Here is a 57,671-nt window from a genome sequence, read left to right on the forward strand (position 1 = left end):
TTACACGCAACCGGAAGGCGGCTATTTTCTTTGGATAGAACTGCCGAAAACAAAGTGCGGAAAAGCGATTTATCAAAAGTTATTGGAAGCGAACATCACTGTAGCATTTGGTCAGTTGTTTTCTGTCGCTCCAAATTATGAGAACTACCTGAGGCTTAATACATCGTTACCTGTAAATGATGAATTAGAACAAGCCGTGAAGACGGTCGGAGAATTACTTCATTAGCCAACTGTTTACCTGTTTTTTGCTCAAACTGTATCAGTGGACGATACCGAAGCTGTGTTTCAATCATGGGCAGACAACCATTTAGGTTAGGAGCCGTAATGAAAAAGCAGTTGGTAAAGCATGAACTTAGGTTGATGGGTGTTGCTATTTTTAGCGCATTTTTGTTGGTGTTTGCACACTTGATATTGGCGAAATCTTTCTCTCATATGGTTTGGACGGAATACACTGCTGCTGTTATCCCATTTGTGATGTTTGGCTTGTGTGTGGTTGGAGTAAAATACGCAGCGCGAGCAGATGAGGATGACGACGAAGATAACAACTAGAGTGCATACACCGGTTGCTAGAAAATCATTCGTACAAAATAAAAGACCTCCACATGGGAGGTCTTTTTAATTCAATATCACTAAAAAGTGATTAGAAGTTCGCAGAGCGAGGAGTACGTGGGAATGGGATCACGTCACGAACGTTGCCCATACCAGTTACGTAAGATACTAGGCGCTCGAAGCCTAGACCGAAGCCTGCGTGTGGCACTGTACCGTATTTACGTAGATCGCGGTACCAGCTCATATGTTCAGGATCGATACCCACTTCACGCATACGTGCATCGAGAATGTCTAGGCGCTCTTCACGCTGAGAACCACCGATGATTTCGCCGATGCCCGGTGCTAGAACGTCCATCGCTGCAACTGTTTTACCGTCATCGTTAGCACGCATGTAGAATGCTTTGATGTCTTTCGGGTAGTTCTTAACGATTACAGGTGCTTTGAAGTGTTCTTCAGCAAGGAAACGCTCGTGCTCAGAAGACATATCGATACCCCATTCAACTGGGAATTCGAACTCACGACCTGAATCAAGAAGGATCTGGATTGCGTCAGTGTAGTCAACCTGCGCGAAGTCAGAAGAAACGAACTGCTCTAGACGAGTGATTGCTTCTTTGTCGATGCGTTGAGCGAAGAACTCAAGGTCATCACGACACTCTGCAAGCACTGCTTTAAACACGTACTTGAGCATGTCTTCAGCCAGTTTCGCTACATCATCCAGTTCTGCGAACGCAACTTCAGGCTCAACCATCCAGAACTCTGCTAGGTGGCGGCTTGTATTTGAGTTTTCAGCACGGAAAGTAGGGCCGAAAGTGTAAACTTTGCTTAGCGCACAAGCGTAAGCTTCTGCGTTTAGCTGACCAGATACGGTTAGGAACGTCTCTTTACCGAAGAAGTCTTCGTTGTAGTCCACTTTACCAGCGTCAGTGCGAGGAAGGTTTTCCATGTCTAGCGTAGATACGCGGAACATTTCACCAGCGCCTTCAGCATCTGAAGCCGTGATCAACGGCGCAGATACCCAGAAGTAACCTTGCTCGTGGTAGAAGCGGTGGATTGCTTGAGATAGGCAGTTACGTACACGTGCTACTGCACCGATTACGTTTGTGCGCGGACGTAGGTGCGCAACTTCACGTAGGTACTCGATTGAGTGACGAGTTTTTGCCATTGGGTAAGTTTCAGCATCTTCAACCCAACCAACCACTTTAACGTCAGTGGCAGCAAGTTCGAAGTCTTGACCCTTTGCAGGAGATTCAACAATCTTACCAGTTACTTCAACAGAGCAGCCAGTCGTTAGCTTTAATACTTCGTCTTCGTAATTATTAAGATTATTTGGGACCACGGCCTGAATCGGGTCGAAACAAGAGCCGTCATATATGGCAAGGAAAGAGATTCCAGCTTTGGAATCACGACGTGAACGGATCCAGCCACGAACAGTCACTTCGCTGTCTACTGCTAGCTGACCTTTCAATACGTCTGATACAGGCGCGTAAGTCATGTTTTCAATATTCTCCATTGAGGTAAAAATTCAACTCAACGCTTACTTAAAGTACTTGTCTAATAACATTTTTGTTCAAAAAACAAGCTAAGCGCTGAGTTGGGTAGCATTTTACAGATTCAACGAGACATATTACCTGTCAATTCGCTCGCATCAACCTTTATATTCGTTTTGATGGGGAGAATCTCTCTATTTATTCACTCTTTTGTGCTCTGAAAGTGTGAATTGGTTTAGTAATTGCTCTAAACGTTCGGATAGATGCTCTAAATCAACACTAATATCACGCGTGTGCGATGCTGATTGCGATGTGTCGTTAGCATGCAGTGTGATCACATCTATTTTAGATTGAATATGCTGACTTACATCAGATGTGGTTTGCGTCTGGTTTTGGATATCTTCTGCATGTCTGAGCACTTGGCGCATTTCGTCAACAACGTTATGCATTGTGGCTGATAGTGCCTCGACATCGACAGAGCGTTGATGAGCAAACTGGCAGACGGTATCAACAGAAGTTAATGACTCTTCACTTCCTTGCTGGAATTGAGAAATGATATGTTCAATATTACCAGTGGCCTCAGCCGTCCTAGAAGCCAGGTTACGCACTTCTTCCGCGACGACCGCAAAACCGCGCCCTTGCTCTCCGGCACGGGCGGCTTCAATAGCAGCATTCAACGCGAGCAGATTGGTTTGTTCTGCAATACCCTTAATAACCACAAGAATGGACGACACTTCTTCGGTTCTTTGGTTTAGAGAGCTGATTTTTTCCCGTACGGTATCAATGTTACTTACTAGTTGTTTGATGTCTTCACTTACATTGTGTGCTTGGCTTGCACTATGAGTGGCGACATCAACGGTGTGATTGACCAAAACAGTAGCGTTGTTAGTCGAGTCCTCAACCGCAGTTTGTTGCTGCAACATATCGGTGATATTACTTTGTACTTCGTTGGTCTCTAGCTGTTGGTTATTCGCCGCTTTATCTGTGGACTGCGCGACAGCAGTTAGTTTACTCGCGGAGTCGGCAAGTGAGTGAGAGGTGTCTTGCACACGTTCTAAGCTTTCGGAGACCGTATCCATGAATGAATTGATTGCAGTAGAAAGTTGGCCCACTTCATCCTGTTGGTGATGCATAAGTCGTTGAGATAGATCTTTGCTATGGCTCACATTCGACATGAATTTCGACGTTCTTTGAATTGGTCGTACAATGATTTTCTGAATCAAACTCATCGTTATGATGAAGCCCACAAATGCGATTACGGCCATTATTCCCATCGCAAACATTGCCTGTTTACTGATCATTGAATTGACATGATTCATGTTGTATTCCAAGCGAATCGCGCCCAACACTTCTCCTGCTGGTGCAACGTGGCAAGAAACGCAGTTGGTGCCACGGTAATTTTCGCTCGATTTCATTGGTAGTGCGACTACTAACCCTTTGCCCCAATCGGCTGAGATTGGTTCAATCACCAGTTCACCATTCAACGCTCGTTGATCAATATCATCGACAGGCTGCTGGTTTTGTTGCCCAGGTCCGTAAAGTTTGGTCACAGTATCAGCTCGCAACACGCGAACTGCTTCAATGCCTTCTTGGGCCAGGGCCTTTTGACGTAAGGTTTCTTTTTGCGACATGGTGCCCGTAAGCATCATCATATTTAGGCTATCGAAATAATTACTAGCCTTATCATGGAGTTGTTCACTAAGAACATCATTGATTAAGGTTTTTTGTTGATGGTATTGGTAAGCCGTAGAGGCAGCTAGAACGCAGCTGAAGACAGCAATTAACGCCAGTAAGAGCTTAAAAGTGATAGTTGAGCGCATAAATTTATAAGTGTAATTGGAACGAACTGCACAATATTAATGTGCACAAATGCGCACTGCGAACAACGAAATGAATGATTGTGACCCCACACATGTTGGGGATATGTAATTGTGATGTGCGTGCTGTGTAATCAAATGTTTGGCGCGTGACAGAAATACGGCGCTTTGGTATGAGTGATAGCAAAGAGGCCAGGAACAAGCGGAAGTTTTTGCTACGCTTGTATGGGGTAACGCTTGTCTCTTGGCAGCGAATTCCTTAGTATTGCCTGTCTTTTTAAAGCCTGAGAATCAAGATGAAAACAGAATTATACAAAGGGAATATGTTTTAATTTCAACGGCTTTCTAGTAGCTTCGGAAATCTACATCGTTTATCATGTGAGGCCAATAAATACGGGGTTTGCGAGCTTCATGGCGTTTCTTCATGTAACATGAGGAAAATGCCCGAAGAAACGTAATGTGTGTATATATTGTGTATATGACAAGGTAGATTATGACCATTACCGAACGGGCTTTAAAGTCCAAAAATAACTTCCCAACAGACAAACCACACCAAGATTTAGCCGACGGCGGTGGCCTACTTGCGCGCTTTTATAAGAGCGGAAAAATTAGCTTTTGTTATCGCTTCCGCTGGCAGGGTAAACAAGCAATTTTAACAATCGGCACTTATCCTCAAGTTTCTTTAAAAGAGGCTAGGGATATCCACCGAGAAGCCAAAAAGATGCTTGAGCAAGGTTTAGATCCACGAAACCACAAAGCCAAAAAGAAAATCTCAACTGTTCAAGAGTGTATTGAGTTTTGGATTAAGGAAGAATTGATCCCAAGACGCAAATATCCAAAGCTAATTATCAACGCGCTAAATACACACATAATTAGCAAGATTGGCTCTAATGAATGGGAACAGATGAAAACTGTTGATTGGATCAACGTGATTAAGACTATTGAAGGAAAAACTGTTCCGGTTCGATTGCTGACAGAATTAAAGCAGTGTGCCAAATACCTAATGGCTGTAGACATTATTGACGAGAACAAGCTGATCAATATACAAAGTCGCTTTGTTGGTACACCGTCTAAGCCAAGGGATAGGGTTTTATCATTCAAAGAACTCAAGCAAATTTACGACTATTGCCGTTCTGGTAAATACCCTCCTGAGTTTGCGGCAGCTTGTTTAATTCTCATGTTTACCGGAGCGCGTAGCGGAGAACTGAGAACGGCTAAGAAAGTAAACATCGACCTGAAAGATAGAACTTGGAAAGTGCCACCAGAAAATAGCAAGAACGGGCGTTTAATCGTTCGTCCAATTCCAGATTTCTTGTTTGGTTACTTTGAGTTTTTATACAACCTTCACCCAAACTCCGAGAACTTAATTATCTCGAATCGGGGTAGGGAGTTAGGAGTACAAGGTTTTCAAAGTCGTTTTAGACCGTTACAAGCGGCATTAGCGTTGCCAAGCTGGTCGCCACACGTATTTAGACATACTTTAGCCACACACTTCGGTGATTTGAAAATTGAGCCTTATATCGCTGAGAAGATGCTAGGACATGAAATGGCTGGTGAAATGAAAACCTACAACAAAGGTCAGTATTTAAGTCAACAGTTAGACGCTATGAGAGTCTATCACGACGCTGTAGTTAACTATAAAGAGAGTAATTAATTTAGAACCCTTTTGAGCGTATTAGTCTACAGATTCTACGCGTAAAAATACGGGTGTTAGCACTGAACCTAGAACCCATGAGTGTAAGATTGCGAGTGCTAGTTGCATAAAGTGATTGATGCTTAATGGTTTTTTGTTATTTTATGTTTATTTTTCTCCATGGTGAAAAATAAAGCTTTACATTTAATACGGAACTAGTGATACTGAACTTGCTCTGTTGTAGTTCAGAGTTATTAAATGAAAAATAAAGTTTTTAAGTTAAGCCCTCAGAATTCCTTCATTGTTATCCTCAGAGTTTCCCTCTCTAGCTTCATTATAAACATTAAATAATTCAAGATTTCAGTGCTTCTCTCGCAAGTTACGCGTAAATTATATTTAAAATAAGGGACAACATATGTCTAATAATAAAACTGGTTCTGTAAAATGGTTTAACGATAGTAAAGGTTTCGGATTTTTGACACCAGATGATGGTAGTGCTGACGTATTCGTTCACTTTAACTCTATTGTTTCAGAAGGCTTTAAAACTCTAGCTGAGGGCCAAAAGGTTAACTTTACAGTAGAGCAAGGCCAGAAAGGTTTGCAAGCTGCAAATGTAGTTGTTGCATAAAATTATTTGTAGAGGTGTATTCACACCTCTACTACTCTCATCTCCTCTAAACCCATACAATTTATTTATTACTTAAAGAACATAAAATATCTCTATTTAAATTAAAGTAATAAAATAAATTATAACTAAGACGAAGAAAAATATGCCTACATTCAATATAAAATATATAAACGAAAGTAATAGTACTTTACGCATGGAAACTGTTTTTATGCGTGGATTAAAAGGTGCAAAAATATCAGCATCCTCCTGCGCTCCATTTTGTACAAATAGAATTGAGCTTCGAGACCTTATTGGTACATTGTTAGCCCACAAAGAGGGCGGGATCTGGGTGAATGCTGTAAAAGCTTAATCCAAATTAAGTACAATACAATATCATTCGCTATAGCTTTGTCGCTCTCCTTATATAACAGCAAGTTAGAAGATGTTATAAAAAGTCGTAACCTTGAATTTCCTCCCACCTTAAGACATCTTCCGTTTTCCAAATGAGTCTCGGTGAAGAGATTACAGGTTCAGGAAATCCCTTTGTTTTACGCCAGTTGTATAGGCCACGTTTTGTGAAGTTTTCACCATTGCGCATTGCAAAAGGACGATATCTAACAAGCAATTGTTCAATACTAATTAATTTTTCTTCCACTTTTTTAACTCCTCATATTGAAGCTGAATTTCCGTTCAGTATGGTTTTGTGAGTCCAAACTCATCAAAATTAAACTTGGTGCCGATTGGTTGCGAATACATCCCAACTATTTATTGGTTTTGTGAATCGCCGCTTTTCATTGAACCGCTAGTCCTTTTTGAGCTGAATTGCCAAGGCGGATCGGCATAAATCACACCGTATCTCACTTGCGACGAACCTCGTTTACTTGCTCTTTCGTCCAGTTCTCGCGTTCCCAAGGTTGAACGATCTGTTCGTCAATTGCTGCTCGGATTCTTGACGCACTTGCTTCGCTAATGCCCTTAACTGATTTTGCTAGTTGCTCATCGGTTGGGTGCATGACGCTGTAAACAGAGAAATAATTCGCATCGTTCAGAAGTTTTAATTCTCGATCGGTGATTATGCCATCGTAAACAGATTCAAGTGTGACTTCTTTGAAGTGTTCCACACGCGCAATTAGATGCTGGTGGCTAACTTCAGCAGCGTTTGTGTAAATTTCTTGAAGGTCTGTATATAGCTCTGTAGGAATACGACCTTCAAACTCGTGTACCGTAGGAATAAGAGGAATCAGCCAGTCAGAAACACTTACCACACAACAAATAGCCCAATTTGAACGCAATTCAATATGGAAGTTTAAGTCACGAATTACGCTTAGATTTCTAACCAGTGGCTTGAATGCAAGAGGGTAGCCATAACGGTAGATAAATAGCTCTAAACCGTCTTTGCCAACGTATGGCTTTTCTACGTCCCCATCAATGAAATGCAATCGAGCTTTGTACTCTTCGCATAGGTGCGTTGCTTCTAATGCTGCTTCGCTTAGTTGAGTAACTTCCTTTTTCAAGCGAATATTTTCTTTGCGGTAGTCGCTTGATTCTTTCTTTAAGCGGTTGATTGTATTTAATCGTTCGTCAGCAGTAGCGCGTGATTTAGCTAGGCGTTGCTTCAAAGCGTCTGGATTCATTTCACGGTAACGCTTAACTTCTTCTCTTATTGCAGGAAGATCAGCCGTTCTTGATTTTAGTAAGTTAAATTCGCTGCGTAATTTGTTGAGCTTGTCTAGGTGGTCTAGTTCAATTGCTTCGTTTTCTTTGGTCAGCTCAATAACTTTTAGTTCAAGTGTGTCACGTTCAGACTCAGCCTTTTCAATTCGATCAATTAGTTCGTTGTACTGATCAGTTTCGTAGTTTAGAGAGTCAGAAACTAATTGTGCTTGGGTTTCAACAAGAGAAAGGACGTTACCAAGTTGATTTTGAACCATGTTTAGAAGGTGATTAACAGCAACATCTACAGGTTGGATTTGGTCGGTCATTAGTCTACCTTGTGAATAAAACTAATCTGATTTGGTTCCCTCGTGAGTGAGAGAACCATTACTCATTAGTAAGTTCTGATGTAAGTCGGCATTACTACAGATTGGTTTGCGAACTCTTCTTTAACGACGTCAAGGAACTTCTCAGCCATTTTCTCTTGAATTTCTTCCATGCGTTTAATGCGTAGGATTAAAAGTTCATTTCGGATTACTGATAGTCGTAACTCAAAGCGGAAATCACCGAAACCAGCAAACGCCACAGTTTCATATTTGAAGTTTTCGACTTTCGAGCCGTAATTTACTTTCGGTTCTTTAACCGTGATCGCCGTGGTTACATTCATAATCGACGGGTCGGTTTTAGATGCTGGTGAAAGTTTTAGCTTTAAGATGATCTCGCCAGCGTCAACACGCTCTATAAACTCAGGAAAGTTAGTCACACGTTCCATTTGAGGGGCTTTTGGGGCTGCTCCTTCGCCAGTCACTTTTGCTTCGTTAATAGTCATGTTTACTCACTTATCTTTTGTGATACTATGACTGCGTTGTAGCGGTTTGGTCGCCGCTTCAGCACGGTCATACCATTAAATGGTCTGGTCATACCTTGTGAATAAAGCCGCTCAGAAATGGGCGGTTTTATTTTTGCCTCAATGTTTCCGTTCGATGCCAATATTATCTAATCGATGAAAAATTTGGAAGTGATTGAGAACATGGAAAACTGAAATCATTGTTTTCGTTTCTTATAAGATGAGATTTTAGGTAAAAAAAACCCTCGCATAGCGAGGGGAGTCTTTCTAAAAGCTGATTTTTGGTGATATCTATCACTAAAAATTAGAATATCGCATACGCAGCGAATGTGCCAATTAATTTCTGACCAGTAATTTCCACGAGGCGTAACTCAATTGGCAACTCTTCATTCACGGACTTTAAAAACTGCCTACCATGAGCTGACTGGTACTCCATGATCTCTACGTTGTTACCCGTATTAGCGACAACAAGCTGGCCTGATACTGGGGTTTTCTCAGTGTCAAAGTAAAAGTACCCACCAGCAGGGTAGTTTTTGATTTGGTCGTTCACTTTTATCACGAATTGACTTTTGGAGTTTCCACTTGGGCATGGAAATCTTTGAGTGTATTCCGGAACACCCGTTTTTAGAAACTCTTCAGGTTCTACATCCACGAACGAATTCAAAGTAACTAATGGTGCACCTAGTTCGATACGTGAAAGCTCTTTGTATTCATCAGCTGTTGGTGAGCCTTCACCAGTCGCTAACCACTCAAGACGGCAATCAAGGGCATCTGCTAGCCTGATTGCAGAATCAAGCATGATACTTTTTTCTGGATTCAATTTGATGTTGGTTAATACCGCCCGACTGACACCTGATTTCTTTGCCAAGTCGATGCTTTTGGTTATGTTCAAATCCCTTTTTCTCTGCTCGATGTTTCGAGCAAGCACGGACAAAGACATAATGCCCCCTGTTTGTTATATGAGTGTTTCGCTTGTATATGCATGTGAAATTCACACACCAAGTATAAACCAATTCTTTTTTTTGGTCGATTATTGGTCTGTATTTTTTTATTTGACAACCAATGAGTTTTCGATCAATGATATTTATCATCGAATGTTGAACGACACTCAACGGTAGATAACCTAAAAGTGTGTTTTGGTGAGCGTGGGAGCTATTCCCTATCAGCCACCCACTTGTGGCGCTAATAGCTCAGTGTCGCCACGCTCAACCAAAGCACATTGAGAGGTAATCATGAACATTCCTGAAAATCGCTTTTTCGTTCTAAACAACATGGCCGTCGTTCCAACGATGATTTTTAAGCGTGGTTTGACGCTTGAAGAGTTAGGAGCTTACTGCGTTTTGAGCGCGACAAGTTTCAACTGGTGGAAAGAGGTCGATGAACTCAGCAATGCATTGGGAGTGCCAGTCGAGAAACTTGAATCACTCAGACAAGCGTTAGTTGAAAAGTGTGGTTTGACCGAACCTAAAGACGATTACGACGAAGAAGAACAGGCTGAACGCGCAAGTTCTATCTACAAAGACATTCAAACAAATAGTGAATTTTAAGTAAAAAAAACCGCCGTGTAAGACGGCGGCCGTTAAGTCTGCACAAAATGTTAGTGCTGTAACGAGGTAATTATATGGCACAACCTAATAAGAACGCAACGATCAAGCGTAAACGTACGAGCCACAACTTCACAATGATTTGCAACGAGGTTTATGCAGACCATTGTTTGAGTTTTCAAGCTATGGGATTGCTTAGTTACTTGTTGTCAAAACCTGATGATTGGGAAGTTAAAGTGTCCCACTTAGAGAAAGTAACCACAGGAACCGCTAAGAGAACGGGGCGTGATGGTGTCTACGTAATATTAAAAGAACTTATTGAGCGTGGTTTTTGTCTTCGCCACAAAGAGGCTGATGGTTCAACTTGGTACGAAGTGAGTGACTATCCAAAAAGCCTAATCCGTGAAAGCCGTATTACGGAAAAGCCAGATCCGGCTAATACGACACTACTAAATACTGATCTTAAACTAAATACTGATCTAAATACTTCGTCCGAATCTGACGATTCAGACCAATTGCTTTCTGATGCGTTTGAAATTTTCTGGACTGCCGGAATGAGAAAGGTAGGGAAGATTCAAGCATTCAAAGAATTTAAACGAGCTATCAAGCGCCTAAAGGCTGAACCTTACGAGTTTGCACGAATGCTCGCTGAAGACGTAAAACGACGCAATGCAGCGCGGCAGCAAGGTTTTGATCGCTTACATCCAGAACGTTACATCAAATACGAACGCTGGACAGATGAATTGCTCAACGATACGAATCTAAGAGGTATCGACAATGGACAGAAACTTGAAATCAATGGAATCGGTTATGGCGAGAATGCCGATCAGTCAATCTTCCCTGAATGGTTACGGATTTACCCAAACCAATCACCAGCAATCAAATTTGCACGAGTACAACAGCAGCGCCAATGGCTTGAATCCCAAATTAATAGCCCTATGGGACACGCTGACGGAAATGTATGGCAAAAAATGGGTAACGATGAATGGCGCGGTGATTACTACGGCATGGGGAAACTTCCTTTCGACCCTGCATGACTTGCAACTTAACCGGATACTAGCGATCTGCTTTGACCGACTATCCAACGGCAACCGCTTCCCTCCATCGCTTGGTGAGCTGATGACTCAGATTAACCAACGAACCGAAGCGGAATACCGCGAAGCCTATGACAGATTTTTGAATCGTGCACCAATGGGGAGAGCCGAGAAATGGGTAGCACAAAATTGCGATTGGGATTTGAAACGTGCAAGAGCTGGTGGAGAGTTAGAACTTTTCATCAAGTATCTACGGGACGCAGACGCCAAAGAACGAGCTGGGCGTCTGAGACTTGCAGAGGAAGAGCTAAAAGCGCTACCAGTACACAGTCGAGTTTCTTTAATTGATAAGGTTCGAGAAGAGTATCGACGTTCAGGAGAACGACACGAGTTTTCTAACCGAATTGACCAACTAAGGGCAATGAAACGATGAACATAACCAAATTCAACAAACCTATTTTTGGGGATCTGACCGTCATCATTGATATGGATAACGACCCTTGGTTTATCGGGAACGAGGTCGGCGCAATGCTTGGCCTTGTGAACGCTCGTGATGCGGTTAATCGGTATGTTTCAGAACAAGACAAGAAGCCGCTAAAGCAGTTAATGGCCAAATTCCCACCGTCGAGCTGCTCGACGTTAGAGTTAAATCAACGACTTACGGTCATAAACGAGGCTGGTATGTATGATTTGATTCTTTCCAGCCAAGCACCAAAAGGTAAGCCGTTCCAGCGTTGGCTCACCCACGAAGTGTTACCAAACATTCGAAAGCATGGTTCATATTCATTGACTGAACAGCCTCAAACAAGCGCGGAATGGTTACTTGAGCAAGCAAAGGCTCTAGTAGAACAGGAGAAGCAGACCAAACAGGCCATTGAGACGGCCAACGACGCTCATAGACGGATTGACGAGTTAGAACGCAATTTTATTCCGGCTGGATATGCGATTGTTTCCGGTTTGGGTATTCACTACGGGTTATCCAATCAAAAGGCTAAAGAGCTAGTGGAAGCTTATGATGTTCCAACTAGACCAATCACAGTGAACAGCGGGACGTTCCCCATTGTTACTAAAATGGTGCGCATTGAAGACTTTAAAGCCGCGCTCAAGAAAGAAATTCAACTTCTCTCACTATCAGATACCGGCTTGTGGTTCGCAGGCGGACAGATAGGGCGATTTGCGGCCAAAGGGCGAGTTTTAGAACTATTCAAAAAATACCAAGAGACATTAGCAGTTATTTAGGGGAACGCATCAGATGAGTAATCCGAACCAAGTATTAACCTACTATCTGATCACTTATCACTACTACGAAAAAGGTGTGTTTACGAAAGCTGGCTATCAGCAAGTCGCTTTAAACCAGAGAATGAAGCCTTACTCAACTAAGAAAATAATGGCCGCGATAGCCGATCACTTAGGAGTTGACGCAGATACGTTACTGCCTATCAACATTCAGGAGCTTGGTTCCTATCCAAGAGCCATGATTGAAGATCTAAAAGAACAAGCCGAGGCGTTAACAGTGACGATTTAGAGTATCGCTTTTGAGTTAGAGCGTTGCATTCAGTGAATGCAGCGCTTTTTTGTGCCTAGAAAACAGGAGAAGAGCAATGAAAGGTCGCAAACCAACAAAGGCAGAACAGATCTATGGACAGGCCGTGATTCAACGTTGTGGCTGTATAGCTTGCGATAAGCTTGGTCACCCGAATGATTGGCCTGAACCGTTGGAATACGTTGAGTTTCATCATTCGAGTGAGAAAGGTGCGGTTAAGCCACTAGCTCACTTTTTTGGTTATGGCCTTTGTCCCGTTCACCATCGAGGCGCAACTGGCTGTAACCCGATACCAGAAGGCGAACCAGTACGACACGATCCGCTAGGTAGTCGCAAGCAATTATTCTTCAACAAGGTTGGTACAGACTTAGAACTGGTGGAATATGCTTGGTCTAAATTGCCATTAGAAGCGCTCGATCAGATTGGAGAGCTTACGGGAATATGGAGCTTTGAAGAGTTGGTGCGAGAAGATACGAAGAAACGTAACATTCTTGAAAACATAAATTCCAATATTTAGGTTTGTTTGTGTAATTATCGAACGAATACAATTATTTTTGTTCAATGAATGTTGCGAGATGTGATTCACATGACCAAAAACAAAATTTCACCGAGAGATGAAATTGCGGCTATAGGATTTAACGCAGCTATTCGTCTCCTTTCTATCCATAGACATTGCTCAGAGCAAGATGCCGTTGAGTACCTAGCGTTTGAGCTAGACCGCGCAATTCCACAAATTGAGCATTACCGACTAGTAGGATTAAGTATTCACTTAGTTCCTAAAGTCATCGAGATAATGCGACAAAACAAAATCCCATTTGGTCGCCACCAGCTAGCGCCAACAAAAGAGATTGTTGCTATGGCACAATGGCGTAACACAAAATGACGCAAGGTATTACCAGACAAAACACAGGGGAAAATAGGCTTGATTGTTGTTTTGTTTGGATTCGTGATCTTCTCTGTTGGTCACGCTCTTTTTATGATTTCGGTGTTGTCGTTCTATGATTCTATGAATCAAAAGTTAACAAACAAAGCATCGGCCATGATTTTTTTAATTGGAACGCTGCTTATGACAAGCGGCTTTCTTCTTAGCCCTTTGTGGCTAATTCAACAAATAGGTATGAACCAATGACCGACCAAGAAATGCTAAACAGCAAAACACGACCAGAATTAATGAATTTTCTTGAAGAGTTCGTGAAAGGAGAGGGCTTTAAGATTGCTTTAACCGTTAATCCAGAGATTCAGGATGATGAACGAGTAGGTTTAGATATTAAACACGAGCAGTTTCCTACGATTAACAATAACCTCGCTGATTACATCGGCTCAGAGTTGAACGAAGCGATAAAAGAGATCATTTCTCAAATTCTTCCAAAGGTAACGGCTATTGCTCTTGCAAAGATGGCAGGTGTGGATTTGAGTAGCGTGAAACTTACAGAGTGTGATTGTGAAGATTGCCAATGCAAGGATTCTGAACACCACAATGAAAGCGACGAATCAAAAGACGACAGAGCAGAAAAGATCCGAATTACTTCAAGCCCGTCAAATCGTATTCACTGAAGCGAAACGCTTAAACCTTGATGAGTTTATGATCCGGCTAGCCAAGCTAGTCGGTTCGTACAAGTCTGTCACTATCTACGAGAACAACGAGGAAATATCCAGCTATGACACGCGAGATTGTACTGTCAACGCAAGAACAGCTACTAGCAGAGGGGATTCTTTCGAAATCAAGAGCACTACTGAAACAGATGGAAGCCAACACGTTGCAACCTGTTAGCGTTAGTGAGCTTTGTTCCTTAGCAGCGGCTAAAGCCTTGGCTCTTCTACATGACCATGAGGATGTATCGAGCATCGTTATGGAAAACATTTCTTTTGGTATCGCTAACTCGAATTACTACTTACTCCGAACCAAGCAACAAGAAAACCAAATCAAAGAACTACAAGAAGAAGTAGCCCGACTCAGTAAGTTGCTTGAAGAGTCCGACCAGATAACTGTTATGGACGCAGTTGCACCGGAAGGAGCCAAATTAGGCGAAGCTAATAAACAAGGCTGCTAAGGAGAAAGTAGTGAATACCATTGACGCAGCGACCATTGTTTCCAAGACGTACTTGGTTTTCATGATCCAGAATTTGCAAGTGCTTACGTCCAACTAGCCTACAGCGACCAATCGGAACTTGACGCCCTATGGTTTGACTTAAATTGCGACTCAATGAAAACCATTCTGATGTATCCAGATTGCCCTAAATTCTCGGAAGCTTGCGAATACGTTATGGAGCTTGGTTGCGACCTTCGTAGTGATTTTCGTGCGGATTTTACTGTGTTCTTTAACGAGACTATATTCTGAATATATCGAAGAAGAGGCAAAAACCGATGAGCGTGAGCGAGATTAAGCAATTAGAGCGCGATTTAGGTGCCGTGATCGGTTATTTGAGTGCGCCTAAGTTAAGCGCGGTTCAGTTGGTTATTCGCAAGGAAGAGGCAATCAAGCGCCTTACCCGAATGCTAGACGAAGCAAAGTTTCTAAAGCAGCAAAAAAAATGCATGGTGTTGCATGAGCTATTTGCTGAATTTGAGGGGCGTTCGGCCAGCTCCTTAACGATAGATAAGCTGGTGGACGTTATTAAAGAGTGTAATGAGCATCTAAAGACGGTGTGAGCTTATGGGATACGATCTAGCGGAGTATTTAAAGCAGTTTGGTTTAACAGTTGCCGACCTTGAGGACGAGTCAGGGCGAGGCCGTAATACGCTTTACACTTGGTACAAAAAAGATAAGCAGATTCTTATGTGCATCATTCGATCACGGCTTTCTAGCAAGCTGCAAGTCATTGCCAAAGATATCGAAAACAAACTTTCCATGTTGGAACGATAGTGATATCGGTCACCGAGGTTGATCATACAGTAAAAACCATGTTTATTGGCATGTGAGCAAGTGACAATATGAGTATGTAAAGCGTACATACTGTGTGTATTGAGGTGTACGCTGTTTTATCCCTGTAGACTTAGTAAGGCGATGGCCTCACTACGTGAAAGCATCAATACTGGACATCAGCGATGTGAAATTTGAATCGACGTTCTACCACAGCCTTCAAATAATATAACGGCGCGTGAAGGGAGGAGCAACGCAATACAAAAGCTATCGCACAGTGACCTAATTGAACACTGAACTCAGCGCAAACCGAAAATGCCACGCGTGCCAAATCCTTCTTAAACGCTTTGCATGGTTGTATTCAAGTTAGCTAACGAACTTATAAAACCTTTCAAGAATGTAAGCTCTTAACTCTTGCTCACGATCTGGAAAAGCTCCTCGGGCAAGGTAAAACTTGTTTGTATTGGAGAGCTGATCATACACCGCTTCATCAATATTAAGAGCATTACCTATACGACCAAACAAAGCCGACATAGCACAGTCCATAGATGTTTTTGAGAAAGAATCATTCGATGTCAGAAATTTTTCTAATGCACCTAAGTCATCGGATTCATGTAGGTAATTCCCAGCCAATGATAAATCTACTTCTTTCATATCACGTCCTTTTTAATGAAAACCTGTTGCTTTTTCTTGGCAAAAAAAGCACAGCGTCTTGTAGGGTGATGAGCAACGCAACCACAAAATTCAACCATACTACTATAAACACGAAACCTAAAGACAGAATGAAAAATGCCAAGCGTTGGGAGTCATTATTAAACAGTTTGTGTTTAGATCTTAGCTTGGTCAGGGAGCTTTTCATAGCTAAGTACATTGTGTAAATTCATAGACCAACTAGCGCAACTACTCACGAAAATTTTTGCCGTAGGCGTAATTGGAATAGGACTATCGAGGCTGCCAGCTGGAACCACTACGCTGTTAATACTATCGGCGAACGTAGGGAGCGCTGACCCGCATTTTTGACAAAAACTTTTTACATGCAATGATTTCGGGTACTTATAAGTACTAACATCATCTTCACCCTGCAACCAAGTTAAAGTACTAGATTTAGCAAACAAATTTGCAGCATGTGCTGAGCCGGAACCTTTTTGGCAGCGAGTACAGTAACACAAGAAGAAAGACTGGAAATCACCTAAAATCTCATATTTTACGCAACCACAAAGGCATGAGCCTCGATGTTTATTAGTCATGAAAGCCTCCTTCTTTCGAGTACACATAACTCTCTGCTAAGTGGTGAGCAACGCTACCATGAAAATTCAACCAGACCACAGCAAGCACAAAACCCAACGCGAAGCTGAAAACGCTAAGCGTTGGGAGTCACTCTTAAATGCTGTTATATTCGTAGCCTATTGATTAAAAAGCGGTTCTACCGTTTTCATTGGTAAAAACATACGAATACGCCCATTATGTTCACACAATACTTCAAAGCCGAACTTCGTATAGAACGCTTGAGCAGAGTCTGTCAGACAGTCCACAACAATTGCGTATGCCCTCATGTGATGATTCACTTCCCACAAGTACTTCAGTGCACGAATTAGACTAACCTTTCCGAGTCCAGAGCCATGAAACTCTTTGTGCACAGCTAATTGAGCCAAAAGAAAAACAGGGATTGGATATCTAGGAAGTTTTTTGGCTAGTTGTGCCGGTAATGTTTCTCGGCTGATTGAACTCGGTGCAACACTATAAAATGCGCAAATAGCGAATTTTTGATTTAACAGTGGTTGAGCACTAGGTAAAACCATTGTTCGACTAATGCCTGCTTGCATATGCTTTGCAGCTTGAGTTTTGATAAATGTGTTCAGCTCTTGCTCACCACAGTCAAATGAGTTGCGGTCATGCTTTGATTTACTAAGTTCGACGAACTCTTTACCCCAACTCACTTAATGCCACTCTCATCTGTAAATTTGGCAGCTTCAAGCAAAGCTTGATTCGGTGCTTTTGCTTTATTACACGCGGCCATAAACTCGTCAAAGACACTGCCTTTAACCATAATACTTTCATGCTCCTCAATAACATGAGTCGCATCTTCGTCCATAAGTCTCACAACATATTCAGTGAGACTTTTTAAACCAAGTAAAGCCGATGCTTTTTCGGCTTTTGCCTTGATCTCTTCATCAAGGCGGATATCTAAACGTGCTGTTGCCATAACCCCTCCTACGTACGGGCGTATTCCGTACCCTGAGAGATTATAGTGCAAACTTAAAGCACATTCAATTTGTACGGAAAGTTTACGGAGTGAGAGAGAATATAACGCCGTATTAAGGTGAGCAACGCAATACCGAAGCTCCCGCATACCACCTTAAACACTAAACGCAACGCATAGTAAAAATGCCATGCGTTGCGAATCACTCTTAAATGTTTGTTAGCTTTATTAATTACACCTTGGGTTTCAGACTAAGTAATACCTTAAGATCCGGAGTCATCTTTCTGACCATGCTTTGCCATGTTTGGTAAAAATCACCGACATCACCAGTCGGTTTCCCCGAGTAGGATTTAGCATTACTGATTGCGTCGATTAGACTTCCAACAATGTTCGCTGCATTTTTGTGCTTTAGATATAATAGCTCTGACATGCAATGGCGTAAGTCGTTAATTCTTGGTTCATTTATCATGACAATCTCTTCATTTGGACCTTCATTCATGAAGTCAATGTCATGAACAACTCGCTTAACCTCTGTCCTAATATCCTCAAATTTTACAAACCGTGAAACTATTAGTCCTGCGTAAATTCCAGAAACTACGCTTAAAATCAAATTTAATATGCAATCTAACACAGTGCTGTTTTCCACCTTTAAAGCTAACGTCCTGTTAAGGTGAGCAACGAAATACCGAAGTTCCCGTATACCACCTTAAACACTAAAACCAACGCATGATAGAAATGCCACGCGTTGCGAATCCGTCTTAAAATGTTTGTTATGGCTCAGGACTTGAAAGGTACTCTGCAGCAACCCAACCTTTAACCCCATTACATTTAATAAACACCCAACTACCACTTGTTTGAATAACCTCAACCTTGTCCCCAGCAACCACTTGATTGACTACCTTTGAGTTCGTCGTTGGTTCGGCTCTTACACGTAAACTTTTAACTTCAACCGTACTAAACGAGGTGACTGATTCAGGAGGAGAACCAAAAAAGTTGGCTACTAATAAGAAAGCTACAATGGTTAGCAACGTTTTACCTAGCAAGGAACTACCTTTACCAGTGTTTGACGAGACTTCCTTCGGATTACCGCTACCCGTTAAATTCTGACTATATGAAAGGCCGGAACCGGGAATTCCTACCGTTGCTTTCACCCCCTTTTTGCCAATATTTACCGTAGCACCTGGCTTTCCGATTGAGGTGCTAACACCACTTTTACTAACGTTAACATGAAGTCCTGGTGCAATCTTTATACGTTTTCGAAATTTGAATCCCATAATTCCCTCTAGACAGCCAAACGTTGAATATAGTGTGAGCCATAACACCTTGTTAAGCGCTAGTTTTTTTTGCCGTTCTATATCTATAGATTTCTTGGTTGCGTAAAATCCGAGCGATACAATCCTGAAATCCCATCATAAGGTGGTAAGCGTTGTGATTATGGTACTGTATAGTTTTTTTATGATTTGCATATTTAACAAGGAAACCTACAAATGTAGGATACTCAGCACCAATTTGGTTGAATGACTCATCATGCATTAGTGAATGTTTGAAACCATTGAACAGATCATTTGAGATTTCTAGGAAATTTGTTGTGTCCTGTTCATATTCTTCATTACCCATAATGATGTCCTTAACGGGTGTGCTCTTTGTTTTCGGTGAAAGCACTGAACCAATGGATTCATGACTAAGGGTTTTAGTTTTTTCAAATGATGAAATATTCACCAGAAGATCTGTCAGTTGCACTAATGAGTCCAATACCCTTCGCATGATAAAGATAATTGATTCCATCTCAGTCTTAAACTCATGTATCGTTGAAGGGTTAAATGTTGCTGTCCCCTTAGCTGGTGAAAAAACAGTATTATTCCCGCCGCCTTGTAATATTAGTCGATGCATTTCTACACACCGCTGGAATTTTTTGTTAATAATAATTAGAGATTGATGAATTCTCATGCCAACTAAATCAGTGTTACATAGTTGAGGTATATTTGGGTATTTCATGAAATCATACACGTTGGGCTCGACATATTGGAACGTGTCCATTTTTCGTCCAGCATCATAATTAATTTTTTCTACCGTAGGTCGCCAAAAATCATCTTTGACTATTTTCCACTCATCATTTTCAAACATAGGAATTTCATCAGCATTGCACTGTTCCAATGGTGGTTTCTTAACAGTTGAACCTGCTGGTATTCCATACCCTTTCTTGGCATTTTCTTCATTTATATCATTTTTCTCCTCTGTACCGAGGTAGAACTTATAATACTGTTCATAATGATAAAGTTGCATTCTAACTCCTATGTGAAGCGCTAACGCTTTCTATCTAGACTTTATCTGCCTTCCATACTCATATCATGCAATTTTTCCAATTATTGTTCAATTGATAGTCAATAGGCTAATGAGAGATGATAGATATCAGATTGCAAACTGACGGATAGTTTAAAAAGTTTACTTCGACTACCTTGGATAACTGTAGGTAAGGGAAGCTTTTATCCAAATGAAGTTAATTAGCATCAGTGATAACCAGTAATAGGGTAAAAATGAGTGTGCAGTTCCTATTGCAAAAGCTATTTCAATTAGCCGTTTTTTATGGTTAATAAGCATAAAAGCACTTCATCGATCAATCCGAGTTGGGTCAGGCTAAATTTGGTTTGAATTTGGACTAATTTCTGTTTTGGTGTATAGTTAGTAACGCAAACAAATGCTTTTCAAACAACGATGCAAGGAATATCCGCAATGCGTACTGAGACGGTAAGCTACTTAAAGAAAAATGCAGCCGATCTCCCACTGGATGAAGCGATGACGATCACACAAAACGGTAAGCCGATTTATGTGGTGGAATCATACGAAGAACGACTAAAGCGCGATCAAGCAGTAGCCTTGATGAAGCTTGTTACAATCAGTAGCAAGGACGTAGCCCAAGGTCGCACAATGTCATCGCGTTCGTTTAAGGAGAGATTGGCCGCCAAGAAATCATAAGGTGATCATAAGGTGGCCAATGTTGTTTATACGGAAACGTTCGCTAATACAGCAGAAGAACGTATTGACTACTACTCACAATGGAATGATGTCACAAGCGTAGTTGAGAGAATTGAAACTTTGATTGAGACGTTCGAGCAGAACGTTGAGAGCAATCCGGCTATATATCCGGCTTGTTATGAGCTAACTGAGCTTGGCGTGTATCACTTTCGTCAGTTTAGTTTTGATGGGTTCAAACTTATCTATCAATACGACGATGTGACAGATACGGTTTACGCCATGGTTTTGATTAGTGATAAGCAAGATTTGCAGAAAACCCTAGTGGATTACTGTATCCGGTTCTTATAAAACTGATTATTAAAAGCCGCCTTTGAGGCGGCTTTTTTCTGCCTAATGGTCGTTATAGCGGCCTTATTCATCGTTTCCAAAAACACTGTTTTCGTTCGTGTTCGTCCGTTTACAATCAAGAATGTCGAGGTTATATTTTACATGCAAACAAAATTGCGTCTTTCGACACGAGGATGACCAAAATGACCAGCTTAAGAGAAAAACAAATCAAACTTGCTACTGCTGCTATTGCTGATCTTAAAGAGCTGGTGGCGCAAGCAGGCAAGCTACAAATGAACCTTTCTATATCTGGCGTTGAGGCAACTGCAAAGGCCGTTTGTGACTTCTACAACGAGGCGTCACCAATCCAACAAGATTGCTTAAATATTGCATACTGCTGGTGTGGTTCTTGGGGCTCAGAAAACGAAGCGCGTGAAGCATTGGAAACCGTTAAGGGTAATGCAATCAAAGCTCTTGCTTGGAAGCAAAACCGTCTAGAGGTGTTTGAGTGTGAGCATCCAGAATGCCGCCAATGCATTACTATCTATGAAGTGGTGCGCGTTTCTACTAAGCGAGGTGAACCGCTATCAACGCACACTAATTACTTCTCTAGCAAAGAAAGAGTGAAAGCGTTCCTAAACAAGAAATACGACTTCTACGCACCAGATATGGAAGAGAACAGCAAATTCAAATGCATTGAACGCTCAGACTACTCTTTGCAGTTTTACCAAGAAGATCAGGAATATCTAATTGAGTTCTGCATGAACCATGTAGATGTAGAGTAATTGTTTGTTCGGGAGGTATTAACATGAGCACTGAAGTGATGAGTCGAGAAACGTTCAATTACATCTTAATAGCCGTGGAATACTTTGCCATTCTTCTGATGGGTATATTTATTGTTCGTAAACGAAAAATGCTTAAGGGTGAAAAATCTATTCTCGAACGAATGTCTAAATTAAAAAAGCCAGCTTTAATGCTGGTTTTTTTGTTATTATTCGTATTATAAGGTTTACATATGAAAAATAGATATGGCCGTTTATATTCCTGTCAGACACTTAGGAAAGGCTTTTCTCGAAAGCCAAGCCAAAACACCGACCACACAGCAAAAGGACATTAGCAAGGCTTACCAGAAGCTACATGCACGTGTTCAGCACAGTCTTGCCGGCTTGCCACCATATCAAACCGAAGTTCTATTTCATCCGACTCGTAAATGGCGAATGGATTACGCTTGGCCTGACTTAAAGATTGCCTTGGAGGTTCATGGTGGTACTCATTCAAATGGGCGTCATACTCGTGGCGTTGGCTTTGCAAACGACAGAGAGAAGATGAACGAAGCGCAGCTTTTAGGCTGGATTGTTATTGAGGTTGCTTCGGACAACTTAGGCCAGCTTAGAGACTGGTTAGAACGCGCCTTTAATTATCGAACAAGAATTTTTAACTCCGAACGGTGATAATATATTCGCAAAATTGAACACTCGGAGTTAGAGAAGTGGCGAGAATTAATTGGGAACGCATTAAAAAACAATACCTTAGCGAATACGAAGAAACTGGCGTTAACGTTAAGACGTTTTGTGTTCGCAATGGTTTAGTCTACTCTACAGCAAGAAAATACTTAAATAACAAACTATTACAGAGAAAACCAAGCGAACAGAACACGAACAACGAAGAAGTTCAGGGCGAAAAATTACAACCTAAAGGGATCACACCGCCAAAAACCAAAATCAAACGCAAGAAAACCGCGAATCAATCAAGTGCCAAAAATGGACACGGTGGCCGTCGAGTTGGCGCTGGCGCTCCAAAGGGGAATAACAACGCTTTCGTGCATGGCTTGATGACTAAAGCATTTGGCAACCTAGTTAAATACTCTCATCAAGTTGATGACGAATTTAAGTTAGAAGTGCATAAGCTTGCCGCTCTTCAGGCGCTTGAGTGCTACACGCAATACAAAGATGAATTAGCCGATTTCCTCAAAGAGCTGGAAGAACGTGGCGATAAACCTACAGAACTAGAGCAGGAGTTTATTGATCGACTTGAGAAACGAATCGAGTCGAGTTTTGGCATGGTTTGCCACCACACCGGAAAGCTTGAGTATTTAGAGGGCCAAATGGCGAACCGTCGATTAACCAATCGAGCAATAAGCAAGGTTATCGCTCAAACCACACAAGTCGAAGTTGATACCAACCTTAAACGCAAAGGCATTGCGTTGGCCGAAGCGAATACTGACAAGGCTAAGGCTCAAGCTGCGCTTGCTCGTCATGATCTCAACCAGAAACAACGTGAAGGTCTAGGCGACGATGATGATCTAGGTATGTTGTTAGATGAAGTTCAAGATTTGGATGACGATGAAATCATTCAGCGCTTCAAAGATAAAGGTGGAGTGTTGAACGATGATGAATGATGGTATTCAGCCGTATAAGGACTCTATTAATGGCCGTGGCATAAACCTAGTTATGCCAGCGCTTACCGATCAACAATTCAACGCGCTTTCTCGGCCAGAGAAACGCCGTTACTTCAGGAACTATATGACCTGTAAGGAATGGCGCTTAAACAACCTTTACAAGATAGAGAATGATAAAGGTCGCGTTGTCACGTTTCGAATGCGTGACGCTCAGAGAGATCTATTTGAAACAGCCCATACCTTTGAATTGATTCTTAAAGCGCGTCAGTTGGGCTTTAGTACCTTTATCGACTTGTACGCGCTGGACTCGTGTTTATTCAATAAGAACTATGCCGCAGGTATCATCGCGCAGGACTTGGAAAGTGCTGGCACTATCTTCCAGACAAAGGTTGTCTTTCCATATAACAATTTGCCTAATTACTTGCGTTCTCGCATTCGTGTAGTTCAACGAGCTGGTGGCGCTAACGGTGGCCGACTCAGTTTTTCCAATGGTTCACGAATCCGTGTTGCAACGTCATTCCGTTCCGGTACGTTGCAGTTTCTACATATTTCAGAGTTGGGCCGTATTTGTGCAGGTTACCCACAAAAGGCCAAAGAGATACAAACAGGTTCTATGCCTACTGTTCACGAAGGTTGCAAACTCTTTATTGAATCGACGGCAGAAGGCGCGGCAGGACTCTTTTTTGAGTTGTGTAAGAAAGCCGAGGAACGAGCACATAGCGGAGTGAAGTTAGGTGCTAAAGATTTCCACTTTAGATTCATTCCTTGGTTCACTCATCCTAGATATTATTCACCATTGCCATTAGGCGGATTGAAGCTATCCAAATACTTTATTGAATACTTTAAGTCGATTGAGCCATTCGTGATCCGTCACTTGGGAAGGCCGTTAACGGATGAGCAAAAGCAGTGGTATGTCGAAACCTATAACCACTACGAAGAGTACACAAAACAAGAGTATCCAAGTACACCACAAGAGGCGTTCTTAACGTCAGGCCGTCGTGTATTTAGCGCTCCTTCCTGTATGGCTGCGGAGTCAGCTTGTACCAAACCGTTGCTTGTCTATGACGTTAATCCAGAGACCGGCGCAATGTTTGATGTTCGAGATAGCGTAAACCGTGAAGGTAAAAGCGAGAACATGCAGAACGGATTGCAGGGCTACTTGCTTATTTGGGAATTGCCTGATCCAGAAAAGGATTACGCCCTTGGCGCTGACGTTGCGGAAGGCCTGGAACATGGGGACAGAGGTTCAATTGATGTATTGGACGAAACTGGCAATCAAGTTGCTCATTGGTTTGGTCATATCGATACAGACCAGTTTGCAAAGATTATCGCAATCATTGGCAAGATGTACGCAGGTAAAAACGGTAGAGCGGCCTACGCTGCGCCAGAAAGAAACAACCACGGCCACGCCGTTTTAAACGTTCTACGCGATATCTATCCAATATCCAGAATCTACCAAGAAGAACACCACGACAAGGAAGACGAGGACGAAGAAACAGGGCGATTAGGCTGGCTTACCACTCGTAAATCCAAGCCGATAATTATTTCAAACTTAAATGAGCAATTGCGCAATAATACGTCGGGCATTCGATGGATCGGGACAGTTACAGAGCTGAATACCTACGTTTATGACTCCAAAGGAAGCATGAACGCAATTGAAGGCGCATTTGATGACCAAGTGATGAGCTATGCGATTGCGCTAGAAATGGTTGTTCGAATGCCTAGAACCATGACCAAGTTACCGCCACGCACCAAGCGATCAAGCGATTGGCGTACTAAGTGAGGGGAGAATTTATGGTTTGGAATGAAGACCATGCGGAGCATGACGGCAAGGGCTTTAACCTTACTCAATTGCGTCGATTAGTCTCAAACGTAGAAGCACAACCAAACTGGCGCGATCCAGCGCAAAAGTGTTGTGATTACTATGACGGTAACCAACTAGCTCCTGAAGTAAAGCAGGTTTACGAAGAGCGTGGACAGCCGGTCATTATCAACAACTTAATTGCACCAGCAGTTGATGCCGTTTTAGGTATGGAGGCAAGAACACGGACTGACCTTATACTTGCTGCCGATGACGATGAGGGTGAAGAACTACGCGAGGCGCTTCAGGAAAAATTCAAAGATGCGTGGCGACTTGCACGAGCTGACCGCGCTAATGCTGATGCTTATGCTTCACAAATTAAAGCGGGCATTGGTTGGGTAGAGGTTACCCGAAATGATGATCCTTTCTATGGTGGCAATTACAACATCAAGCCAGTTCGCCGTCAGGAAATGTGGTGGGACTGGAATGCTCAAGAGGCTGATCTGTCTGATGCTCGATGGTTGCTGCGGAAACGTTGGGTAGATGTAGATGAGGCTATTGCTCATTTTCCTGAACATGCCGAAATCATTCGTCAAGCAATGAACAATTGGGAAGACTTCGCAAATCTTGAAAGCTACGAAGAGCAAGACCAAGACTTGCTTGCTGCTTACCATGAGTTTGAGAGTTGGGATAGAAATACATCTGAATGGTTAGATCAGGCTCGTGGGCGTATCTGTTTACAGGTTATCTATTATCGTACATTCAGACGCGGTTATGTTATCGACCTAAAGAACGGGCGAACCGTAGAGTACAATCCTAATAACATTGCTCAAGCTGTTGGCGTGAAAATGGGTAAGTTCAAACCACGAATTGCTACATGGTCAGCTGTACGAGAAGCATGGTTTGTTGGTATCCATAGGATTGTTGATCGTAAATCTGTCGCACCGAGCGGATATTTTCCTATTGTGCCGTTCTTCGGTTATCGCATGGATAAATCCGGCCAACCTTACGGGGTTGTAAGCCGAATGATTAGTGCTCAGGATGAGATTAACTTTCGTCGTATGAAGCTGACTTGGTTATTACAGGCCAAGCGCGTCATTGCTGACCAAGATGCAACAAACTTGAGTCGCGAGGACTTGCTAGAAGAGGTCGAACGCGCAGATGGTTACATTGAGTTAAACCCTGATCGCAAGAACAAGAAATCAATCAGTGAAGCTATCCAGATTCAGCAAGATTTCAATATTGCGAGTCAGCAGTTTACTGTTATGCAGGACTCAATGAAGCAAATCCAAGACGTTGCTGGTATCTACAATGCAATGTTGGGCCAAGACTCTTCAGCCACCAGCGGAGTCGCTATTAACTCACTAGTGGAACAAGGCGCGACTACGCTAGCAGAGATCAATGACAACTATCACTATTCGAGAACACGAGTTGCTGATCTGTTAATGGCCTATCTAATCGAAGACCTAGCGAAGCAAAGCAATATCGCTGTAACTATCAACAAGCAAGACGCCCATAAGCGAAAAGTCATTCACCTAAACGTGACCAATGACGACGGCACAGTGACCAACGACGTTAAGCGTTGGAAAGGTCATATCGCTCAAGCTCCAATCCAGCAAACGGCTACATTCCGCGCTCAAATGGCTCAACAACTAACCGCGTTAGTTGCTCAATTGCCACCACAAATTCAAATGGCAACGCTAGATATGGTTATCGAGTTATTGGATGTACCTAACAAGCAAGAGATTCTGAATCGTATTAGACAGACTCTAAACCTTCCAAAAGCGCCGGAAGATATGACGCCAGAAGAACAAGCAGCTATGCAGGAAGAACAACGCAAGCAGCAAGAAATGGCTGAAATTCAAATGCAGCAGCTACAAAACGAGGTTGCTTTAGGTGCCGCCAAGGTTGAAGAGCTACAAGCCAAGATTGCCAAACTACAACGCGATGCAGAAAGCCAAGAGGTCAAAGACAACAAGGTTGAGGCCGAAACTGCGAAAGTTTTACAGGAGGTCGCAGAAGTCAAAGCACAGGCAGATAGCACGGTTAACGCAATATTAGCGAACATCGACCAGCAATTGCTAAACCTTCAAATCTAAATGTAAGAGGTAACTAAAAGTGTGGGAACAAGTTAAAAACATTGTGGGCGAAGCCGCCCCGTTGGTTGGTTCATTACTTGGCGGTGCCACTGGTAAAACAATAGGTACCCTAATTGCTGGCGTTCTTGGTGTTAAAGATACGCCGGACGCCGTGATTAAAGAGCTGATGGCTAACCCTGAAGCTCTAACAAAGATTGTTGAGTTTCAGGCTCAACACTCAGTCAAGCTACAAGAAATGGCGCTGAACCAATTATCTATGCAGCTAGCAGATACAGAAGACGCGAGAGATGCACATGGCGATCACTGGATGCCTTCAGCGTTGACTCTGATCTTGTGTGTCATGGTGTCAGGTATGTTTTGCTCATTGTTTTGGTGGACGGTTCCAAAATCATACGAGCAACTAATTATCATGATCGCAGGTCAGGTAATGGGCGCGTTCTCAACGGCTATCGTGTTTTGGCTAGGCTCAACGATGATGCAGGGCTTGGGTCGTACAAAGCAACCAATGAAGTTTATGAAGTGGGAAAGTAAGTAAATGAAATTACTAGTCGAGTGTAAGCCGAATACCGAAATATGAGTGCATAAGACGTAATTGTTTGGAGAGAAAAGCCATGTATGACAAACGACTAAGAAGCTATCGACCTAAATGGTTTAAGACTTGGGAACTTGTGAGTAAAGCTGCTTATCAGGCGCGTGGTGAAAAGGCCATGCTTGGTATGGATGCTCGATTGCTGGTCACCATTGATGAACTGCGAACGCTGCTTAGTGAAATCGATCCTAAGAAAGCGGCGCTTATCTGTAACAACTGGAAAATTGGTGGTTCTCGTGGTTACTCAGGTCTGCGACTTGCGAGTGACAAATATTTCACACCATTCTCTGCGCATGGTAGAGGGCAGGCTGTTGATTTAATTAGCAATCATTACGCAGCTCAAGAATTGCGTGATTTGATTATCAAACACAAAGAGCGGTTCCCTTACCTAACGAGAATGGAAGAGGGTGTTAGCTGGTTGCACTTGGATGTGTTCAACTTACCAGAAGATGCGCCAGAGAATTCAATCCTGTTATTTAATAAATCAGGTGAGACTCGTTATGTCTAGGTAATCATCGAACGTTAATTTTTGGTTTGCATTGGTGAATTTGTGGTACATTTATTAGCAAATTAAGTGTGCGGTGAAAAATTAACGCAACACGAGAACATAAAAAAGCCAGTTAGCGCGATTGCGTTAGCTGGCTTTCTTGTTCGCAAGTGCGGCGATAAGCACAAACCAGACGCAAGCGCAGCGATAAGCGCACATGAGGGGATTATGACTATAGAACTTGACCAAGCACTATTAACTGGCAACGTCGAAGACATTGACGCACTGCTAGATGAAATTGACCTAGATGACGATTTGGGCGTTCTTAGCGGTGAAAATGACCAAGATAACCATTCGACTGATAACGAAATGGGCGTAGGCGAGGAAGATGAGGCACTACCAAGTGTTATTGATACTACTCAGCCAAAAGGTGACGCCAACCTAGATAAATCAGAGCAAGGCCAAGAGCCTAAAACGAATGCGGCCAAAGATAGCATTGGGGTTCGAGAGATTGATGGCAAGCTCTACATTGAAGTTGATCCAGACAATGCAACGGTAGCAAGTAAGGACGGTAAACATACGATTCCTTATGCAGTTCTAGAAAAGGCTCGCAATCAGGCGAGCGAAGCGTCGAGCCGTATGCAAGAGCTAGAGCAACAGCTAAGTGAAGCTACAACCGCCAAGGAAAAACTACAGCTATACACCAAGCAATTAGAAGAAGCTGGCATTACGCCTGAAAAGCTACCTGAAGAATTGCTTAACGATGAAAATGCGCTCAATACGATGCGTGATGAGTTGCCAGAAACGGCAGCGAATTTGCTAACGGCATTGGTTAAGCGTTTTCAAAGTAAGGCTGCGACCACTCAACAAGAAGCCAATGACGGAGTTAACGAAGTTACTAACGCGCTAAACGCTGACGAACTTACAGAGCTTCGTACTTGGGAAGAGAGTGACCGTGACCGTTGGGATATGGCCTTAGTCATCGACAACAAGCTCAAGAATGATCCAGCGTTCCAAGCCATGCCACTACAAGAGCGCTTTGCAGAAGTGCAACGCCGAGTGAAGGCTGCTTTCGGTGATCCGGTTCAAGCGTCAATTGATGTTGAAAAGGCACAGAAACAAGCCGAGCAAGGCCAGCAGCAACCTCAACAAACGGCAGAAAAACAAACCGTTGTACCTAATTCACCGTCTAGTCTAGGTGGTTCTTCACTGGACACTACGGCGGCAGCTAATCAGGCATTGTTGAATCAAGACGCACTAGCGCTTGAGCAATCACTTGCCAATATGTCGCCAGAGAAGGTTGAAGAGTTCTTAGCTCAAGCGGTGATAGCTCTAGATTAGTCGAGGATTTCATAATGACTACTATCACTAAAGCTCAAGCTGCTAAAGCGTTTGGTGCCGCGCTGTTTACTCATACGCGCCGCCAAAACACTTTTGTAAACATGCTAACTGGTAAAGCTCCAAAGGCAGTACCAGCAGACCGCAACCGAAACAAAACCCAAACTGAAGCTGGTGCGCCAGTTGTAATGATCACCGACCTTACAAAACAGGCTGGTGACACAGTTGAAATGGATTTGTTCCACAACTTGGGCGGTATGCCAACGATGGGCGATAAAAAAATCGAAGGTCGTGGCGAGTCGCTATCAAAAGTTGAGTTTGAATTAGTCATTAACCAAGGCCGTCATAACGTCGATTCAGGCGGTAAGATGGCTCAACAACGAACCAAGCAAAACCTACTTCAAGTAGCTCGTACAATGCTTGGGAACTACTTCAACGATCTACAAGATGAAATCGCAACGTATCACCTAGCTGGTGCGCGTGGTGACTTCATGCCTTCCGACATGATTGTTCCAACTGCGGATCATTCAATGTTTGGTGAAATCATGGTTAACCCTGTTACCGCTCCTACAGCGGATCGCCACTTCTTCGGTGGTGACGCAACAGGTATTGCAGATATCGTGGCTGCCGACACGCTAACTTTAGCGAAGATCGATGAAATTGCGCTTTACCTAGAAGAAATGGCACATCCAATCAAGCCTATCCGCTTCGAAGCAGATGAGCTTTACGGCGAATCGCCTTTCTACGTTCTATTTGTTACTCCGCGCCAATGGGCCGACCTATGGGCTGACGTTCAAGGTGCTGGCAAAGTGCAAGAGCTGATCGCGAATGCGGTTAACCGTTCGCAAGGATTTAAGCATCCACTATTCCAAGGTGACCGCCTAATGTGGCGCAACATCTTGGTTCGTCAATACCGTAAACCAGTACGCTTCAATGCTGGCTCTAAAGTGAAAGTTGGCGCAGCAAGCGGCAACGGCACTGAAACTGAAGCTACAGCAGCTACCGTAATTGACCGCGCAATCCTACTTGGCGGCCAAGCGCTGGCAGTGGCTTACGGTAAATCTTCAAGTGGTGCTCAGTTCTCAATGCACACTGAGAAGGTTGACCACGGCAACGGTCGTGAAACGTCTATCGCTTGGATGAGCGGAGTTAAGAAAGTTCGCTTCCAAGAGAAGAATGGCCGAATCAATGACTACGGCGTAATGGTGCTAGATACAGCCGTTGGCGGTTTATCTAAGTAATAAGTGACAGGCTAGCTATCTAGCCAGCCTTTATTCATCGTAATCAAAGGAGAATTGCAATGGCAGTTAAAGTATCACCAGCCGTTAAGCAAAACGTCTATAACGGTACTCACGGTAACCTTTCAGTGATGTTCGCTGAAGTTCCAGCGCTTGCTGATGCTGACTCAGTTATCGTAGCAAGCCTTGAGGCTGGCGTGAAGTTGGTGGAAGTGAAGATCCTTACCAAAGGTGAAGCAATAGCAAGCTTAACTGCTAAGGCTACTCTGAACGAAGCCTTGTTAGGTGATGGTATTCACGAGCCTCAAGTTGGCACCAAGTTAGAAGATGTGATCGGTACGGCTACGGAAGTTCCGAAGGGTGCGTTGTCGTCTGATGTGGCTGGATACTTCCCGTCAGAAGATGTTGCTGAAAAAGATAAGTGTCTAGTTCTTACTTTCGCAGGTGCCAAAGTTCCAGCAGACAAGATCCGTCTAGCGATTTACACCACTTCAGTCGGCACTATTTAAGATAGTCCACTCTGTTGAAAAACAGGCCAGTCAGATAATTGGCTGGCCTGTTTTATATGTTCCGTGGCAATGGCCGCAGCTCAACACATCGAATACACATAAGGGTATTGACTATGACAGCAGAAAAGAAAATTGTTTGGATCGGTGAAAAGCCAATTAAAAAGGTAAACACGCTAGGCCGTGACTATTACTTTAACCGTGGCGAATCAACCAGCGTACCGGAGCAAGTGGCGCACCGATTACTGCAAATTAAATCTTGTTTTGCTACTCCTGAAAGTGCTCAGTCTCTAATCGAGAGCCTACAAGCTGAAGAGCAAAAGCGTCAGCAACTAGCGGAACGAGCGGCGCAACTAAAAGCTGAAGAAGAGAAAGCAAACACTTGGCTCGTTATGGTTGATGGTGAAGTCGTCAACATTTCCAAATACACCAAGGCGAAACTTGAAACCATTATCCTCGCAGAAGAGCTTCCAATTGATCCGCTAGCATTGGAAGTTCCAGAAGGCGAAACACATGCGTCAGCTCTACGCATGGCAGTGCGTGACAAGCTACACGCTAAACACGGTATTCCAGAGGCTTAATGATGAGCGCACTATCTGATTTATATCGGTTAGTGCGCCAGCGTTGCGCTGGCGTTGTCGATATCATGATGGATGACGCCTTGCGCGACTCTTACCGCGAGTTTTGCGAGAAATCAGAGTTCCTAAAAACAAAGGTCAAATTGACCGCCGTTGTGTCTGGTGTGCAAATTCCGGTTGCTGGCATTCCTACCGATTCAGCAATTCTAAAAATTGACAGCGTAGTGAGCAATTGCGGTTCTCTGCTTTACGTCAATGACGACTACGTTTTTGAACCTGTAACCAACGAGCTCACATTCACGAATGACTTTGATGCGGTGACCGTTACGGCGGTACTAAAACCAAAGCTAAGCTTCGATGAGAACAACCTTAATTCATATCTAGTTGAAAACTACGGCGAAGCTCTAGCGGCTGGTGCTGCTTACCGACTCCGATTACAGGTTGGCACAAATTGGTTTAACCCTGATCTCGCATTGATGTACGAACGTGAATTTATCGAGGGTTATCGCCGCGCTTACCGAGTAAGCAAAGACAACTTCAACTCATTCAAAAACAAAGTGCGTAAGCACAATTTCTACTAGAGGTGTGTATGTCTTCGAATAACACTCCGGTCAAACACTTGATCGATGAGGCAGCTCGTCTCGTTGTCGATAAAAACATGATCCGTTGGGATAAAGCGTTTTGGGTTGATGCGTTCAACTCGGCAGTTCGAGCAATCTTAGCAATTCGATCTGATGCGTTAACGGCCAATGAGGACTTTGTTTGTGTTGAGGGTTCAACTCAGACAATTCCAGTAGGTGCCCGTTTTGTTGTTGATGTTCTGCGAAATAAAGGCGGCGCGGCCATTTCTGGCAATGTGGATTTGAAGGTGCTTGATGATTATCGCCCTGAATGGCGTTCAGAGCCTCTTGCTAGCGCGGCCAAAGCGTGGCTTTACGATGACCGAAATCCAACAACGTTCTATATGTATCCTCCGGTTGTTTCTGGAACAACCATTGAGTGTGTATTTGCAAAAGTGCCTACGCCAATAACTGAAAGCGATTACGACTCTGAAGCCAAATGCGAACTAAACCCGATGTACGACAACGCGATCATTGAGTGGCTTGTCTACCGCGCATTTAGTGAGGATGCGGAGTTTACCGCTAACGCCGCTCGTGCAAACACAGCATTAAACGCCTTTAGAACAATGCTAGGCGACAAGAGCCAAGCAGATAGCATCGTTCAACAAAAGAGCGCTGATATCAAAAAACAACCACGCTAATTAATTGGAGTAGAGCACAATGACTAGTAGCTGGTATCGAAGAGGTACGGTAACTGTAACCGACGGTTCAAAAGAGGTTGTAGGCGTTGGTACGTTATGGGTTGATGCCGGAAATAAACCACTAGCTGGTGATATTATGTTCATAGCTGGCAGTATTTATGAGATCGAATCGATCACCGATAACGAACATTTGTCACTGTTTAGACCATTTACTGGCGTTCCACCAGCAAATGGTGAGTATGCGATCATTCGAAATACTTCAGTAACTATTGCTACTCGTGTTGCTGCAATGGTCGCGGCGGCTATCAACTCAAAACAAGTGTTGCTTGATGACCTTCGAGGTTATTACACATCGACGGCTGACAAGGTTCTGATTCATACGGGTGACGGCTCAACTATCGAGGTTGTGCCTCTCCAAACATTGGTATCTGACATTACAAAGCTAATCGATCAGGCGAAAAGCATTAAGGATGACCTCGTTAGTACCGATGCGGCATTAAGCCTAATTCGCAAATACTCAAACACCGTCCAAGGTGTGGAAGTTGAACCAGGTATGTATTCAGCTAAGAGCTATGCTCTTGATGCGTCGGATACGCTGGCTTTAGTGAACCAAGCAAAAAGCGATGTAGATTTAACAGCTTCTCAAGTTCAGAAAACCAAAGCTGATATTGAGCAGTTCGTAAGTACATCAAAAACTGAAATTGATGCTAAGGCTACTGCCGTGAAGGAGGATATTTCAGAGCTTGTTGCTGGTGGCACCGATAGCATTACGTCACATACCGATACAAGCAAGGGTGCAATTAACACCTTATTGAGTGCAAGCAAAACCGAAATCACGGATCTAGTTACCACTGAAAAAGCTGCCATTTCACAGCAATCAAGTACAACAATTAGTGAAATTACTGCACTAAAACAGAGCGCCGAACAAGCTGCATCAACGGCAACACAAAAGGTTACTCAAGCGACTGCTTCAGCTACAAGCGCAGCACAAAGCAAGACCGATTCTCAAACCCTGAAAACGCAAACTGAAGCCTTAGCGAATGAAACAAAGCAAGTCGCGGAAGAGATTAAATCCGGTAGTTATGTTGGTTGGCAAATCTATTGCCAAAGCGAAGCAAACATGAAAGCTCAAAGAGCATTAGCTTCTAATGAGTTTGCTGCTAGTGGTTTTGTTCATTATGGTACTGGTTATACCAATAATGTTAATAACTTTATTATCAATGAAGGTATGTGGACTACTGAAGCCATTACCGACCAAGCCAATAAAGTTCGTATGGGTCGTAGTGTTACAGACGGTGGTCAAACAGGTACATCTAAGACTCCATTCCCTGTAACTACTATTGCTGGCTTTATTTCTAAACTTATTGGTATTAATGAACTAGACAAGCGAGTAGCTATTAAATTCCCTGAAGCTCCTAACGGTACAGTTGTTTATGACTCGACTGGTAATTGTCGTGGCTCAGGTAAAGCTACACTAGACCTAACTAAAGATGTAGACCCTAAGTATGGTGATGTTGCTGGTTCAGTTAATGAAGCTGTAGCTCGTGCCTTTGAGGGATGGCTTAAAAATGCTGATTTCCGTAATGGCACATCTGAATGGACTTGTGGTAATTACGCTGTATTGACGCCTGAAAATGGCGCTTTACGTATTACTAATAATGGTTCAATTAACGGTCAGTTATCACCTAAAACGCCTACAGATTCCCCTAGAACTAAAGTTAAAGCTACTATAGTTATTAGTGATTTGCAGGGTGGTGCTAGACCTGTAGTACAGTACCAACCAGTAGCTGGTACATATAAGGCAATTGATTTACACGAAGGTGTTAACGAAGTAGAGCTAGATTTTACTGCCGCACGTTCTTTGTTGATTCAGCCAAAAGGTAGTACTACTGCAAGTATGTTGGTTCATCTTGTAGATATCCGACCACTAACAGAAGAAGTAGTAATCAACCGTGTAGATATGTTCGGTTTTGAGTACTTCTTAGAAGAAATCAGCAAGGCCAATCCATTTGTTTATCCTTATGGTTGTATTCAATCAAAACTAACAAGCATCGAAGGGATTGCAACAAAAGAATCGAATCGTCCTATTACCTACTATTCGGTATTCGATGGAGATATAACCTCGAAGGGTAAAGGCGTTGATTTTTGGGCCGCAACTGATGCTCAAAAGAGAGCTTTAGTCTCTAATCCTGATCACAACATTTATTTACTTGATGATGGCCGACTTGTTCAATGGCGTGTGCGTCAACGTACTATTGCTGGTATTGGCAATGGTAAGTGGAGAAATATTAATCCTGTTGGTATTGGTGCAACTACTGCTGAAAATATCCTTAACTGGGATGGTGGCACTCGTGTTAAAGCACAAGCAGGTGGTGATGTTGTAATGACTGGTTCTACTGGTTACTTTACTTCTTACCAGTTAAAACAATACAACGATAAACCCGAACTTGGTGTATTTACTGCAAGACATGCATCTAACTGTGTGGATTATGAATGTTACTTCCATGTATGCGGTGTAGTTCCTAGAATGAACCAAGGTGCTTATCATCCTAGCTTTAACCCTATGGGTGCCGCTGCTTGGCATAAGTGGGGAGTTGCTGCTGACTTACCTTGGTATGATTCTCGCGTAGTAAGTGGAATTACTAGTGCAGGTAAGTGTTTTACTGAAGTAAGTGCAACTACTCAAATTGCTAAAACACCGGGTTCAGGTCGTATTAGTCACGGTAAGAATAAACGTCCTGATGGTAAGTTCTATGATGCTATCTATGCTTCGGGTCAAGGTGGTGTAATTGACTACCGTTTACCTGCTTGGGATGTGTCTTCTAAAGAAGAAGCTTCTAAGATATTCCAGAAAGTAGTGAATGGTACTTACCGAGGTGAGGAACTGGCAGTACGGACTTGGATTAGTCCAGCTATTGCGCAGACTCCATCCCCTCAAGCTACAAGTATTGCCACTGAAATTAACACTATGGATCTCTACAAAGTAGGGGGTAAAGTTTCGTTATATGACATTGCTACTAAGCAAGTTTTAGTTACCACTACAATCACAGGTATACGTAATGGTGCTATTGATGTACTAGATACATTTAACCGTCTCGCGGGTGATGCCCATTTAGTCGTAACAATTGAATCTAACATCCCTGTATCAGGTGACTTCACTCAAGTAGATTTATTTGCTGAACCTTCAGTCATCTTGAATGAAGCTTCTTTTAAAAATGGTTGGTTAGGTGGTTGGGCTGGCATGCCTAGCTCTGCACCTGCAGGGGATATTGATTTTACTCGCAAAGTAAAAGTAGGCACTCCTACTAGAATATATAAGCTTCCATCAGGCACGTGGTCTTCTGGAGAAATGCCTAACTTTAATTCAATCTTAAATGGCTCTACCCGTGGATGGTCATCAGATAAAACTATTCTATACACATTCACTTACACAGCTTTTGCTAAACAGACTAAGGGTTCTACTAACAAACCTGTGTTGAATAGTGCTGGTGGATTAGGTGCGGTTGCACAGAGTGGTGGGTTTCATGCCATTACTTGGGGGGCGTTATTAGTTGAATCTCTCATTGGCAAAGTGCCAACGTCAAGTGTTGGTGGAACAGGCATGTCTTTATCTGATTGGATTAATATACCAATTCAGCATGATGGTAAAGTTCATGTTGGTGACCCTAAAAAAGTAGAGCCATTTGATAAACCTAACCCTAAAAATGACTCTCCAGCAGTTAAAGCTCTATGGTATCAATCTGCTGCTAATCAACAGTGTTCATTGAACTTTGCTTTCAATGAGTTGATTTATAAGTCGTTCACCAATCCAATTGTTGACACTGGTGCTCAAATGCTTCGTAAGCGTGGTGCTATTTATCTTGTTAACGTTGCTGGAAGTGCATTGAATGGCAGACTCGTTATTTGGAATGGTAATGAGGCTAGTATTCCAGTGGACTATACCGCTTACTATGTTGACGCAAACAATGTGATAAAAAGTAAGTCTTCAAATGCAGTAAGTACAATTCAACTATATACAGGTGACGGTTGGGGCGACGATTCAACAATTCGAATTATTGACGGTGTTGGAACATTCATAAACCTCAATGGCGATACTTGTCTATATGGTACGCATGAGCTGGCAATTCCATACGGTTACACAAAGAATAAAGCTAGTGCTGGTTCTCAAGTCAGTGGGGTGGATTTATGATCATTGATACCGACTACACGGCCTTAACCGATATTGATGAGAATATCCGGCATTACTATGCTGAAGAGATTCGAGAACGAGTGATTGGCTACACAGAGGGGGAGGAACCTTCCCCTAAAACCGAGCAATACACGGTCATTGTTCTTAATAAGCCTGAAGAGATTACTTTTCATGATGTAAACCAAAGACGCGGTGAGCGTAAGTCTTGGGAGCAAGTTGTTAAGCCAGAGCTTGAACGAGCAATTGCTTGGGAAGATTTTCAAGTAAACCACGATCAGTATCTTCAATGGCTGGTGGATGTAGAGAACTTTGTTCCTAAAATCACTATTGGCGAAGATGGTGAAGAAGTTGCCACGTTGCCACCAGCGCGGCCAGTGATCGATATGCAAAATCGCCGCGCCGTTTATGAGGTGATTGAAGCGCCATACGACGCTAATTATTACACTCATAATGGTGAATACGATTATTTGGTCAATGACGAAGAATTTACCGTTACCAAGACGCCAGTTGTCGATAGAAAGCCTGACAATGTGATCGCGGAGTTTCATCGGAACAAGGCGCAAGCTTTGCGAGATGAAATAAAACTATCAAACATCTTTATTCATGGATATGAGTTCCAAGTTCGCCAAGTTGACCGGAACAACATGGATGAAACGCTATGGTATGCAGAGCGAAATAATATGTTGGATAAAGAGACGGTCTGGATTGCAGCAAATAATGAACCTGTAAGACTGACGTACAATCAAATCCAACAAATTAAAGATGCATATGCGATTCGATTGGAAAATCTATTTAATCAATATGCCACTTGGACAGAAGGGGATATGCAAACCCCATTCGAATTTTTGGAAACCTAAAGTTCTCGATTGGTAATTTTTGTTTTTAATCGAGAAAGTGTTTTTATTCCGAGTTATTATTGGTCAAGCATTGCAGTTTATGACGGGGTGCGAAAGATGTTAGAGAAGTTACTAAACAACAATCCACTAGGCGTTGTGATGTTGTGTGCTTCGATAGTTGGGACTGGCTATGTGATGAATTATCGCTTGAACAGTATCGAGACGACTCAACAAAACATTGGCACTGATGTAAAAGATATTCGCCAAGATATAAGCGCTCTACAGGCTGATGTTGCCGGATTGAAAGCCGTTGCTGATTACAAAGAGAGAGCAGGTAAATAATGCCTAGAATTAACGTCGCTACTTTCTTTGGAGAACGGCCAAAACAGACGCCGAGACTCCTACCAAATGAATACGCTACAAAAGCGGTAGATTGTCAGTTTCCGGTTGGAAACCTTCAGCCTTACCTTGGCTTGAAGGACACCACTGAAAGCTTAACGGAAAGCCATAAAACGGTTTATAAGTTTTTAGATTGGTGGTTCAAGTGGAAAACTGATGTTGATGTGGTTGTGTCGCCAATTGTTGGTGACCCTTGGAGCCGTGTTTATTTTACAAGTGATACCGGAGTTCGCGTTACCAATAACCAGATATTTAATGGTGTTGGTGATCTTCCCGTTGACTCTTATCCATTAGGAGTGCCAGCGCCAGAGCATGGCGTGACAGCAGAAGTAAATGCGCCAGATCCTCTACCAGAAGAGGACGACGCAACCGACGACGAAACTCGTTTTTATGTCTACACACTTGTTAGCGAACAAGAAGAGGAAGGGGCGCAATCCCCAATCAGTAATCAAACTGAAATTAAGTTCCCAGAGAGTACGGTTACGCTGACATTTCACAGTGAAGGTGTTTTATCCGGCAATATCACTAAACGTCGAATCTATAGAACGTCAACAGAGGGTGGTGTTTCTGACTTCTATCTGGTTGGGGAGATATCGATCTCACAAAATACGTTTGTGGATGATAAGTCAGCCGATGATCTTGGGTTTCCGTTGGAAAGTGAAAAATACGAAATGCCTAACAAAAAGCTACGGTTTTTAACCCTAATGCCTAACGGAATTATGGCTGGTGGCTATGACCGAACTGTTTGTTTTAGTGAGCCGTATTTGCTTCACGCATGGCCTGTAGATTATCAGCTCACAACAGAGCACGAAATCGTAGCAATGGAATCAGTGAGCAATATGCTATTGGTTGGTACAAAAGGTTACCCTTGGGTGTTCCAAGGTATCACCAGCGATGCGATCAGTGGGCGAAAGCTTGAGTCTATGCAAGCGTGTGTTTCCAAGCGCTCTATGAGAAATATCGACAACCTAATTATCTATGCGTCTCCTCATGGCCTTTGTGCGTTCACTGGTCAAGACGTTGAGCTAATTACCAAGGATATTATTGACTCTAAGCAGTGGGAAGCATTGGAGCCAGAAACCATTGAAGCTTACTACTACGATGGAAAGTATTTGGCTTTTTACGGAAAGGCGCTTGATAAGTCGTTCATATTCGACCCTAAAACGGGTGGCATTACGTTCCATTCTCTAGGTTCAAATCTTGGATTTACTGACTTAGTGACAGGTACGCTTTATGTTCGAAGCGAAGATGGCACAAAGCTGGCTGAATGGAACAAAGGCCAACCTAAAGCGTATGTTTGGCGTTCTAAAGAGTATTACGCCATGTATCCAACACTTAGTACGCTGTATATCCGAGCGGAAGATCCGGCATTGGTTGGAATGAAAATTATCGTTGATGGAGTCGTCATCAAAGATTACGAGATAGGTACGTTAACTGATCGACCTATACGCATTCCACCAGCAAGGGGCAACTCATGGCAATTTGAAGTTTATGGCACTGGAATATTAGAAGAGGTGATCATTGCTTCTAGTATGGCAGAGGTTTACGGGTAAATGGCAGTTCGTACATTACAAGGCGGCAAAAAGCTAAAGGGCAAATTCCAATCTATTCCCCACAAGAAAGGAAGTGACGCTGTAATGGATGCAGTTGCCGACAACTTAGAACAGTTGATCGGTATGCGTGGTGAGGGCGGCAAAAAAGCTGTCCTTTGGGAAGATATGAAAAAGCTTGGTTTTGCTGACTACAGAAACGGTAAATTACAGAGCACAATTAATATTCCAAGTTCAGACGGCGGTATTGATGATCCGATTGTTGGTGAGGAAGTTCAGACGCCAACTACACCACAAAACTTAGTGGTTAAATCTGGCTTTGGTATCGCACTGCTTTCGTGGGATACCGCGCCATATAAAGGCCATGCTTACACCGAAATTTATCAAGCAAGAGATAACGTATTTGCAAATGCTATTGTGGTGCAAACAACTCCGTCTAGCGTTGCGTCATTGCCGATTGAGCCTACAGGTGATTATTACTATTGGATCAAGTTCGTAAACTTAAAAGGCGAACGTTCAGCGATTAACTCAATTAATGGTACTCATGCAAAGAGCATTGTTGACCCTCAATATTACCTTGACCTGATCATTAAGGAGATGGAAGAACATCCCGAACTAATTCCTTTACCGGAGGCATTAGAAGGCATTGATTTTTCATCCATTCCAGACGCAGAAACTATTGAGAATATCGACGTATTATTAGCGGAAGCAGCTATGCAAAACGCTGTAACCGTTGATAAGGAAAGCGCATTTCGCAGAGAAGAGAACCGGACATTAAGGGCCGAGATTGAAACCAACTACTACACAGCAGTTGAAACCGATAAGGCAATGGCGGTTTTAAGAGAGTCGGTTACTTCTCAGATCGAGGAAAACGAGACATCAATTCTTGCTCAGATCAAACGAGAGTACGCAACGAAGGTTGAAGTTGATAGCGCGTTATCGGCATTAAGAGAGTCTGTTAAGTCAGAAATTCAGTCTAATGGGGAGTCAATTCTTGCGCAGGTAGGCCAAGAGTTTGCAACTCAAGTTGAGCTTGATAAGGCTATATCTACAGCCAAGTTAGATCTCGAAACTCAGTTAGGTGATTCGATTTCAGGTATTGAGCAAAACTATGCGACGAACGCCAAGCTAACGTCAGCAATTTCTCAATTAAATACTTCGTTGTCAGCGTCAATTGAAGGAGTTGAGAGCAATCTATCAACCAACTATAAAACGTGGGTTGATACTGAAAAGGCGATCAATATTGCAACCAATTCATTGTCTTCAAAAATTGGAGAGGTTGAGAGTAACTTAGCCAACAACTATTACACTGAAGCGCAAACCGATCAGGCCATTGCTAAATCTGCTTTGACGCTGCAATCATCAATTGACGGTGTTAGCTCGAATCTATCCAAGAACTACTACACGAAGACGCAAACCAATCAGGCGATTAGTACCGAGATTGGAAAAGTTAATGCAACAGTTAACGGCGTTTCATCTTCAGTCACACAGATTAGTGAAGCATTGGCCGATCTTGATGATGGCTATTCTGCGTTGTGGGGCGTTAAAACAAGCATTGGTGGAATGACGGCTAATGTTGCTCTTATTGCTCAGTCTTCCACGGATACGAGCACAACAAACGCAGAATTTGTCGTTAAGAACGCTGGATTTAAGGTCGCTTACGACAAAAATACTGGTGGCACAGGTAGCAACAGCATCGTTCCGGTGTTTGGCACTATCAAAAACCCAGCTTATCAGGATTGGGTTAACGGCGGCCAAGTTGGTACGGCTCCACCAAAATACGTACTCGCAATCGACACTGCATCAATCAAGGTTGCCGACATTAGAGATTTGGTTGCTGGCGATGTAGTGGCAACAAGCGTGCAAGCAAATACAGTAATCGCAAACGTAACGTTACGAACATCAACGATTAATGACCCGAACAGCAAATTCTATGTGAGTGCGGCTGGTGTGGCAAAAATGGTTGGTGCTGATGTTTCGGGGAAAATTACCGCGACTTCTGGCGTACTAAGGAACGTTACGATTGCCGATTCTTGCGATATTCAAGGTCGTCTCAATGTTAATCAGATCGTTGGTGATGTAATAAAACCTTATCCGTACTCGGTTATCAAGACAGACAGTAGTGCAGGACTAATTCAGACACTCTACTCAGTAAATATTCCAATGGCTACTTGGGATCGTGAGGTCGTTTGGGGGAGTGTGTATGCGACTGCGTTCGGCGCATGGTTTGATTTTTTAATTAACGATGAGGTTGTACATAGTCAAGATATTGGTGGCATGAGCGCTCAAAACTCACCAACCTGGCGACATAGCCTTCCGGCTGGTAAGGCTTATAAGGTTAGTTTGCGCATAAGAAACTACGGAAACAATTCTTGGCATGTGTGGAACTCATCTGGATTAGTGCTCACCTACAAAGCTTAGGTTTAAGGCTTTTGGAATTGCGCCATTTTGTTAAGGCGCTCTAGATCGTTTAGGGGCAAAAAGTGCGGTTCGCTAAAGTTGATCACAACAATTACATCTACATTCTTGTGAGAAAGCTTGTTTACGTAGCTATTCGTGATGATTTGCCGGATTTGCCGAAAGAGGTGATCAGTAAGTTGGATAGTGGTGATGCACACTTGTTTGTTGGTGAACGTTGTGGCGCAGTTTTGGAGGTAACGTACGAAGAAAATGATCGAGTAATGTATGTGGTTTTTGGATGGTCTGATAGCGGGCATGGCATATCAGATTACATCAATGCGTACTATCAACTTGCTAAAGATGTGGGAGCAGAAAAGATTGTTTCATTGGCTCGAAGAGCAGGTGTGTACAGGCTTTGGCGCGCTCACGGATTTAAAAAAGTGGGGTACAATGAGCAAGGTTTAATCAGGTTTGAGAAAAGGCTGGTAAACAATGGGTAAAGGGCCAGAAAAAGCAAAACCAACTGCCGATCAAATTGCAGCAGCAGAAGTGGCAGCTAAAGAGTGGAATAGATATCAAGAGGTGTTCGTTCCAATTGAAAACGAATATATGCGTATCACCGAGAAAATGGGGGACGAGGCCAATTACGAAAAGATAGCAGGAGCTGCTAATACAACTTCAAATAGTGCCACCAGCGCCGCCGTCAACCAAACTCAAAAGCAGTTATCTGCTTCGGGATTCAATCCGAGTTCTGGTAAGGCGTCGAGCGCTTCAAATGACATTGTTTCGGGCGCAAATGCCAATGAAGTACAAACAGCCGCACAAGGCCAGCATAACGTAACGGAGCGTTATACAGGCAATCTTCAAAACGTAGTTTCAATGGGGCGTGGTCAGGCGACTCAGGCCACAGCAGGACTTAACGATATTGCGGCTGCGTCAGCGCGTAAGGCCAACCAAGCTGCAATTGATGAAGCTAACGCCGTGTCTATTCCGGCGGCGGTTGCTGGTACTGGTGTATCTTTGCTGACTGGCACTGATGCTGGTAAAGAAATGATAGCAAGCGCTGGACAGGGATTAAGTAATTACTTCAAGCCAGATACTTACAAAAGTATGAAAACAGATAATGGTTTTGCGCCGATGGGTGGCGCTAGTTCATACGGTTTAAGTTAAACGTTAGGAGAAATAATCATGCCTCAAGAGGGTGGATTAGGTTATTACAATCCAAATACTGGCAGTTCATCCGTGCCAGCTCCAAGCGCCAGAGATAAAAGCGATAATCTTTCAAATATGATGGTTAACACTACTGGTAATCCAGAATACATATACGCGAATCTCACGAGAAAGCAGTACGAAGATTATCTAAAACGTTTCCAGCAATATGAGAATCAGCTCATTGGCCTTGCCATGACCGACAAGTTACTCAACAACCAGCTTGAACGTAACACGGAAACTGCTTCAAAGAACTTGGAACAGGCTAATATCAACGCGGCAAATGCGACGAAGAAATATGGTCTTGGAGATCTTCGAACTAATCAGCAAAAACGAAACTTGGAAATGAATAATGCATTGGCATTGGCGTCAACTAATAACAATACACGTCAAGCTATTGGTGATCTTCAGGTTGGATTAATGACTGGTGTTTCGTCAGGTAGCAGAGACTTAATTAACTCGGTTGGCGGTGCGTAGGAGGATATATGGGATACGGCCTAATTGATATTGGTCGGAATAGTGCGAGAAATTCGCTTGATACTTATAGAAACCTTTCCGATCAAGAACAACAACGAAAGCAAGTAAATGAGCAGCTTAAACAGCAATACAAGCAAGGGATTGCGTCAGGTGCAGGTACGGGTGCTGCGCTGGGCGCATCAATCGGTAGTGTTGTTCCTGTAGTCGGTACTGTGGCTGGTGGTGCAATTGGTGCCGTTCTTGGTGGCCTTGCTGCGTCGTTGTTTTAGAGGGTTTTTGCATGGCAAACGTTATTGGTAGTTTTAATGAAGGCGTTCGAGTTGGTGCAGGATTAATTGACCTACACAACCGCCAACAAGATCGTGAGTTGTGGAGACAAGAGCACAACGAAGACCGAGAACGAAAGAAAATCTTGCAACAACGAGAAGATATTCGTTGGCAGCAAGGGCTTGAAGATCGAGAACAACAAAAGTTACAGCGTAAAGATGACTTAGATTGGCAAGCCAAAAGCCGAAAACAACAAGAAAAACAGTGGGCGCAAGCAGAGCTTACATTTAAGCAGCAACAGGAAGAATACAACCACAAGAAAGCACTTATGGAACGCCAAGAAGGTTTTCAAACAATCTTCTTACCAGCGATTGATAAGGCGATTGCCAGCGGCGATTTTTCCTTAATGGAGACGCCAGAGTTTGCAGATTATGTAGCTAAAAACCCTCAATTCGATGTGAACAACATTCTTGGTAGTAACACTGGTAAGGCTTTGGGTGAAGCCGCAATGTTATTCAACAGAATGTCACAAGGCGAAATGCCAGCGGAAAATGACCCAATGCTGATCAATGCAGTGGAAACATTGATGCCTGAAATCACCAAGGCAAAAGGTTTACCTACGATCTACACGGATAAGGATGGTAAGCAACATCAAATAGTTAATAGAAAAGTTTCGGCGGTTCGAATCATTCAAGGTGGTGGTGCAGTTATTGAGCAAGATTTAACACTTGATAATGGCAAAGTTGTCACTGTTCCGGTTACTCAAAACCGAACAAGCAAACCAGATGACGATATCTTAGTTGTGCCGTTGTCAGAATTTAGTAACCGAATGAAAACCATGATTGATACTCGTCAGTATTTGAACCGTGAAGAGTTGAATAACTGGCGAGGACTTCAAACAGGTCGTTCTCTGAACTTCGATGAAAATGGCAATGTTGTATATGGTGGTCGCTCAGGCCGTTCTAGTCGATCTGGCTCTAGTGGTTCATCTTCTTCAATAGCTCAATTGGCGAAGCAACAGCTATCTGAACAAAACGGAATTAATCGTAAGTATGACGAACAGATTGCCAAACTTGACCGCAATATGTTCGATAAGGAACAAGATTATCAGGCTGAAATTGATCGCTTGAATCGAGAAAGGGAAAAGGCGCTAGAGCGTCATACGATGATGTATTTGCCACTAACTGGTTATGATCCTCAATACTTAACCAAGGAGCAAGCGCAAAGTATGGCAAGAAAACGAACGCAAGCGTTTGTTGAGTCATATCCTGATTATGAGTTTTCAGCGGCCAGCAAAGCACAGCTTCAGTCTTATCTAATGGAAAACCCAGCCGCGACGCCTGATCAAATAAATAAGGCGATTCAAAAGATGATTGAACATGAAGAAATCATCAAGAAAAAGCCATCTAACGAAACACTGATAAGCGAGTCTCAAGAGTTCACCAATGGCGAGAAGAAGGCCGAACAGACAGAAGGTGAACCGTCAAATCAAGGAGAGTTAGAGGCATTACGAGAGGAAATCCTAAACTCTGATGGAACTTATCAAGAAAAGCTTGCAGCAATTAAGGCGGCTAAGTTGAGTCCTGAAGAGCAGCAACAGGCAATGGATTGGCTTAACTACAGTGGTTTTTATAGCGCCGCTGATAAGCTAACAAGTAACGCCAGAGAGAACTTAAAAACTCAAGCTCAACGAGTAGAAGAGCAGCGTAAAAATGCGCCACCAACCGCCCGCTACATGGCGTTAGGTCTTGGTGAGCGGTAATATTTGATTTCTATCAATCTTGTAGTAGTATCTGCACGCAATTTCACATATTGCACAAAATTTGTTGTCTTTATGTGTGAAGTTGGATAGGTTGTTATTTGTAATAGTAGCCATTCTAGGTGATTCGAGATGGTTGATTAACTACATATAGATTAATATGGCAAAGCCTAAAAGAAATTTAAAAAGCACGGTCACTTGGGCGCAAGCCTTTAGAGACATTATTTTAAAAGCTATGGACCGAGGTCAACTGTTGCCTGTTCTGGCATTTCTAATCTGTTTGGCTCTGATTTGGAAAATGCCGGAGGATAAGGTGTATGACTTTGGTATGATGATAGTAAATGGTTTTAAGGATCTATCACTTCTTGGTTGGGGTGCTACGGCTATAGTGTGTGTACTATGGGCTGGTCATGCACGAACAATGCGCAGAAACCATAGTTCTGAATATCAACGGATTGGTAGTGAAAAGTCGAAAATGCAGCAAAAGCAATCTAAGATCCCCTTGGGTTCTAGTGATAATTATTAATTTTTTGACTTTCTTCAGTTGGAGATAAGCATAATGCAATATTTAGGCGTAGTATTATTTGTTCTTTGTATAGCACACTATGTATATCAAGCGATCATTCTACCTAGTTTCAGGCAGTCTGCTAGGGATAAACTTTTTATCCTGAGAGATACGTTAAGAGATAAATTGATTGAAGTGCAAGATGTCGCTGATAAGAAAACACTACGAGCCTTTAAAGAGGTTGACGACGGAATTAACCGCTCGTTAAATAGACTTCATCTGCTTACATTTACGAACTTTATCAGAGCATCGATGAATTCTGATGGGTTGAGAAGGCATGATGCTTCGTTCAAGAAGTTCCACGCACTGTTGGAAAGCTCTCAAGATGAGACACCTAAAGAAATTTACATAGAGGTTGGTAAGGTGCTTCATACTGTTTTATCGGTTAACTCGCTAATGTTTATAGTGTACTTACTTCCGTTCGTAATTATCATGCAGTTGATTGGCTCTTTATATCAAAGAGTAAAACAAACCACTGATTATATGGCTGACGCCACCTTAGTGGTAAGAGCTCGACACAAGCTTGAGTCTTCATCAGATAGACTGTATGCATAACGAAAAGGAGCCTAAGTGGCTCCTTTTTACTAATCGTAAGATAAAATAAAGCCAGCTCTTAGCTGGCTTTATTGTGTTTTACATCAAGCTAAGACGTTTAGCTGCAATAGCATTGATCTTAATAATGTCTTGGTTGGTGAAGATTTGGCTGTTATTCATGTAGTGCATAAGCTTCTCTTTATTACACACAAAAGCGTCATCGGGCACAAACTGGAGTCCGCTTGCTCGTCCAGCGACCACGTCAATCAACACTCTAAAGTTTACATGTTCTTTCAAGTCAACGAAGTCTTTGTAGAGGTTTGGATTGAAGTCGATGGAGTTTTTCGCTCTGTTTGGTTAGCTTCTCAGCCATTAAGTTAAAAAGCATTGATGTAAGCTTCTTTGATTATGGCAGCTTTCTTTCCGGTAAAGCCCATCACCAAGAATATGAACCCATCTTTCGTCATTTGATAGAACGGTCGGAGTTTGCTGTTCTGTAACTCATTGTTTTTGTGGCAAAGCTGAAAATTAAGCTTTGTAAATTTCTGGGAGCAATCTAGTGTGGATATTTCTTGTAGGACGTTTTTATGCTGCTTACCAAAGTACTTAGCAACAAGAAGTGAATCGGTAACTAAAGCGTTAGTTTTAGACACGAAAACGAGGTCTTCTGGACGATATTGTTCGATTGGAAGTGTAGTTTGTGCTGGCATAGTCACCTCCTGTTAAGTAGCTTTTCATCACCACCAAGAGGTCTCAATCTGCTGGTGGTGAACTGAACAAGGTTGAGACTACCGCTTAACAGGAAACGGCGCGCCGAAGCGTCCTTATCCAGTCCACCATAATTTGGACACACTGAATCACGCAATAAAAAACCAGCGTAAAGCTGACGCTATCACACCTTTGTAATTGCGGGGTTCCTAATCCCGACAACGGATTTTGCCGTTGCCCGAATAGAATAATTACCGTTAGGCGTGATAGTCAAGTTTTTTTGCAGTACATCATTTCAATTTCAAAAGGAAAATCATTTTGTTTCTCTTGGGATACAAATGTAATCAATCAATGATTTCTCGGGATATAATTTCATCGTCTATTTCCTATTTTTAGTATTTAGAGGGGATATCGATGGATTTCAGAGAGGCGATGCGTCTAGTTGAGGAAAGGGAACACAATCAAAACACATCAACGTTTGGTGACGTTGTTGATATGGCTCAACAAGGCGCTTTGCAAACTTTGGCTGGTGCTGCGAATTTCGTTGGTGCAGAAAAGGCAGCAAGCTCATTAGAGAATTGGGCTAATGAGCAATACGAAACTTTATCGCCTGAAATGCGCGAAGCCATGGCGAAAGATATTATCAATGATGATATGAGCTTTGGCGAAGGTGCTAAAGATTGGCGTACATGGCTAGGCATTGCGTCTAATGTGCTTGGTGGTATGGCTGTAACGATGTTGCCAGCAGGTGCAGTAGGTAAAGCAGCGTCAATGGCTGGTCGCAGCGCAGCGGTGCCCCGAGGTGCCAACGTTGGTACAAACGCACTTCTAAACTTAGCGGCTGGTAACGGTGGTCAAGCCTTAAATGTTCAACGAGAAATCGAGAACATTCCTTATCACGAATTAATGGATTCTCCACAGTTCAAGCGTTATGTGGCCGAAGAAGCGAATAAAAATATCTCTGATGAAGAGGCGCTAAACAACGCTCGTACTCGATTGGCCCAAGAGGTCGGGGATTCAATTAAAACCGATCTTACTTTAGGCATGGTCAACCTGATCGGTGAAACGGTAGGTGATCAGGCAATGGTTAAACTGCTAAAAGGTAGTTTAGGCAAAACAATCAAAGGTGCTATTGGTAAAGGTGTACTTGCTGAAGGTGGCACCGAGGCCGTACAAGGTGGCGTTGAACAATACCGCTCTAACGTTCATACCAAGGAAAAAATGGACGTTGAAGGCGACAATTCTGAAGGCGTTGGCGCGGCTGCGCTTGAATCTGGTTTAGTCGGTGGTTTGATCGGTGGTGGCTTTGGTGTGCCTAGTGGTGTGGCTGGTCGTTACCGCCGTCGTAACTTTGAAACCAAGATTGAACAAGCGATCAATCCAGAAGTGATTTCGCAATTGCGCTCAGTTGGTAAAACCGATCAAGAGATTGAGGCTCTTCTCAGACCTAAGATTGAGAACCGCGCTCTTTCTATGGGCTTTGATGTTAACGAATCTACGGCTTTAGCACATCAAGCGTTAGGTGCTGCAATGGGTAAAGTGCCACCAGCAGCAGAGCGTCATGCAACGGAAGACCAAGCGGAAGCACAACAAAGTATTGAGCCACAACCAGTACAGCCACAGCAAGAGCAACCACAACAACCAATTTCTGAAGCTGCAAAACAGCAAGAGCAAGCGCCTGTTAACCTGTTCTCTTCAGACAATCATGCCGATCTAATCCGTGACGGCCAGCAAGCTGTCAGCGCAATCAAAACTTGGGAAAAACAAGACCGACGCAATGATTACGCGAAGCAATTGCGCCAAGATATGAGTCGTTACTTGGCAACTCTTAATACAGATCTATCCATTGAAGAACGTCAAGCGGCGCAGCGTTCAATGAATTCAATTTACAATGAGTTCTTAAGTGCTATTGGGCAGAAACAAAAATCACCAGTTGATAATGAAGTTGCTCAAGCAGAAATGTTTGAGCCTGAAACTGGCGAAGTAATGGCAGATTCAGAGCTATACCATTCTCAAGATGCTCAACGAGATAAGTTGGAATTGATCCAATCAATTCAACGTGGTGAGCTTGGTTTTGTCGATGAAGTTGCAGCGCAAGACGAAAACTTTAAACAAGGCTTGCAACGCGCCATGGAAATCTCGCCAGCAGCAGTGCTTCAGATTGCAAAAGCACGTCGTGATGGCAGCATGAGCCAAGAGCAAGCGATCAGTGCTTTACAGCGTGTTATTAACTCTGAAGAACTAAAACAAGTCGATCAGTTACGCCCAACTGATGAAGAGAGTTTTCTGCGTGATCAGCAAGCTCAAGAGCGCAATGCTCAACAGCAACTAGAGAATCGCGGCATTAGAACTAATGGCTATCAACCAAACGTTGAGGAAACGCCAGAGTTTCAACGCAATCAGGCGCGTGTTCTTCAAGGTATGAGACAACAAGCTCAAACCAACTCGTTTGCTGGTGGACATAAACCAAACGGTGAGCGTGACGTTACTCCGTTAGCAACGGGTATCGAGAATCAACGACTTTATGATGCGCCACAAGTTGAAAACACGTTGAAAAATAAAGTGGTGAATCAGTTAGTTGCAAAAGAACGCTTTGCTAAAGCAAAGACAGGTAAGGCAGATAACCCACGTTATCAAGCGTACTTAGATACTTTGGAAGCGGAAGAGCTTGAAGCTATCAATAGCAATGCTGGCTATATGTCTTGGATCACTCATCGTATTGCGGAGTTCCGAGACGAAAACGGAATTAAAAAGGGTGCTGATCTAACTTCTTCACAACATAAAGAGTTTGATAAGTATCTACGTGAGTATGCTGAGCGTCACTTATCTGAACGAGTGAAGTCAGAGCGCCCAAAAGCAATTGACTTGACAAAGAGCTATCTGAGTGACGACAAGCCAGAACCTACGAAATCAAAAGTTAGCAAAGCCACCAACAACGAAACTGATGCGCCTAAAGATAAAAAAAGTCGTTCTCGCCCAAGTGGTGCGCGTGACTATCTAAAAGCTATCAATGCACTTCAAAATGGCGAGTACACCAAGGAAGAGGCCATTGAGCTGATCGATAACTACATTGATGATGTTCCCGCTTTAGAGGAAGAACTTCGCCAATTCACGAAGCCAGCTATCGGCAATCTCTTTGCTCAAATGGGCCAATGGATTGATACAAGCTTGCGTAAAGACGATCTAGTTAAACGAGCGGTTAAAGATATCGGCAACCAGTTTGCTGCTATCCAGTCTGATGGGGGAATGTTTGTAGTTAAATCACCTTCAGCTATGCGCAACATTCTTTCTGAAATGAGTGACGCTGATTACAACAAGATTGTTGAGAAACGAAAACAACAAGCAATCGAACGTGAGCTGGAAGAAGAGCGTAAGAAAAAGGCTCTTGATAACCCACAAACACTTGATGATTTCCAAGCCTACGCACGAGCTAACGGCGGAACTATTGATGCTTTCAATGATCAGCAATTAGCCGAGTTTGACCGTCTATACACTGAAAACCAGTTAAGCAAACTAGCAGAGCAAGAAAAGCGCGAACTAGAGCGAAAAGCTGAAGTTAAGGCCGTTGAAACTGATGGGACTATTGAGTTGAGCAAGGTCGATGTTTTCAACGAGGCTAAAGGCGAACAACGCTATGGTGCTGCGTTTAGCGAAGTTGATAGCGATACCTTCAACGATATGAGAGCCAAGGCGAAACAGCTAGGCGGTTGGTACGCACGAGCTTACAAGCCTAAAAATTTGCCAGCTCGTTTTGACTTTAAATCTGAGCAAGCGCGTGATGATTTCCTATCTATAATGGGTGGCTTGAACGTTGATCAAAGCGAACGAGTTAAACACCGCGATCAAGAAAAAACGAAGTCGAAAAAAGAGAAGCAAGTTGAAGCTCTACGCGAAAAAGCGGATTCACTACAGGCGAAAGCTGATGAGTCAAACAACGCACAGCGTTTGACTAATACTTCTCGTCGCGCAGCCATGGCAGCAAGTGCAGCGGCACGAGCAGATAAGCAAGAAGCGCAAGCGAATATTTTACGTAAGATTGCCGATGGCGTTGAATCTGGCGAGTTCCTACTGCTAGGTAACTTGACTGATATCAGCCAGCTTGAAGAGCTAACAAGCGTTATGAACCGTGTTAAATGGGATATGCCTGAAGACGTTCGAGAAAAACTAGCGTATCGAGATCAGCAAGGCAACTGGCATTTAAAACCAGAAACTAAATTTAATCAGGTTGCTCGTTACGTTCGTTTTCCAGCTCCGAAGAGTACGCCAGCGTCACTTGAATACATTGCACGAGAAATCGAAAACCTAGACGGTTACAAGATGACGGCTAAATCTATTCGAGCAAACATTAAAGGCCTGAAGGAGCACGAGAGCGTTAATTTGAATGGTGCGCGTTGGGATAAAGTTATTCCTAAATTGCGCCAGCTAGCGCGTAGCAAATCAAATACTGTTTACCGTGTCGAGCACATCAATGAGCTGTTCAAGTCTCAAGATCGCTTAATTCGCATGGGCATTAAAGGCGATATCACGTTGCGCCAAGCTTTGCGTGAATATGAGCAAGCGAACAACGGAAAAATGTCAACGCAGAAAGAAAAAACACGCTTACAAAAACTCACAGAGAAGATTGAGGAAACTGTACGCGGTAACCGTAATGCGTTTAATGACTTCTTCCCAACTCCTGAAGCCGAAGTGAAAAAGCTCATTGATTTAGCCGATATTAAACCAGGTATGAAAGTGCTAGAGCCAAGTGCTGGTATGGGCCACATTGCCGATCAAATTGCAGCTCTAAATGGCGTAGATCTTGATGTTGGTGAACTTGCTTTAACTCTAAGCGAATTACTTGAAGAGAAGGGGCACAACGTTGTTGCTGGTGATTTCTTGGAATATGACGCTGGTGAAATCTATGACCGCATTGTTATGAACCCTCCATTTAGTAACGATGCAGATATTCACCACATCAACCATGCGCTAACGATGCTAAAAGATGGCGGTAAGTTGGTTGCTATCACCAGCTCAATGGCTGGTAATCGTGGTAACACAACAAATAAAAACTTCCGTCGTTACCTAGATGAAGTCGGCGCAGAAGAGATCAACCTAGACGCTGGCACATTCAAGAACAGCTTGAACCCTACGAACGTAGCAACAAAGATTATTGTTATTGAAAAACCAGCGAACGATCAGTACGACGACATTCGTTTCAGCAAGGCCAGCGAAGTCAACAAAAAGCCTTCCACCAGCCTATCGCCTGAAAAGGTTACTCAAGCTGCTCAAGATTGGATTAACCAATACGACGGCTTGAAAGGTGCGAATGTAATGGTTGTGCCAACTATGACCGATCTGCATGAACTGGTTGATACTGAACCCAACGCTTTTGTTAAAGGCGCATGGTTGTCTGGTGATAACCGTGTTGTGCTGGTGGCAGAAAACTTGGAAAACGTTGCTGACGTTCGCCGCACTTTGCGCCATGAGTTTATTGCTCACAATGGCCTATACGCAAACCTAGACGTTGCTCAACAAGCGCAGTTAACCAAGAAGGTCAACAGTCTACGAAACGTTAACTCTTTGAAAGGCATCTTTGCCGAGGTTGATAAATCATATCGAACCGCACCGGAAGACGTAAAAGCGGAAGAGGTGATCGCTAAGATTGCAGAAACAGAGTCTAGCGTTTCTCAAAGAATCTTAGACAAAGTGTTGTCTTGGGTGCTTGGTGCATTGCGTCGTTCTGGCATTTTGAGTGCAGAGAAAATCACGCTTTCCGAAGTGCGCAACATGATCAACAACGTGGATAGCGACCTTCGAAAACCTAACGGAATGACCACGCTTTCTAACGTTGTGCGCTTTAGCCAAACAATCTCAAGCATGGATGAGGATTTGGCGCAGCAAGGCGATCCAATTGTGAGCATTGCTGATGCGTTGGCAGCGAAGAATGAGAGTTTCTACAAGCAAATGCTTGGCAAGATCAACGTTCCATTTATTAGCAAGCAGTTTGATGCGCTTAAAAATGGCGGCTGGGCGTTGTTAAACCTACGTCAAATGGCTGAAGTAGGTAGAAAACGAGTAAGCCGTGAGGTTGGCAATATTCTTGAGTCGTATGTAAACAACAAAGATCTGTTTACTACACGCAAAACAGACTTGATTGAGAAAGTTCACAAACAAGCTGATGCTTTGAATAAGTTCCGTAAGGATAAGCCAAAAGACGCCGAAGCCACCTTTAGTTTGTTGCACGATGCGACGTTGGCCGATGTTGACCCGTCAAAAGAGTACGTAGACCAAACTGATGAGAAGAAAGCGCTACTCAAAACACTAACAAAGCTTTACCAAGAGTACGGCGGTTCGCAAACTAAGCGCGGTTCCGAAATCTGGCAAGAACGCCAAGCGCTAGAGCGTGAGATTAAGAACGAGCCGAAACTAAGACTTAAACACAAGGCATTACGTGAGAAGTTCCTACAGCTTTCGCCAGATGCTCAAAAAGTCTTTACCGATGTGCGCGATCACTACATTAGCCAACGCGAGGAAATGGATAAGGCGCTAGAAGAGCGCATTACTGATCTTGCGATGGCTGGTAACAAACGAGCAGGTGAGAACACTTACCATCGTTACATGATGGAAAAATCACGCCTTGGTTTCTATGTACCGTTGGCGCGTTTTGGTAACTATTGGATCGATGCCGTTGACTCAAGCGGTGAGCGTGTATTCCAAATGTATGAGACTGAAAGCGCCATGATGAAGGATCTTAAAAAGCTTCAGGCGGCTGGCTACAAAGTTCAGGATGATAAGAACGCGAACTTAGAAGTTGGACAAGTGCGCTTTGGCCTAAAAATCCAAGAGAGTCGCGGCCTAAACGGTGCTAGCGCGTCATTCGTGAGCGATATTATTAAGGCGATCTCAGGTGCGAAAACTAATGACAAGGTAAAAGATCAGTTAACTGATGAAATCTACCAAATGTATTTGCAAACCATGCCTGATCGCTCAATTCGTAAATCATTCATTCACCGTAAAGGTGTAGCTGGCTATTCAGAGGATGCGGCTCGTGTGTTAGCAGATCAGGGTGTTCGCCAAGCGAACCAACAAGCGCGACTAGAAACAGAGAAGCGCTTCACCGATCTAATGGAAGAGTTGAAGATTGCTACGGACAAGAGCAATAACGTGTCAGCGTCACGCTTGTATAACGAAATGGTTAAACGCCACGAATGGATGATGAACCCACAACGCGCACAATGGGCGCAAGCGCTAACTGGTTTTGGCTTCTTCTGGCAAATCGGTATTTCACCAGCTTCGGCAATGGTCAACTTATCCCAAAATTGGCAGATTGCTTTGCCTTACATTGGTTCACGTTTTGGCTTTAAGGAAACCGCGGCAGAAATGGCAAGTCTATCTGGCCTATTTGCTAAGACGTTCGTTGCTAAAAAATCAAAAGCTGGCTTGCGTGGCGATATGGATATGACCAACGGCATTTTGGGCGACGTACTTAACCAAGAAGAGAAAGAGGCATTACGCCACGCGATCAAAATTGGTGCTATAGACGTAACTCAAATGGCCGACTTAACAGGTATGGCAGAGCAAGAGTCGTCAAACTATACGGGCAAATGGGCGAGAGCACAGCAACTAATCGGTGCGCCTTTCCATTGGGCCGAAGTAATGAACCGTGAGGTTTGTTTTATCACTGCTTACCGTATGGCGAAGAAGAACGGACTAAGCAAACAAGAGTCACTTGATTACGCCACTAAAGCGACTTGGGATAGCCACTTTGACTATTCGAGCCGTAACCGCGCTCGATTCATGCAAGGTGACGTTGCGGCAGTAGCATTGCAGTTCAAACAGTACAGCCAAAACATGACTTACTACTTGTTTAGCCGTTTCTTTGATTCAATTAAAGACGAAACGCCAGAGGTGAGAAAGGAAGCGCGTAAGCAGTTGCTTGGCACATTTGCCGTTACGTTTGCCATTGGCGGTCTAAACGCTCTACCAGTCGCAACAATCGCGGCACTTGCGAATATGGCCTATGCAGTGGCAGGTGATGACAATGAGCCTTGGGACGCAGAGACAGAGCTAAAAGCGCTACTTGCTAAGACGTTCGGAGAAGATATTGCGAAAGGCTTGTATTACGGTTCAATGCCTAGCGTTTCAAGCCGCATCAACATTGACTTGCTTCGCCTTTGGGTTCAAGAATCAGACGCACAAGATAATGTTGGTGTTGCAGAAAACATTCTTCAACAGGCGGCAGGTGCTTCATTTGGTATTGCCGTATCTTTGGCGCGTGGTCTGGACTACATGACAGAAGGCCAATACTTGCGCGGCATGGAATACATGACTCCAAAATGGATGAAGGACGTTTTTAGAACTGCGCGATACGCTTCAGAAAGTGGCACTGTCACAAACCGAAATGGTGAAATTATCATTGATGATGTGACGTTGTTTGAACATGCTCAACAAGCGCTTGGTTTTACTCCGGCTCGACTTGTTCAACAGTACGACACAAACAGCGCATTGAAAGGTTACGAACGTCAAGTTACTCGTCGTCGTCAAAGCTTAATGAATGCTTATTGGCTGGCGGTACGCACTAAGGATAGTGATGGACGTAAAAATGTGCTTAACAAAATCCGTGAGTTCAACCGTTCTGAATGGGGCAGACAAAACCCGATTACCAACGAAGTTTTAAGTCGTTCAGTGAAGCAACATTTCAAAATGGCGAGTAAATCACAAAATGGTGCGCACTATAATCAAAAATATATGAAGTTGCTGCAAGAGCAACAGAGTTGGTAGCATTATTGGAGTGCTTAGAAAAGAAGTATGGAGAGATCTAAAATGACTGCTAGTAAAAGCACCTTAACAGCAATGATTTTGGTTTTAACTGGTGGCGCGTCGTGCGCCACCGCAGCGTAACGATAGCGGAAATTCGCAGAGTATGAGGCTCAAAAGTGTTAAGAAGTTTCTAGATACAATAAGTGCAGTAACTCGTACAGGTCTTATACGCCCTCTGGCTAGTTGACTAGATTGAACTACTGGTATTGTCACTCACAATTAGACAAAAGTTTGCCAGTGACTTTGCTAATGTAGCAATCCATGAATTACTTTAGGTATGAAAAAATCCCTTAGTAAGATGTTCAATCTCGTTTGCCTAGATCAACACAAAGGCACTGGGCTTGTTCAACAATCGGATTAAGCGCTGGCTTCGCAGCGTTTAATCCTAATTTGTTATTCGGTCACCAGCAGCGTCAGTTTAACTAAACGACTTTTGAGCATAGCTTTCTAAGTCATAGACAACTTGAATGAACAGATCTGTTAGCCCACAGCCATATTTTTCATAAGTTTCCTGAAAGTTCGCACAGTCTTCTAGTGCACCCATTAGTTGCTCTAAGCCATCAGATAGATCGTTGAAATTATCTTTACACTTTAGTACCAGATTTTTCA

The 57,671-nt window shown here is 43.2% G+C and carries 60 protein-coding genes (2 of these 60 running past the window's edge); 44 read left to right on the forward strand and 16 right to left on the reverse strand.

The window, feature by feature from the left end:
• Together R7M72_RS04310 and R7M72_RS04315 are read left to right on the forward strand one after the other, a co-directional pair.
• Positions 1 to 226: the 3' end of a PLP-dependent aminotransferase family protein gene (locus tag R7M72_RS04310; protein ID WP_005376887.1), read on the forward strand. It extends 1,166 nt beyond the left edge of the window; 226 of the gene's 1,392 nt are visible here — the last part of the coding sequence; its start codon lies beyond the left edge, outside the window; the stop codon is at positions 224 to 226.
• 98 nt (positions 227 to 324) lie between these two features.
• A complete protein-coding gene (locus R7M72_RS04315) occupies positions 325 to 549 on the forward strand; it encodes a hypothetical protein (RefSeq protein ID WP_033905633.1) in 225 nt (74 codons plus the stop codon).
• Positions 550 to 640: 91 nt separating this feature from the next.
• Here the strand turns inward: R7M72_RS04315 and asnS are convergent, their stop codons facing one another.
• Positions 641 to 2,041 (reverse strand): asparagine--tRNA ligase, encoded by a 1,401-nt coding sequence (asnS, locus tag R7M72_RS04320; protein ID WP_017636101.1) that lies wholly within the window; start codon positions 2,039 to 2,041, stop codon positions 641 to 643.
• Between the two features lie 189 nt (positions 2,042 to 2,230).
• Complete coding sequence (locus R7M72_RS04325; protein WP_025767294.1) at positions 2,231 to 3,856, reverse strand: methyl-accepting chemotaxis protein; 1,626 nt, start codon at positions 3,854 to 3,856, stop codon at positions 2,231 to 2,233.
• 490 nt (positions 3,857 to 4,346) lie between these two features.
• On the opposite strand from R7M72_RS04325, the gene R7M72_RS04330 reads away from it, so the two are divergent.
• Positions 4,347 to 5,507, forward strand: a complete 1,161-nt coding sequence (locus tag R7M72_RS04330; protein WP_170891589.1) for a tyrosine-type recombinase/integrase — start codon at positions 4,347 to 4,349, stop codon at positions 5,505 to 5,507.
• A 394-nt stretch (positions 5,508 to 5,901) separates the two neighbouring features.
• Positions 5,902 to 6,114: a cold-shock protein gene (locus R7M72_RS04335; protein WP_225491956.1), complete on the forward strand. Its 213-nt coding sequence runs from the start codon at positions 5,902 to 5,904 to the stop codon at positions 6,112 to 6,114.
• Positions 6,115 to 6,538: 424 nt separating this feature from the next.
• On the opposite strand, the gene R7M72_RS04340 is transcribed toward R7M72_RS04335, so the two are convergent.
• The 4 genes from R7M72_RS04340 to R7M72_RS04355 all read right to left on the reverse strand — a co-directional run bounded on the left by R7M72_RS04340 (position 6,539) and on the right by R7M72_RS04355 (position 9,533).
• A complete protein-coding gene (locus R7M72_RS04340; RefSeq protein ID WP_170891588.1) occupies positions 6,539 to 6,748 on the reverse strand; it encodes a hypothetical protein in 210 nt (69 codons plus the stop codon).
• Between the two features lie 202 nt (positions 6,749 to 6,950).
• The gene (locus R7M72_RS04345; RefSeq protein ID WP_170891587.1) at positions 6,951 to 8,075 is read right to left on the reverse strand and encodes a hypothetical protein; all 1,125 of its coding nucleotides are present in this window, start codon (positions 8,073 to 8,075) and stop codon (positions 6,951 to 6,953) included.
• Between the two features lie 65 nt (positions 8,076 to 8,140).
• A complete protein-coding gene (locus R7M72_RS04350; protein ID WP_318056051.1) occupies positions 8,141 to 8,575 on the reverse strand; it encodes a DUF2303 family protein in 435 nt (144 codons plus the stop codon).
• 322 nt (positions 8,576 to 8,897) lie between these two features.
• On the reverse strand, positions 8,898 to 9,533 hold the full coding sequence (locus R7M72_RS04355; RefSeq protein ID WP_225491953.1) for a helix-turn-helix domain-containing protein: 636 nt from the start codon (positions 9,531 to 9,533) through the stop codon (positions 8,898 to 8,900).
• Between the two features lie 292 nt (positions 9,534 to 9,825).
• Between R7M72_RS04355 and R7M72_RS04360 the strand changes: the two genes are divergently transcribed.
• From R7M72_RS04360 to R7M72_RS04410, 11 genes are all read left to right on the forward strand, one after another.
• On the forward strand, positions 9,826 to 10,140 hold the full coding sequence (locus tag R7M72_RS04360) for a hypothetical protein (protein WP_170891585.1): 315 nt from the start codon (positions 9,826 to 9,828) through the stop codon (positions 10,138 to 10,140).
• A gap of 74 nt (positions 10,141 to 10,214) precedes the next feature.
• Positions 10,215 to 11,174: a hypothetical protein gene (locus R7M72_RS04365; RefSeq protein ID WP_318056052.1), complete on the forward strand. Its 960-nt coding sequence runs from the start codon at positions 10,215 to 10,217 to the stop codon at positions 11,172 to 11,174.
• Entirely contained in the window at positions 11,131 to 11,604 is a 474-nt protein-coding gene (locus R7M72_RS04370) for a hypothetical protein (RefSeq protein WP_318056053.1), read from the forward strand. Before R7M72_RS04365 ends, R7M72_RS04370 begins: the two co-directional genes overlap by 44 nt.
• Entirely contained in the window at positions 11,601 to 12,410 is an 810-nt protein-coding gene (locus R7M72_RS04375; RefSeq protein ID WP_258626040.1) for a Bro-N domain-containing protein, read from the forward strand. The genes R7M72_RS04370 and R7M72_RS04375 overlap by 4 nt, the downstream gene beginning before the upstream one ends.
• 13 nt (positions 12,411 to 12,423) lie before the next feature.
• A complete protein-coding gene (locus tag R7M72_RS04380) occupies positions 12,424 to 12,696 on the forward strand; it encodes a hypothetical protein (protein ID WP_258650648.1) in 273 nt (90 codons plus the stop codon).
• A gap of 76 nt (positions 12,697 to 12,772) precedes the next feature.
• A complete protein-coding gene (locus R7M72_RS04385) occupies positions 12,773 to 13,231 on the forward strand; it encodes a Ref family protein (protein ID WP_258501044.1) in 459 nt (152 codons plus the stop codon).
• A gap of 69 nt (positions 13,232 to 13,300) precedes the next feature.
• Positions 13,301 to 13,597 carry a hypothetical protein gene (locus R7M72_RS04390; protein ID WP_225491946.1) on the forward strand — a complete coding sequence of 99 codons (297 nt, stop codon included), beginning with the start codon at positions 13,301 to 13,303 and terminating at the stop codon, positions 13,595 to 13,597.
• A 242-nt stretch (positions 13,598 to 13,839) separates the two neighbouring features.
• Positions 13,840 to 14,268 carry a hypothetical protein gene (locus R7M72_RS04395; protein ID WP_258631011.1) on the forward strand — a complete coding sequence of 143 codons (429 nt, stop codon included), beginning with the start codon at positions 13,840 to 13,842 and terminating at the stop codon, positions 14,266 to 14,268.
• Between the two features lie 104 nt (positions 14,269 to 14,372).
• Positions 14,373 to 14,765 carry a hypothetical protein gene (locus R7M72_RS04400; RefSeq protein WP_170891577.1) on the forward strand — a complete coding sequence of 131 codons (393 nt, stop codon included), beginning with the start codon at positions 14,373 to 14,375 and terminating at the stop codon, positions 14,763 to 14,765.
• Positions 14,766 to 15,079: 314 nt separating this feature from the next.
• Positions 15,080 to 15,364, forward strand: a complete 285-nt coding sequence (locus R7M72_RS04405) for a hypothetical protein (protein WP_225491943.1) — start codon at positions 15,080 to 15,082, stop codon at positions 15,362 to 15,364.
• 4 nt (positions 15,365 to 15,368) lie between these two features.
• Positions 15,369 to 15,578 carry a hypothetical protein gene (locus R7M72_RS04410; protein WP_020840915.1) on the forward strand — a complete coding sequence of 70 codons (210 nt, stop codon included), beginning with the start codon at positions 15,369 to 15,371 and terminating at the stop codon, positions 15,576 to 15,578.
• A gap of 363 nt (positions 15,579 to 15,941) precedes the next feature.
• Here R7M72_RS04410 and R7M72_RS04415 read toward each other — a convergent pair whose 3' ends face one another.
• The 7 genes from R7M72_RS04415 to R7M72_RS04445 all read right to left on the reverse strand — a co-directional run bounded on the left by R7M72_RS04415 (position 15,942) and on the right by R7M72_RS04445 (position 20,058).
• Entirely contained in the window at positions 15,942 to 16,229 is a 288-nt protein-coding gene (locus tag R7M72_RS04415) for a hypothetical protein (protein ID WP_258650651.1), read from the reverse strand.
• A 173-nt stretch (positions 16,230 to 16,402) separates the two neighbouring features.
• Complete coding sequence (locus tag R7M72_RS04420; protein WP_258626045.1) at positions 16,403 to 16,822, reverse strand: GFA family protein; 420 nt, start codon at positions 16,820 to 16,822, stop codon at positions 16,403 to 16,405.
• 156 nt (positions 16,823 to 16,978) lie between these two features.
• A complete protein-coding gene (locus R7M72_RS04425) occupies positions 16,979 to 17,512 on the reverse strand; it encodes a GNAT family N-acetyltransferase (protein ID WP_258626047.1) in 534 nt (177 codons plus the stop codon).
• The gene (locus R7M72_RS04430; protein ID WP_225491940.1) at positions 17,509 to 17,778 is read right to left on the reverse strand and encodes a DUF1778 domain-containing protein; all 270 of its coding nucleotides are present in this window, start codon (positions 17,776 to 17,778) and stop codon (positions 17,509 to 17,511) included. The genes R7M72_RS04425 and R7M72_RS04430 overlap by 4 nt, the downstream gene beginning before the upstream one ends.
• A gap of 229 nt (positions 17,779 to 18,007) precedes the next feature.
• Positions 18,008 to 18,244, reverse strand: a complete 237-nt coding sequence (locus tag R7M72_RS04435; RefSeq protein WP_258626048.1) for a hypothetical protein — start codon at positions 18,242 to 18,244, stop codon at positions 18,008 to 18,010.
• Positions 18,245 to 18,545: 301 nt separating this feature from the next.
• The gene (locus tag R7M72_RS04440) at positions 18,546 to 19,049 is read right to left on the reverse strand and encodes a DUF4236 domain-containing protein (RefSeq protein ID WP_258626052.1); all 504 of its coding nucleotides are present in this window, start codon (positions 19,047 to 19,049) and stop codon (positions 18,546 to 18,548) included.
• Positions 19,050 to 19,101: 52 nt separating this feature from the next.
• On the reverse strand, positions 19,102 to 20,058 hold the full coding sequence (locus tag R7M72_RS04445; RefSeq protein ID WP_258626054.1) for a hypothetical protein: 957 nt from the start codon (positions 20,056 to 20,058) through the stop codon (positions 19,102 to 19,104).
• 447 nt (positions 20,059 to 20,505) lie between these two features.
• Between R7M72_RS04445 and R7M72_RS04450 the strand changes: the two genes are divergently transcribed.
• The 28 genes from R7M72_RS04450 (at position 20,506) to R7M72_RS04585 (ending at position 47,576) form a co-directional block, all read left to right on the forward strand.
• Positions 20,506 to 20,748, forward strand: coding sequence for a type II toxin-antitoxin system Phd/YefM family antitoxin (locus tag R7M72_RS04450; RefSeq protein ID WP_318056054.1), 243 nt, complete (start codon positions 20,506 to 20,508; stop codon positions 20,746 to 20,748).
• Positions 20,749 to 20,760: 12 nt separating this feature from the next.
• The gene (locus R7M72_RS04455) at positions 20,761 to 21,096 is read left to right on the forward strand and encodes a type II toxin-antitoxin system RelE/ParE family toxin (protein WP_258501034.1); all 336 of its coding nucleotides are present in this window, start codon (positions 20,761 to 20,763) and stop codon (positions 21,094 to 21,096) included.
• A 182-nt stretch (positions 21,097 to 21,278) separates the two neighbouring features.
• Entirely contained in the window at positions 21,279 to 21,860 is a 582-nt protein-coding gene (locus R7M72_RS04460; protein ID WP_170891569.1) for a hypothetical protein, read from the forward strand.
• Positions 21,861 to 21,883: 23 nt separating this feature from the next.
• Positions 21,884 to 22,081 (forward strand): hypothetical protein, encoded by a 198-nt coding sequence (locus tag R7M72_RS04465; RefSeq protein ID WP_318056055.1) that lies wholly within the window; start codon positions 21,884 to 21,886, stop codon positions 22,079 to 22,081.
• A 22-nt stretch (positions 22,082 to 22,103) separates the two neighbouring features.
• Positions 22,104 to 22,526, forward strand: coding sequence for a hypothetical protein (locus R7M72_RS04470; protein ID WP_318056056.1), 423 nt, complete (start codon positions 22,104 to 22,106; stop codon positions 22,524 to 22,526).
• Positions 22,527 to 22,564: 38 nt separating this feature from the next.
• Positions 22,565 to 23,473, forward strand: coding sequence for a hypothetical protein (locus tag R7M72_RS04475; protein WP_318056057.1), 909 nt, complete (start codon positions 22,565 to 22,567; stop codon positions 23,471 to 23,473).
• A complete protein-coding gene (locus tag R7M72_RS04480; RefSeq protein WP_318056058.1) occupies positions 23,463 to 25,256 on the forward strand; it encodes a terminase in 1,794 nt (597 codons plus the stop codon). The genes R7M72_RS04475 and R7M72_RS04480 overlap by 11 nt, the downstream gene beginning before the upstream one ends.
• An 11-nt stretch (positions 25,257 to 25,267) precedes the next feature.
• A complete protein-coding gene (locus R7M72_RS04485) occupies positions 25,268 to 27,373 on the forward strand; it encodes a portal protein (RefSeq protein ID WP_258501031.1) in 2,106 nt (701 codons plus the stop codon).
• A gap of 19 nt (positions 27,374 to 27,392) precedes the next feature.
• Complete coding sequence (locus tag R7M72_RS04490; RefSeq protein ID WP_170891564.1) at positions 27,393 to 27,908, forward strand: hypothetical protein; 516 nt, start codon at positions 27,393 to 27,395, stop codon at positions 27,906 to 27,908.
• Positions 27,909 to 27,984: 76 nt separating this feature from the next.
• Positions 27,985 to 28,470 carry a hypothetical protein gene (locus R7M72_RS04495; RefSeq protein WP_170891563.1) on the forward strand — a complete coding sequence of 162 codons (486 nt, stop codon included), beginning with the start codon at positions 27,985 to 27,987 and terminating at the stop codon, positions 28,468 to 28,470.
• 207 nt (positions 28,471 to 28,677) lie between these two features.
• Positions 28,678 to 29,790: a hypothetical protein gene (locus R7M72_RS04500; RefSeq protein WP_258631043.1), complete on the forward strand. Its 1,113-nt coding sequence runs from the start codon at positions 28,678 to 28,680 to the stop codon at positions 29,788 to 29,790.
• 14 nt (positions 29,791 to 29,804) lie between these two features.
• Positions 29,805 to 31,028 carry a N4-gp56 family major capsid protein gene (locus tag R7M72_RS04505; protein ID WP_170891561.1) on the forward strand — a complete coding sequence of 408 codons (1,224 nt, stop codon included), beginning with the start codon at positions 29,805 to 29,807 and terminating at the stop codon, positions 31,026 to 31,028.
• A gap of 59 nt (positions 31,029 to 31,087) precedes the next feature.
• A complete protein-coding gene (locus tag R7M72_RS04510; protein ID WP_318056059.1) occupies positions 31,088 to 31,534 on the forward strand; it encodes a hypothetical protein in 447 nt (148 codons plus the stop codon).
• A 113-nt stretch (positions 31,535 to 31,647) separates the two neighbouring features.
• Entirely contained in the window at positions 31,648 to 32,112 is a 465-nt protein-coding gene (locus R7M72_RS04515) for a hypothetical protein (RefSeq protein WP_318056060.1), read from the forward strand.
• Positions 32,112 to 32,690 carry a hypothetical protein gene (locus R7M72_RS04520; RefSeq protein WP_225491926.1) on the forward strand — a complete coding sequence of 193 codons (579 nt, stop codon included), beginning with the start codon at positions 32,112 to 32,114 and terminating at the stop codon, positions 32,688 to 32,690. The genes R7M72_RS04515 and R7M72_RS04520 overlap by 1 nt, the downstream gene beginning before the upstream one ends.
• 8 nt (positions 32,691 to 32,698) lie before the next feature.
• Positions 32,699 to 33,370: a DUF6682 family protein gene (locus R7M72_RS04525; RefSeq protein WP_258650663.1), complete on the forward strand. Its 672-nt coding sequence runs from the start codon at positions 32,699 to 32,701 to the stop codon at positions 33,368 to 33,370.
• A gap of 19 nt (positions 33,371 to 33,389) precedes the next feature.
• Positions 33,390 to 37,559, forward strand: a complete 4,170-nt coding sequence (locus R7M72_RS04530) for a hypothetical protein (RefSeq protein WP_318056061.1) — start codon at positions 33,390 to 33,392, stop codon at positions 37,557 to 37,559.
• Positions 37,556 to 38,416, forward strand: a complete 861-nt coding sequence (locus tag R7M72_RS04535) for a hypothetical protein (protein ID WP_258626067.1) — start codon at positions 37,556 to 37,558, stop codon at positions 38,414 to 38,416. The genes R7M72_RS04530 and R7M72_RS04535 overlap by 4 nt, the downstream gene beginning before the upstream one ends.
• 96 nt (positions 38,417 to 38,512) lie before the next feature.
• Positions 38,513 to 38,737, forward strand: coding sequence for a hypothetical protein (locus tag R7M72_RS04540; RefSeq protein WP_020840883.1), 225 nt, complete (start codon positions 38,513 to 38,515; stop codon positions 38,735 to 38,737).
• Positions 38,737 to 40,347, forward strand: coding sequence for a hypothetical protein (locus tag R7M72_RS04545; RefSeq protein ID WP_318056062.1), 1,611 nt, complete (start codon positions 38,737 to 38,739; stop codon positions 40,345 to 40,347). The genes R7M72_RS04540 and R7M72_RS04545 overlap by 1 nt, the downstream gene beginning before the upstream one ends.
• Entirely contained in the window at positions 40,348 to 42,765 is a 2,418-nt protein-coding gene (locus tag R7M72_RS04550) for a phage tail tip protein (RefSeq protein WP_318056063.1), read from the forward strand.
• Positions 42,766 to 42,827: 62 nt separating this feature from the next.
• Complete coding sequence (locus R7M72_RS04555) at positions 42,828 to 43,244, forward strand: hypothetical protein (RefSeq protein ID WP_170891552.1); 417 nt, start codon at positions 42,828 to 42,830, stop codon at positions 43,242 to 43,244.
• Positions 43,237 to 43,914 (forward strand): hypothetical protein, encoded by a 678-nt coding sequence (locus tag R7M72_RS04560; RefSeq protein ID WP_170891551.1) that lies wholly within the window; start codon positions 43,237 to 43,239, stop codon positions 43,912 to 43,914. The genes R7M72_RS04555 and R7M72_RS04560 overlap by 8 nt, the downstream gene beginning before the upstream one ends.
• A gap of 18 nt (positions 43,915 to 43,932) precedes the next feature.
• The gene (locus tag R7M72_RS04565) at positions 43,933 to 44,430 is read left to right on the forward strand and encodes a hypothetical protein (protein WP_170891550.1); all 498 of its coding nucleotides are present in this window, start codon (positions 43,933 to 43,935) and stop codon (positions 44,428 to 44,430) included.
• Between the two features lie 8 nt (positions 44,431 to 44,438).
• Entirely contained in the window at positions 44,439 to 44,699 is a 261-nt protein-coding gene (locus R7M72_RS04570; protein ID WP_170891549.1) for a bacteriocin, read from the forward strand.
• A gap of 11 nt (positions 44,700 to 44,710) precedes the next feature.
• Complete coding sequence (locus R7M72_RS04575) at positions 44,711 to 46,459, forward strand: hypothetical protein (RefSeq protein ID WP_318056064.1); 1,749 nt, start codon at positions 44,711 to 44,713, stop codon at positions 46,457 to 46,459.
• Positions 46,460 to 46,616: 157 nt separating this feature from the next.
• Positions 46,617 to 46,982, forward strand: coding sequence for a hypothetical protein (locus R7M72_RS04580; protein ID WP_258631069.1), 366 nt, complete (start codon positions 46,617 to 46,619; stop codon positions 46,980 to 46,982).
• Positions 46,983 to 47,015: 33 nt separating this feature from the next.
• Positions 47,016 to 47,576 carry a hypothetical protein gene (locus tag R7M72_RS04585; protein WP_258631073.1) on the forward strand — a complete coding sequence of 187 codons (561 nt, stop codon included), beginning with the start codon at positions 47,016 to 47,018 and terminating at the stop codon, positions 47,574 to 47,576.
• Positions 47,577 to 47,654: 78 nt separating this feature from the next.
• Here R7M72_RS04585 and R7M72_RS04590 read toward each other — a convergent pair whose 3' ends face one another.
• Both R7M72_RS04590 and R7M72_RS04595 read right to left on the reverse strand, forming a co-directional pair.
• Positions 47,655 to 47,852 (reverse strand): hypothetical protein, encoded by a 198-nt coding sequence (locus tag R7M72_RS04590; RefSeq protein ID WP_318056065.1) that lies wholly within the window; start codon positions 47,850 to 47,852, stop codon positions 47,655 to 47,657.
• An 80-nt stretch (positions 47,853 to 47,932) separates the two neighbouring features.
• Positions 47,933 to 48,265 (reverse strand): Rha family transcriptional regulator, encoded by a 333-nt coding sequence (locus tag R7M72_RS04595; RefSeq protein WP_258631077.1) that lies wholly within the window; start codon positions 48,263 to 48,265, stop codon positions 47,933 to 47,935.
• A gap of 412 nt (positions 48,266 to 48,677) precedes the next feature.
• On the opposite strand from R7M72_RS04595, the gene R7M72_RS04600 reads away from it, so the two are divergent.
• Positions 48,678 to 57,023 carry a PLxRFG domain-containing protein gene (locus R7M72_RS04600; RefSeq protein ID WP_318056066.1) on the forward strand — a complete coding sequence of 2,782 codons (8,346 nt, stop codon included), beginning with the start codon at positions 48,678 to 48,680 and terminating at the stop codon, positions 57,021 to 57,023.
• Between the two features lie 457 nt (positions 57,024 to 57,480).
• On the opposite strand, the gene R7M72_RS04605 is transcribed toward R7M72_RS04600, so the two are convergent.
• Positions 57,481 to 57,671, reverse strand: the 3' end of a protein-coding gene (locus R7M72_RS04605) for a hypothetical protein (protein ID WP_318056067.1). 298 nt of this gene lie beyond the right edge of the window; 191 of the gene's 489 nt are visible here — the last part of the coding sequence; its start codon lies off the right edge, out of view; its stop codon occupies positions 57,481 to 57,483.

It is taken from the genome of Vibrio sp. YT-18 (assembly GCF_033337345.1).
GTDB lineage: Bacteria > Pseudomonadota > Gammaproteobacteria > Enterobacterales > Vibrionaceae > Vibrio > Vibrio alginolyticus.

Coding starts and splice junctions, on each gene's coding strand:
- R7M72_RS04315 (WP_033905633.1), top strand. CDS start 325: ATGAAAAAGCAGTTGGTAAAGCATGAACTTAGGTTGATGGGTGTTGCT.
- asnS (WP_017636101.1), bottom strand. CDS start 2,041: ATGACTTACGCGCCTGTATCAGACGTATTGAAAGGTCAGCTAGCAGTA.
- R7M72_RS04325 (WP_025767294.1), bottom strand. CDS start 3,856: ATGCGCTCAACTATCACTTTTAAGCTCTTACTGGCGTTAATTGCTGTC.
- R7M72_RS04330 (WP_170891589.1), top strand. CDS start 4,347: ATGACCATTACCGAACGGGCTTTAAAGTCCAAAAATAACTTCCCAACA.
- R7M72_RS04335 (WP_225491956.1), top strand. CDS start 5,902: ATGTCTAATAATAAAACTGGTTCTGTAAAATGGTTTAACGATAGTAAA.
- R7M72_RS04345 (WP_170891587.1), bottom strand. CDS start 8,075: ATGACCGACCAAATCCAACCTGTAGATGTTGCTGTTAATCACCTTCTA.
- R7M72_RS04350 (WP_318056051.1), bottom strand. CDS start 8,575: ATGACTATTAACGAAGCAAAAGTGACTGGCGAAGGAGCAGCCCCAAAA.
- R7M72_RS04355 (WP_225491953.1), bottom strand. CDS start 9,533: ATGTCTTTGTCCGTGCTTGCTCGAAACATCGAGCAGAGAAAAAGGGAT.
- R7M72_RS04360 (WP_170891585.1), top strand. CDS start 9,826: ATGAACATTCCTGAAAATCGCTTTTTCGTTCTAAACAACATGGCCGTC.
- R7M72_RS04365 (WP_318056052.1), top strand. CDS start 10,215: ATGGCACAACCTAATAAGAACGCAACGATCAAGCGTAAACGTACGAGC.
- R7M72_RS04375 (WP_258626040.1), top strand. CDS start 11,601: ATGAACATAACCAAATTCAACAAACCTATTTTTGGGGATCTGACCGTC.
- R7M72_RS04380 (WP_258650648.1), top strand. CDS start 12,424: ATGAGTAATCCGAACCAAGTATTAACCTACTATCTGATCACTTATCAC.
- R7M72_RS04385 (WP_258501044.1), top strand. CDS start 12,773: ATGAAAGGTCGCAAACCAACAAAGGCAGAACAGATCTATGGACAGGCC.
- R7M72_RS04390 (WP_225491946.1), top strand. CDS start 13,301: ATGACCAAAAACAAAATTTCACCGAGAGATGAAATTGCGGCTATAGGA.
- R7M72_RS04395 (WP_258631011.1), top strand. CDS start 13,840: ATGACCGACCAAGAAATGCTAAACAGCAAAACACGACCAGAATTAATG.
- R7M72_RS04400 (WP_170891577.1), top strand. CDS start 14,373: ATGACACGCGAGATTGTACTGTCAACGCAAGAACAGCTACTAGCAGAG.
- R7M72_RS04405 (WP_225491943.1), top strand. CDS start 15,080: ATGAGCGTGAGCGAGATTAAGCAATTAGAGCGCGATTTAGGTGCCGTG.
- R7M72_RS04410 (WP_020840915.1), top strand. CDS start 15,369: ATGGGATACGATCTAGCGGAGTATTTAAAGCAGTTTGGTTTAACAGTT.
- R7M72_RS04415 (WP_258650651.1), bottom strand. CDS start 16,229: ATGAAAGAAGTAGATTTATCATTGGCTGGGAATTACCTACATGAATCC.
- R7M72_RS04420 (WP_258626045.1), bottom strand. CDS start 16,822: ATGACTAATAAACATCGAGGCTCATGCCTTTGTGGTTGCGTAAAATAT.
- R7M72_RS04430 (WP_225491940.1), bottom strand. CDS start 17,778: ATGGCAACAGCACGTTTAGATATCCGCCTTGATGAAGAGATCAAGGCA.
- R7M72_RS04435 (WP_258626048.1), bottom strand. CDS start 18,244: ATGATAAATGAACCAAGAATTAACGACTTACGCCATTGCATGTCAGAG.
- R7M72_RS04440 (WP_258626052.1), bottom strand. CDS start 19,049: ATGGGATTCAAATTTCGAAAACGTATAAAGATTGCACCAGGACTTCAT.
- R7M72_RS04445 (WP_258626054.1), bottom strand. CDS start 20,058: ATGCAACTTTATCATTATGAACAGTATTATAAGTTCTACCTCGGTACA.
- R7M72_RS04450 (WP_318056054.1), top strand. CDS start 20,506: ATGCGTACTGAGACGGTAAGCTACTTAAAGAAAAATGCAGCCGATCTC.
- R7M72_RS04460 (WP_170891569.1), top strand. CDS start 21,279: ATGACCAGCTTAAGAGAAAAACAAATCAAACTTGCTACTGCTGCTATT.
- R7M72_RS04465 (WP_318056055.1), top strand. CDS start 21,884: ATGAGCACTGAAGTGATGAGTCGAGAAACGTTCAATTACATCTTAATA.
- R7M72_RS04470 (WP_318056056.1), top strand. CDS start 22,104: ATGGCCGTTTATATTCCTGTCAGACACTTAGGAAAGGCTTTTCTCGAA.
- R7M72_RS04480 (WP_318056058.1), top strand. CDS start 23,463: ATGATGAATGATGGTATTCAGCCGTATAAGGACTCTATTAATGGCCGT.
- R7M72_RS04485 (WP_258501031.1), top strand. CDS start 25,268: ATGGTTTGGAATGAAGACCATGCGGAGCATGACGGCAAGGGCTTTAAC.
- R7M72_RS04495 (WP_170891563.1), top strand. CDS start 27,985: ATGTATGACAAACGACTAAGAAGCTATCGACCTAAATGGTTTAAGACT.
- R7M72_RS04500 (WP_258631043.1), top strand. CDS start 28,678: ATGACTATAGAACTTGACCAAGCACTATTAACTGGCAACGTCGAAGAC.
- R7M72_RS04505 (WP_170891561.1), top strand. CDS start 29,805: ATGACTACTATCACTAAAGCTCAAGCTGCTAAAGCGTTTGGTGCCGCG.
- R7M72_RS04510 (WP_318056059.1), top strand. CDS start 31,088: ATGGCAGTTAAAGTATCACCAGCCGTTAAGCAAAACGTCTATAACGGT.
- R7M72_RS04515 (WP_318056060.1), top strand. CDS start 31,648: ATGACAGCAGAAAAGAAAATTGTTTGGATCGGTGAAAAGCCAATTAAA.
- R7M72_RS04520 (WP_225491926.1), top strand. CDS start 32,112: ATGATGAGCGCACTATCTGATTTATATCGGTTAGTGCGCCAGCGTTGC.
- R7M72_RS04525 (WP_258650663.1), top strand. CDS start 32,699: ATGTCTTCGAATAACACTCCGGTCAAACACTTGATCGATGAGGCAGCT.
- R7M72_RS04530 (WP_318056061.1), top strand. CDS start 33,390: ATGACTAGTAGCTGGTATCGAAGAGGTACGGTAACTGTAACCGACGGT.
- R7M72_RS04535 (WP_258626067.1), top strand. CDS start 37,556: ATGATCATTGATACCGACTACACGGCCTTAACCGATATTGATGAGAAT.
- R7M72_RS04540 (WP_020840883.1), top strand. CDS start 38,513: ATGTTAGAGAAGTTACTAAACAACAATCCACTAGGCGTTGTGATGTTG.
- R7M72_RS04545 (WP_318056062.1), top strand. CDS start 38,737: ATGCCTAGAATTAACGTCGCTACTTTCTTTGGAGAACGGCCAAAACAG.
- R7M72_RS04550 (WP_318056063.1), top strand. CDS start 40,348: ATGGCAGTTCGTACATTACAAGGCGGCAAAAAGCTAAAGGGCAAATTC.
- R7M72_RS04560 (WP_170891551.1), top strand. CDS start 43,237: ATGGGTAAAGGGCCAGAAAAAGCAAAACCAACTGCCGATCAAATTGCA.
- R7M72_RS04565 (WP_170891550.1), top strand. CDS start 43,933: ATGCCTCAAGAGGGTGGATTAGGTTATTACAATCCAAATACTGGCAGT.
- R7M72_RS04570 (WP_170891549.1), top strand. CDS start 44,439: ATGGGATACGGCCTAATTGATATTGGTCGGAATAGTGCGAGAAATTCG.
- R7M72_RS04575 (WP_318056064.1), top strand. CDS start 44,711: ATGGCAAACGTTATTGGTAGTTTTAATGAAGGCGTTCGAGTTGGTGCA.
- R7M72_RS04580 (WP_258631069.1), top strand. CDS start 46,617: ATGGCAAAGCCTAAAAGAAATTTAAAAAGCACGGTCACTTGGGCGCAA.
- R7M72_RS04585 (WP_258631073.1), top strand. CDS start 47,016: ATGCAATATTTAGGCGTAGTATTATTTGTTCTTTGTATAGCACACTAT.
- R7M72_RS04595 (WP_258631077.1), bottom strand. CDS start 48,265: ATGCCAGCACAAACTACACTTCCAATCGAACAATATCGTCCAGAAGAC.
- R7M72_RS04600 (WP_318056066.1), top strand. CDS start 48,678: ATGGATTTCAGAGAGGCGATGCGTCTAGTTGAGGAAAGGGAACACAAT.